The organism is Halomonas sp. SL1 (genome assembly GCF_003030865.2).
Taxonomy (GTDB): domain Bacteria; phylum Pseudomonadota; class Gammaproteobacteria; order Pseudomonadales; family Halomonadaceae; genus Halomonas; species Halomonas halophila.
Genome location: NZ_PYUQ02000014.1, coordinates 56,264 through 112,943 on the forward strand (window position 1 = coordinate 56,264; position 56,680 = coordinate 112,943).

A 56,680-nucleotide genomic window follows, 5' to 3' on the forward strand; every position below is an offset into this window, starting at 1 on the left:
GGCGGCGGTGGGCTGGCCAGTGTGCTGATCATGGGATGACACCGGATAACGTAAAAGGCCGCGCCCGAGGGGCGCGGCCTTTTCCTTTCAGCCGATGAGGCGAGGCCTCACTCGAAGCTGAAGCTCGGCGCCGGGGCGTCGGGCAGCAGGGCCGCACAGGCGCGGACCTTCTCCAGCAGCGCATCAAAGGTCGGCGCCACCAGATTGACGTGGGCCAACTTGCGGCCGGGGCGCTCGCCCTTGTCATAACGGTGCAGGTGGGCGTCGTCGATCTCGAGCAGCTTCGCCGCCTCGCCCTCGCGGCCGATGACGTTGACCATGCAGGTCGGCGCGCGGGCGGCGGTGCTGCCCAGCGGCAGGCCCTGGATGGCGCGCAGGTGGTTCTCGAACTGGCTGGTCACCGCGCCGTCCTGGGTCCAGTGGCCGGAGTTGTGCACCCGGGGTGCCATCTCGTTGGCCAGCAGGCCGCCGTCGCGGGTCTGGAACAGCTCCAGGGTCAGCACGCCGACGTAGTCGAGCTCGTCGAGCAGCGCACGGATGTAGCCGTCGGCGGTCTGCTGGACGGCGTCGTCCAGGTCCGGCATCGGCGCCACGGAGTAGCGCAGGATGCCGTCGACGTGGACGTTCTCGGCCATCGGGTAGAAGGCCACCTCGCCGTCGCGACCGCGCACGGCGATGATCGACACCTCGCGCACGAAGTCGACGAAGGCCTCGACGATCAGCCGCGGGTGGTTGATCGAACGCCAGGCCTCGGCCGCATCGGCCGGGTCCTTGATCACCGCCTGGCCCTTGCCGTCGTAGCCCTCGGTGACGGACTTGGCGACCACCGGCGTGCCCAGCTCGCGCGCCGCGGCCTCCAGCGCCTCGGCGCTGTCCACCAGGCGATAGGCCGGGGTCGGGATGGCCAGGCGATCAAACAGCGCCTTCTCCTCGGCGCGGTGCTGGCAGACGCGGATCGCCTCGCTGCCGGGGTAGACCGGCTTGCGCTCCTCGATCGCCTGGACCAGCGCCACCGGCAGGTGCTCGAACTCGTAGGTGACCAGATCGACCTTCTCGAGGAAGCTCTCGAGGTGCTTCTGGTCAGTGTCGATCATGACGTCACCGATGCCCGCGCTGGGGTGGCCGGTGGTGTCGAGGAAGGTGAAGCGGTTGGCCAGCGGATAGCCCGCCAGGGCCAGCATCCGGCCGAGCTGGCCGGCTCCGAGTACGCCGATGTTCATCGTGGTTGCCTCGCTCGTCGCTCGCGGTCAGGGAAGGGGGCGCGGGTCGGGATTGTCCAGCACCGTCTGGGTCTGCTCGGCGCGGAAGGCCTCCACGGCCTCGCGCACCTCGGCATCCTGCAGGCCGACGATCTGGGACGCCATCAGGCCGGCGTTGGTGGCGCCGGCCTTGCCGATGGCCAGGGTACCCACGGCGATGCCGCCGGGCATCTGCACGATCGACAGCAGCGAATCCAGCCCCTTGAGGGCCTTGGACTCCACCGGCACGCCGAGCACCGGCAACGCGGTCTGGGAGGCCACCATGCCGGGCAGATGGGCCGCGCCGCCAGCGCCGGCGATGATCACCTGCAGGCCGCGTTCGGCAGCGGACTTGGCGTAGTCGAACAGCAGGTCCGGGGTGCGGTGGGCCGAGACGACGCGTGTCTCGTAGGGCACGCCGAGGCGCTCGAGCATGGTCACCGCATGTTCCATGACCGGCCAGTCGGACTTCGACCCCATGATCACGCCGACCCGCGGCGTCTCGTTCGATGCTGTCATCCTGGGCTCCTGAAAACGGGAATGACGCCACCTCGCAGCGCACGCCGCGGGCGGATGATGAAAATCGGGAACCCGCTATTCTAACAGAGCCGCGACGCGCCTACCTCTCCCACAGCGCCGGGAAAGGGGGCGATCGCGGCAGGTCGTCCCGATTCGATCCCTCCCTGCGGCCCCAATGTCGCCACCAGGCGACAGCGGGTTTCAAGCTTCCTGCAGATTAGCTTGATAGGGTGATGATCGAAGCGGTCGACAGGGACGCGACCACACACCCCCACACGGCACACGTGTTGAAGGAGACCGACCATGAAGCGTCAACTTTTCATTGCGGCAGCCCTGACCGGCACCCTGGCGCTGGCCGGCTGCGACCAGGCCGACGACAGCGAACAGAACGCGGCCGATACCGCCACCCAGACCGAACAGACGACCGGCAGCGAACAGGCGTCCCAGAACGACGAGCAGCAGGCCAGCAGGACCCTCGAGGGCGTGCTGGAGTTCGTCGCCACCGATACGCCGCTGCCGGACGATGCCCAGGTCACCGTCAGCCTGCTCGACGTGGCCCGCGCCGACGCGCCGGCCACCACCATCAGCGAGACCACCGTCGACGTGACCGGCAACGACCCGGTCGAGTTCGGTCTCGACTACACGACCGATCAGGTCGATCCGGGCCACGCCCACGCCGTGCGCGCCGAGATCCGCGACGACGAGGGCAATCTGCTGTGGACCACCACCCAACGCCATCAGGTCGAGGTCGGCCCGGACGCCGAGCAGGCACCGATCACCGTGAGCCTGGAGCCGGTGGCCAGCCAGGGTTCCATCGCCGGCCAGGCGCTGGAAGACACCGAGAACGCCGTGGACCAGGCCGGCGATGCCGTGGCCGACACCACCGGTGATGCCATGGATGCCGCCGGCGATGCCGCCGATGCGACTCAGGACGCCGCCGGCGATGCGGTCGACGCGACCCAGGACGCCGCCGGTGATGCCGCCGAGGCGACCGAGGAAACCGCCGAGGACGCCGCCGCCGCGACCGAAGAGGCCGCCGAGGAGGCGCACGAAGAGGTGGAGGAAATGATGGAGGACGACACCCAGTCGACTCAATAAGCCATCGCGCTCCATGACACGGCCCCGCCCGGATCGCCCGGGCGGGGCCGTCTGTCGTCGGCCAAGTGTCCGGCCGCCGGGAAAGCCCTCAACCGGCCACGGCGGTCTCCCGTCGGCTGGCGATCCAGTTCCCGGCCAGCGCCAGCACCATCACCGCCGCGCCGGCGGCCTCGGCGATCAGGCTCGGGTAGAAGACCCCGACGATGGCCGGCAGCAGCACCAGCCGCACCGGTGTCGACATGCGCGTGAACAGGTAGCCCTCCAGGGCGGCGGCGAAGGCGCCCAGCGCCAGGAAGGCGGTCAGCGTCGTCCAGGCCAGCAGCGGCAGCGGGCCGCCCATGATGATCTCCGGATTGAAGACCATGAACAGCGGGATCAGGTAGAGCCCCTTGGCGAACTTCCAGGCCTGGAAGCCGGTGTCCATCGGCCTGGCCCCGGCGATCGCCGCCCCGGCGAAGCCCGCCAGCGCGATCGGCGGGGTGACGTTGGAATCCTGCGAATACCAGAACACCACCAGGTGGGCGATCAGCAGCGGCACGCCGAACTCCGAGGTCAGCGCCGGGCCCACCAGCACGATCAGCACGATGTAGCTGGCGGTCACCGGCAGCCCCATGCCCAGCACCAGGCTGGCCAGCAGCACCATCACCAGCGCCAGCAGCAGGTTGCCGTCGGAGAACGCCATCATCATGGCCGAGAACTTGAGCCCCAGCCCGGTGAGGCCCACCACCCCGACGATGATGCCCGCCACGGCGCAGGCCATGGACACCGCCACGGCATTGCGCGCACCGAGCTCCAGCCCCTCGATCACCTTGAGCGCACCGAGCTTCAGCGCCTGGACCAGCGCCGCCCCGGTGACCGGCTCGCCGCGCCTGGGCGCGACGAACAAGAACCACACCGCGAAGCGCAGCGCCGCCACCGCCAGCATGGTGAGGATGGCGTAGTAGCCCACCCGCATCGGCGACATGTTCATCACCAGCAGCCACACCAGCACCGCGAGCGGCAGCAGGAAGTGCCAGCCGGCGCCCATCACGTCGCGCAGCTGCGGCAACTCGCTTTTGGCCATGCCCTGCATGCCCTGCTTCAGGGCGATGATGTGCACGAACAGATAGACGGTGCCGAAGTACATGATGGCCGGGAGGATGCTGACCTTGACCACCTCCAGGTAGGGCATCCGCGTGTACTCGGCGATCAAAAAGGCGCCGGCGCCCATCAGCGGCGGCATGATCTGGCCGCCGGTGGAAGCCGCCGCCTCGATGCCGCCGGCCTGGTGGGGCTTGTAGCCCAGGCGCTTCATCAGCGGGATGGTGAAGGCACCGGTGGTCACCACGTTGGCGATGGCGCTGCCGGAGATCGAGCCCATGCCGGCCGAGGCGATGACCGCCGCCTTGGCCGGCCCGCCGCGCTGGCGACCGGTGGCGGCGTAGGCCAGGTCGATGAAGAACTTGCCGGCGCCGGTGATCTCGAGGAAGGCGCCGAACAGCACGAAGATGAAGATATAGGTCGCCGCCACGCCCATGGGCAGCCCGAAGATGCCCTCCTGCCCCAGGTAGAGCTGGCCGACCAGGCGATCCAGCCCGTAGCCGCGGTGCTCGAGGATGCCGGGCAGCCATTCGCCGAGCCAGGGCAGCTCGCCGCGGGGGCCGGAGAAGGCGTAGAGGATCGCCAGCACGCCGATCACCGTCATGCCGAACCCCACCGCCCGGCGGCTGGCTTCCAGCACGGTGACGGTGGCGATGATGCCGACCGTGATGTCGGTCTGGCTCCAGAAACCGGCGCGATTGATGATCTCGTCGAGATACAGCGCCATGTAGCCGCCGGTGATCACCGCCCCAGCGAAAAACGCCAGGTCGATCGCCCCGCCCAGGGGCCCCCTTCCGTGCCGGGCGCCGAACACCGGAAACATCAGGAACGCCAGCATCATGATCAGCGCCAGGTGGATGCTGCGCTGGTAGAAGAGCCCCAGCGGCTCGATGCCGGCGGAGTAGAGCTGGAACAGCGACAGCGCCACGGCCACCAGGCTGATCAGCCACAGCACCGGGCGCGAGTGCGGCGCCTGGCTGCCGGGGACGATGGGGGAAGCACCCGCTTCGCTCATGGGCGTGTCTCTCTTCTTGAAGTTGGATGAAAGCCAGAAGTTGCTCGACGGTGCAGGTCGTTCATTATCAGGCGCCCTCGTCGTCGGGCATCGCGGCCTCCAGGGCCAGCGTCACCCGCTCGTTGGCGGCGAGCTCGCTCAGGCTCACGACCACCGGCGACTCGGCCGCATCGGGATACCCTCCGCCGGCGTCGCAGTCCCGGGCGGCGTCCAGCAGGGTCGCCAGCGGCGCGCCTCCGGGGCGACCGACCAGGCGATGATCGACGCGCGGCGACCCGACCCGAAGCCGGTAGGCATCGCCGGGCACCGGCTCGTCGATGGCCTCGATCCAGTAGCCGCCGCGACCGTCGGAGACCTGGCGGCCGCGGCCGGGAATGTGGTCGAGGCCGGCGGCGAAGTCCGGCAGGTGGCTGCGCTGGAGCACCATGTGTCCGGCGACGTTGCGATAGCAGTCGTGGACGGTGAAACCCTCCACCGAATGGTTCCAGGCCAGGCACCAGCCCTCGCCTTCCGGCATCGGCAGGCGTACCAGCGGCCGGTGCTCGGCGTCGCGGACCGTCAGCTCATGGCTGGGGCAGTCGGCCAGCGCCGGCGGCGCCAGCCCGCCGAGCAGCAGCGCCGCCAGCAGGGCGTTGACCCACACTCGCCACGACGACGGGGCGAGCCTGACGGCTCGCCCCGGGGTCATCGAACACCTCATCGCGGCGCCCCTCAGGGACGCTGACGGTCGGCGATCTCGGCGCCCACTTCCTCGTAGTAACGCAGCGCGCCGGGATGGAAGGCGATCGGCGTGGACTCGACGCTGAAGTCGACGGTGGTGTCGTTGGCCGCCGGATGGATGGCGATCAGCTGATCGGTGTGCTCGAACAGCGTCTGGGTGATCCGATAGGCCAGCTCCTCGTCCATCTCGCTGCTCACCGCCAGCACGTTGGGGATGCCGATGGTCTGCACCGCCTCTTCCATGCCCTCGTAGAGGCCGGACTTGAGCTCATAGGCGGCGAACACCGGTTCCTCGGCCTGGGCGTTGGCGATCTCCTCGTCGGAGAGGCCGATCAGGCGGATGTCGCGGGTGGTGGCCAGATTCATGATCGAGCTGGTGGGCGGGCCCACGCTCCAGAAGCCGGCGTCGATGTCGCCGTCGCGGATGGCGTCGGCGGTCTCGTTGAAGTTGAGGCGGCGAGCGTCGATGTCGTCGTAGGTGATGCCGTTGGCCTCCAGCAGGGTGCTGGCGTTGATCTCGGTGCCGCTGCCCGGCGCGCCCACCGAGACGACCTTGCCTTCCAGGTCGGAGAGCGACTCGATGCCGGAATCGGCCATGGTCACGATCTGCACGGCATTGGGGTAGATCGACGCCAGGGCGCGGATGTTCTCGAGCTGACGGCCCTCGAAGTCGCCGGTGCCGTTGTAGGCCTGATAGACGGTGTCGGCCAGCGCCAGCGCCAGGTCGGAGTCGCCGCGCCAGACCAGCCCCATGTTCTCCACCGAGGCGCCGGTGACCTCGGCCACGGCGTCGAAGCCCTCGACGTGCTCGTTGATCAGCTCGGCGAGGCCGCCGCCGTAGGGATAGTAGGTGCCGCCGGTGCCGCCGGTGGCGATGGACAGCTGCTGCTGGGCCAGGGCCGCGGGGGCCGCCACCAGCAGAGTGGCGGCGAGGGCCGTCTTGAGTGCGCTCATGAAGCCTCCTACAGACGATTCGAGGGAATTGTTGTGCTTGTTCGAGCGATGCCGGCTCGGTCGATAACTGGCCGGCGCGCCTGGAAAAACGCTAGCAGTCCCCGCGCGGCGGGGCCACACCACCAACGTCGATACGGCGACTACTTTAGCGCTTCCTGCGCGCAGGCCAGGGTCCACCTTTCAACGCCGCCTTCACTCGCCGACCAGCTCCTTCACCTTGCCGACGATATGCGCACCGATCGGCAGCGCCGAGGTGGCCGCCGGCGACGGGGCGTTGCCCACGTTCACCGTGCGTGGCGTGTTGACGAACAGGAAGTCGTCGACCAGCTTGCCGTCCCGCGACACCGCCTGGGCACGTACCCCGGCCGGATAGGGCTCCAGGTCATCGAGGGTCAGGCTCGGGCAGTACTTGCGCACCAGCTCCAGGTAGCCACGCTTGTGCAACGAGTTCTTCATCTCCTTGAGCCCCGGGCGCAGGTTGCGCCCCAGCACCCGCAGGATGCCGGGATCGGTGAACATCCGCGCCAGATCGACCGGCGAGACGTCGCGCTTGCGATACCCCTCGCGCTTGAAGGCCAGCACGGCGTTGGGCCCCACGGTGACCGAACCGTCGATCATGCGCGTCAGGTGCACGCCGAGAAACGGCATCGACGGGTTCGGAATCGGATAGATCAGGTGATTGACGATGGCATTGTGACGCTCGGGCAGCCGGTAGTATTCGCCGCGGAAGGGGCAGATGGTGAACCCCGGGTCCTGGCCCAGCATGCGCACCACTCGATCGGCCATCAGCCCCGAGCAGGTCACGAGATAGCGCCCGCTGAACTCGCCGGCAGCGGTCGTCACCACCACTTCCTGGCGTCGTTCCTGGAGCCCGGTGACCTCGGCGCCAACGCGGATGTCACCGCCCATCCGCTCGAATTCGGCCGCCATCGCACGGGTCACGGCCCGATAATCGACGATGCCGCTGGACGGCACGAAGATGCCGCCGACGCCGGTGATGTTGGGCTCACGCTCCTTAAGCTCGCCCCCCGACAGCCACTCCCGCTCCAGGCCGTTGGCCTCGGTGCGCTCCCACAGCGCCTGCATGCGCTGCATCTCCAGGTCATTGGTGGCCACCAGCAGCTTGCCGCAGCTGGCGTAAGGAATGCCGTGTTCGTCGCAGAAGGCCTTGGTGGCGCGGTTGCCCTCCAGGCAGAAGCGCGCCTTGAGGCTGCCCGGGGTGTAGTAGACCCCGGCGTGGATCACGCCGCTGTTGTGCCCGGTCTGGTGGCAGGCCGGCTCATGCTCCTTCTCCAGCACCAGCATCCGGCGATCCGGATAGGCCTGCTTGAGCTGCATGGCGGTGGACATGCCGAGAATGCCTCCGCCGATGATGATGAAATCGTACATGCCGTCCTCGTTGCGATGAGCGAGGGCCACGCCGCGGAGACGGCGTGGCCCGGTCATGCCCCTTTATACTCTCAGGGCGCGATTCGACGTCGCCGCCCGCTTCAACGCTGGGGACGCGTCGCGGCATGGGTGAAATAGCCACGCTGGCGCATCAGCTCGCGGCGCAGCTCCGGGTGCGGCGTGAAGCGGTCCCGGCCGTGCAGCCAGAAGTGGTTGTTGATCAGCAGGAAGCTACCCACCGGGTTGGGCACCGACAGGGTCGCCGCGCTGCCCTCCAGCGATTCGGAGAGATCGCACAGCCAGTTGCCCTCCTCGAAGTCCTTCGGCTGCACGAACTGGTCGATGTAGGACATGATCGGCCGCCCCTCGCGGTCCACGTCGAACACCGGATGGAAGACGTCCTTGGCGACGTTCTTGCTGGGCGGCGCCGCCCAGCGCATCCCGCGGTGCGCCAGCGGATGGCGATAGAAGCGCTCCAGGTCCTCCCAGTCGTCCAGGTGCAGCAGCAGCGAGTCGCCGCCCTGCATGTGCCGCTCGTCGATCTTCATCATCAGCACGTAGTCGGTGTCCTGCTCGACGAAGGTGCCGTCGTTGTGCAGCTCCATCACCCGATGCGGCTGGCGCAGGTAGCTGTCGGACTCGTCGACGTTCCTGACCACGAAGCGGGCATAGAACTGGCCGCTCATGGCATCGAAGTTGGAGCGCCCCATCAGGTGCGCCACGGCGGTGGCGAACTTGACCATCTCCTCGGCCTGGGCCACGTCGTCCAGGCCCTCGGGCACCACCTGCAGTCCGCCGGTCGCGCGGTCCACCAGGGTATTGATCAGCACCGGCTGCAGGGTGTTGCCACACAGGTCGTCGAGGAGCTTCGCCACCCGGAAGCGCAGCATCGACTTGTACTCCAGTGCCTGCACCGGCCACTCGGCCACGGCCTCGACGAAGGCCGTGACCACCTCGCGGGAGAAGGTCATCTGCAGCAGGCGCGGCGACTGGGCCGACGGCGTCAGGGTGAAGCCCTGCAGGTCGGCGGGCAGCGGCATGGCGAGTTCGGGGATCCGGGTCAGCGCGGTCATCGGGAGGCTCCAGGGCGTCGAGGGTCGATGAATCAAAAATATCTACATTTTTATAAAACATCAACAAATTCCCGTCGTCCCTGCATCTTCCCCGCGCCCGGACATTCCGACCACAGACCAAAAACACCGGGGATTCAACCGCATCGGAGACCGCGCTTTGCCCTGTCCGCCCCTGGCCTTGCCATCCCCGCCATCGGCCGATTCAGCGGGCAATGAATCTTGCGCCATCCGCCTTTCGACCACTGGCGAAACGCGTCAAAAGGCTTCATGCTGTAGCGGTCGATTCTGTCCTGTGGAGCATCATGAGCACGGCAAGCCCATCCAACGCGGAAATCCTCGACCCTCCGCGACGATGCCCTGACCTCGACGTCAGGGACCTGGAACAACGTACGCGCCTCATGCGCATCATCACTCGGCTGATCGCCGTATCGGATCTCGGCAACCGCGAGATCGCCCGTCGCGCGGGCCTGCCGATGCAGAAGATCAGCGACCTTCTCGCCGGACGCCTGGAGCAGCTCACCCTCGACGAGCTACAGGCACTGCGCAGCACCATCGACCACGAACTCACGCCGCCCTAGCCGTCAGGCGACCCGCTCGCCCGCGCACTGGGCCCGGGCCGGTCTCGCCGGCCCTTCCACCTCATGGATTCGAGAGATCAGGGAGAATCCCGATGCGCCACCTCGTGACCGGCCTGCTGCTGGCCGCCTCGCTGCCCGCCCTGGCCGATGGCCAGGCCACCCTCGAGAGCCGCTCCGACCAGGGCACCGCCACCATGGAAGTCCGCTGGGCGGGCGATGACCTGCGCATGGACTTCCCCCGGCAGGCCCAGGCGGGCTTCATGCTGCTCAAGGACGGCAACGGCTACATGGTCACCCGGATGCAGGGCCAGACCCTGGTCATGGACATGGCCCGCCTCAAGCAGATGGCCGAGAGCATGGGCGGCGATCAGGCCATGGCCGGCGTGACCAGCCAGCAGGCCGACTCGGTCGAACGGCTCGAGGCCACCGGCGAACGCGAGATCATCGCCGGCCTGGAGGGCGAGGTCTATGCGCTGACGTGGACCGACAAGGCCGGCAACGCCCATGACGACACCCTGGTGCTGAGCGACGACGATCAGGTACGTGAGCTGATGCGTGCCTTCCACGCCTATCAACGCACCATGACCGGCGAATCCGACCCGATCGCCTCGGCGCTGGAGGAAGAGGGGCTCGGCATGCTGCGCTTCGGCGACCGCTTCCGCATCGCCTCGCTGTCCGACGAGGCCCCAGCGGCAAGCGCCTTCGAGCTGCCCGAGGACGCCATGAGCATGGAAGACATGATGAACCAGGCGCTCTCCCAGTAAGCCGACGGCCGCAGGGCACGCCCTGCCCGAAAGCACGAACGGCGCCGCCCCGAGGGGCGGCGCCGTCGCGTCTCGGGGCCCTGCCGGGGCGAGCTAGTCGGGGCGGTCGGTCACCGCCCCGGTCGAGGCGGAGCTGACCATCCGCGCGTACTTGGCCAGTACCCCGCGGGTGTAGCGCGGCGCCGGCCGCTGCCAGGCGGCATGGCGTCGTTCGAGTTCCTCGACGGTGAGCGCGACATCGAGGGTGTCGGCCTCGGCATCGATGGTGATGGTGTCGCCATCCTCGAGCAGCGCCAGGGGGCCGCCGTCGAAGGCCTCCGGCGTCACGTGGCCGACCACGAAGCCGTGACTGCCGCCGGAGAAGCGGCCGTCGGTGATCAGCGCCACCTCGCTGCCGAGTCCGCGCCCCATGATCGCCGAGGTCGGGGTCAGCATCTCGCGCATGCCGGGCCCGCCGCGGGGCCCCTCGTAGCGGATCACCACCACGTCGCCGGCCACCACGCTGCCGTCGTTGATGCGCGCCTGGGCCTCCTCCTCGGAGCCGAACACCCGGGCCCGGCCGGAGAAGCGCGTGCCCTCCTTGCCGGTGATCTTGGCCACCGCGCCCTCCGGGGCCAGGTTGCCGTGCAGCACGCGCAGGTGGCTCTGGGCCTTCAGCGGCGCCTCGAGGGGCGCGATGATCGCCTGCCCCTCGGGGTAAGGCACGACCTCGGCCAGGTTCTCGGCCAGGGTGGCGCCGGTCACGGTCAGGCAGTCGCCATGCAGCAGCCCGGCGTCGAGCAGGGTCTTCATCAGCGGCTGGATGCCGCCGATCTCGACCAGCTCGCTCATCATGTACTGGCCGCTGGGCCGCAGGTCGGCGAGCACCGGCACCCGCTTGCCGATCGCCGTGAAGTCGTCGAGGGAAAGCGACACGCCGATGGCGTCGGCCATGGCGATCAGGTGCAGCACCGCATTGGTGGAGCCGCCCAGGGCGATCACCACGGTGATGGCGTTCTCGAAGGCCTCGCGGGTCATGATGTCCGAGGGCGTGATGTCGCGCTCGAGCAGGGTCAGCACCGCCTCCCCCGCCGCCCGGCTGTCGTCGCGCTTGGTCTGGGACACGGCGTTCTGCGCCGAGCTGCCGGGCAGGCTCATGCCCAGCGCCTCGATGGCCGAGGCCATGGTGTTGGCGGTGTACATGCCGCCGCAGGCACCGGGCCCGGGAATCGCCGTCTCCTCGATCCGCTTGACGTCGATGAGGTCGAGATCGCCGCGGCTGTGGGCGCCCATGGCCTCGAACACCGAGACGATGTCGGTGTGCCCCTCGCCGGGCAGGATGGTGCCGCCGTAGACGAAGACGCTGGGCCGGTCGAGCCGCGCCAGGCCGATCAGGCAGCCGGGCATGTTCTTGTCGCAGCCGCCGATGGCCACCAGGCCATCGAAGCCCTCGCAGCCGGCCACCGTCTCGATGGAATCGGCGATCACCTCCCGCGACACCAGTGAATACTTCATGCCCTCGGTGCCGTTGGCGATGCCGTCGGAGATGGTGATGGTGTTGAAGATCACGCCCTTGCCGCCGGCCGCATCGGCACCAGCGCTGGCCTGCTCGGCGAGCTCGCCGATGTGGCTGTTGCAGGGCGTGACGCGGCTCCAGGTGGACGCAATGCCCACCTGGGGCCTGGTGAAGTCGGCGTCGTTGAAGCCCACCGCGCGCAGCATGGCGCGGCTGGCCGACTTGCCGACGCCGTCCACCACCGGGGCGGAATGGCGGCGGCGGGGATCCTGTGGCGTGTCACTCATGGCGCGGCTCCTCCGTCAGGTCGGGATGACCTTCAGAGGGTGGCCGTCATCCGCCGGCCTGGCAACCGTTCAGGCCGTACGCCGCACCGCGGCCGGGCGCCACCAGGCCACCAGCAGCGCCACCGCGCTGGAGGCCAGAAGCGCACCGAGGAAGGGCGGCAGGGTCGGCACCCCGCCGGGAAAGCTCGCCGCCAGCAGGCCATCGAGGGCACTGCCCGAGGCGACCCACCCCGGCAGCACCGCGCCCGCCAGCCCGGCGAGACCGCCGGCCAGCGCCGCCATGGCGCTCATCCGCGCCCACAGCCCCAGCAGCACCGGCACCACGATGGCCGCGCACAGCAGATCGGCGATCAGGAACAGTCGCAGCACCGAGAGCCCCTGCAGGGCGATCGCCACCACCGGCACCATCAGCGCCACGGTGACCCACCGCGCCGCCCTGAGCGACAGGCCGCGACGGCCGCTGCCGGCCACCACCAGCGAGGCGATGCCGTTCTGCAGGGTATCGACGCTGGAGGCCACCAGGGTCACCGCCAGCACCAGCGCCGGCAGCGCCAGCCAGCCCGGCGCCTCGGCGAGCAGCGCGAAGAACGGGATCGGCGGCTCGCCCAGCGACACGCCCGCCATGGCGGCCAGCATGCCGAGGCCGCCGACCACCGCCACCACCAGCACGGTGATGCCGCCGCCCAGCCAGGCGCCGCGCCCCAGCGCCCGGTCGTCCCGGGCCGCCCACACCCGCTGCCAGTAGCCCTGATGGAAGAGGTTGGCCGCGGTCACCGCGATCACCAGCGTCAGCGCCACGGACAGGGCATCCGCGGCGGGGATCGACGGCAGCGCGGCCTCGGCCGGCAGCTCGGGCAACCGGGCCAGCGCCACGCCGCCCACCACCCCCAGCAGGGCCAGCAGCAGCCAGGCCTGCCAGCGGTCGGTGGCCAGGCTCGCACGCAGCCCGCCCAGCGCGGTGTAGAGCAGGGTCGCCACCGCCACGCCGACCACCACCAGCGCCACCGGGACGTCCGACAGCAGCCCGGTGATGGCGCCGATGGCGGTCAGCTCGGCGGCCAGGAAGCAGCCCATGTACAGCACCGAGACCAGCGCCACCCAGCGGCGGATGCCGGCGCCGAAACAGGCCTCGGCGTACTCGCCGATGCTGCGCCCCTCCGGCAGGCGACGGCGGATGGCCGGGCCGAAGGCGCCGAGCACGATGAACGGCAGCGCCGAGCCGATGGCATAGCCGGCCAGACCCAGCGGGCCGACGAAGGCGCCGATCTCGGGCGGCGCGAAGAGGATCCAGGCCCCCATGCCGGAGGCCAGGAAGGAGAGCCCCAGGGTCGGGGCCGACTGGGAGTTGCGGGCGGTAACGTAGTCGTCGAGCGGGCCGTCGGCCCGGCGGGCACGCAGGCCCAGAACGGTGAAACACAAAAGCGCCGCGCCAAGCACGGCTGACGTCAGATAAGGCATGTCGCACTTCCTCCGCCGGTGTGAACCGGATCAGGTTCCAGGGTCAGCGACGCACGCTCTCTCAGCCCCGCCGATGCCGGCGAGACTCCCCTGGCGACAGTGAATGGATTGTAGTGGCGATCCTCAAGACAGGGCCAAAATGGCCGATATCCGGATTGCCACGCCAGCATGACACATCCTTCCCGCCATTCGAACAACCAGCCCGGACCCCGCCATGCCGTTTACCGAAGCCAAGGAACACGCCCCCGGTTGCCTGCACCGGATCTTCGCCGAGCCCTACGCCGCCTTCGACAACGGCGTCCCCGAGCGCCAGCTGCACCTGCGCATCGCCCTCCAGGCGCTGCTGGAGGCGCCGATGCGCGAAGGGCGACTGACGCTCAGGGTGATCCACGGCTGGGAGAACGGCGGCTGCGCCCCCGAAGACCTGCGACATGGCGACCATGCGCTGGGCAAGACGGCCGACCTGCGTGCGATCGCCGAGCGCTACCAGCAGGCGCTGGACCGTCTCGCCCCGCTGCCGGGCGAGGCCGACAGCCTGCTCGCCGAGCCGCTGGCCAGTGCCATCGCCGGCGCCGAGGCCGACGGCCTCGAGGTCGACTCAGAGACTCGAGACAACCCGGCCCGCTGGCCGGCGTTTCCCCGCGGCCTGTCGCTGTATACCTTCTTCAAGGTCTATCACCGCCTGACCTACGGCGAGGACGAGGCCTACCGCTCGATCCGCTGCAATACGCCCGAGGGCAGCCGCGAGATCCACGAATTCCATCTGGAGGAAGGCGAATTCGCCATCGTTCGCCCCGCCGCCGACGAACCCGGCGAGTGCGTGCTGGTGCTGCACGTGGGCCAACTGGAACCGCTGAGCGAGCTGCTGGAGATGGCCCATATCCGCCCCTAGGCGATACCGGAGCGGGGCCTCAGGAGGAGGCAGAAGCTTCCATGGAAGGGGCCAGGATCGCCTGAGACGTCATTGATCTTTAGCGCTTCGGAGGCGACCAGCGGCCCCCTACTCACCGCTGCCGTTCAAGGCAACAGCAGCTTCGCGGTGAGGTTGAGGGTGTCCGAGGCGCTCACCCCCTCGTCGTAGAAGTTGTGCTCATAGCTGGCCGTGAACTGCACCGGATACTCCTGAATCCTCACCAGCTTGTTGAGCGCAACGCCCAGGGGCAGGCTCACCCAATCATGCTGCTCCCAGTCATAGGTGATCGACATGTCGGAGGCCCCCGCCGACCAACCATTCCCGAGGCTGTAGTTCACGATCGGCTGCACGATCGAGATATTCACGTCGCGGTAGTCGTCGTCTCCCGCCACCGTGAACACGTTCTGGTTGAACAGCCCCCATATCCCCCAGGGTTGGCTGGCCACGAAGCCCACGGCGGGACCGAGGCCCCATTTCTCGGCGCTCAGGCCGTCTTCCCCGGTCGGCAACAGCGCTACCGCACCCACGCCGAATCGCCCCCATGACCGGTCGAAGGTCACCAGGTCGAAGAGTGTCATGTCGGACCAGCCGCTCGAGTCATTCGGCGAGTCGGTCACGTAAGGCGCGGTGAGCCGGAAGATGTTGCTGGAGTCGCCCAGCGAGAACGGAATGGCGGCGCGGAACTGCATGCGGTTTCCGTCCTCGTCGTCGAGGTTGTGGTACCGGTACGTGTAGAAGTCCTGCAGCTGGAAGGCCATGACGGAGGCCGTCGGATCATTGGCTTCCGAGCCCAGGCCATCTTGCTGAGCGCTGGCTATCCCCGGGGAAAACATGGCAAAGAAGGTGGCGATCATCAGTGCATTTCGTGCAAGCATCCGTGGCTCCCTGGTCTCCGGTTTTCTTTCCCCATGCCCGGATAGGCATGCCCACAGCAGGCAGGCACGTTTCATGTCCGCAGACGTGGCACCCGTGATGCCCCACGGATGGCTCGCTGGCGCACCTGCAGAGCCAAAGCCGAAGGAAACTCGCGAGGGGGGAAATCTCCCTCGGCCCCAGCAACGCTTACTGCCGCGAGACCCTGATGCGCACGGGGTCGGCCGCCTCGCCGGCGAAGGGATCAACGTGCTCCGTACTGGTGAACAGCAGCTCACCGTCGTGAACGATCCGTGCCCGCAGTCCGTAAGTCATGCGCTCGTCGATGGCCTGAGGATCATAGACCAGCCGGAACGGATAAGGGGGCTGGGCGCCCTCGACGGTGTAGGTGTAATCGGTGAGCACGGTGGCGGGCGCATCCGCGCGCGACTGATCCTCGAGCGTCACGATGACCTCGGCTCCCGGGGGCAGCGCCATGCGCTCGCGATACCACACCTCGCCGCTGATGACCCGCATCAGGGAGTTGTCCGGCTGCTGCATCGACGACTCCCCCGCCCTCTGTGGCTGACTGCATGCCGCCAGCAACAGGACGAGAGTGCCAATCATCCAGGGACCGGTCACTGCCGCGATTCCGTTTTTCGATCTCATTGATGACTCCTTCATGTACCAGGGCAGAGAGAAGACTCGTCACCGCTGGCCGCGTCACCCCGGATAGGCCCGTGGCGCCAAGGCGGGTTCATTCCCGTCGACACTCCATCAAGTTAGCAAGGTTTCCACGTACCGCCAGAGCAAGCGGGAGGCCTGACATGACCCGGGTCATGGAATCCCCCGGGCGCCGAACGCCGTACCGTCTACCGGGCAAGCCGCCCCAACCACGACGGCCCCGCCTCTCCCGAGGCGGGGCCGTCGATGATCGCCGAGCGGGATGGGATCAGCTCAGCGAGATGGTGCTGTTGATGCCGCCGGAGACGTTTTCCGGCTCGAACCAGCGGGCGGTGACGGTCTTGGTCTGGGTCCAGAAGCCGATCGCCTGCTTGCCGTTGGGTCCCAGGTCGCCGAGCTTGGAGGCCCGCGAGCCGGTGAAGCTGAAGTAGGCCACCGGCACCGGAATCGGCACGTTGATGCCCACCTGGCCGACGTCGATCTCGGTCTCGAAGCGGCGAGCCACCCAGCCGGAGTTGGTGAAGATCGAGGTGCCGTTGCCGTTGGGATTGGCGTTGATGAACTCGATCGCCTCGTCGAGCGTCTCGGCGCTCACCACGCACAGCACCGGGCCGAAGATCTCCTCGCGGTAGATGGTCATCTCGGCGGTCACGTCGGCGAACAGGGTCGGGCCGACGAAGTTGCCCTCCGGATAGCCCTCGACCTCACGGCCACGACCGTCGACCAGCAGCCGGGCGCCCTCCTGCTCGCCGGCGGCGATCAGGTCCTCCACCCGCGCCTTGGCGGCCGGCGACACCAGCGGGCCGAGGTCGGCGTCACGCTGGGTGCCGGGGCCGACCTTCATGTGGCGGGCGCCCTCGACCAGCTCGTCCAGCCAGTCGCGAGCCTCGCCCACCAGCACCACCACCGAGTTGGCCATGCAGCGCTGGCCGGCGGCGCCGAAGGCCGAGCCCAGCAGGTTGTTGATGGCCTGGCTGCGGTTGGCGTCGGGCATCACCACACAGTGGTTCTTGGCCCCCATCATCGCCTGGGCGCGCTTGCCGGCCTCGGCGGCGCGGCGATAGAGCTGGGTGCCGACGTGGGTCGAGCCGATGAACGACACCGCCTTGATGTCCGGATGATCGCAGAGGCGATTGGCCACGTCCGGGCCGCCGTGGACCACGTTGAGCACGCCGGCCGGCACGCCGGCCTCGTGGGCCAGCTCGACCAGCCGCATGGTCGAGCTCGGATCCTGCTCGGAGGGCTTGAGCACGAAGGTGTTTCCGGTGGCGATGGCCAGCGGGAACATGAAGCACGGCAGCATGATCGGGAAGTTGAAGGCGGTGATCCCGGCGCCCACGCCCAGCGGCTGATTGAGGGTGTAGACGTCGACCTCGGTGGCGGCGTTCTCGGCCAGCTCGCCGAGCTGCAGCGAGGTGATCGAGCAGGCGTGCTCCACCACCTCGAGGCCACGACCCACCTCGCCGGCGGCGTCCGGCAGGGTCTTGCCGTGCTCCTCGGTGATCAGCGCGGCCAGCTCCTCGGTGTGCTCGCGGATCAGCGCCTGCAGCTTCAGCATGATGCGCTGACGCTTGGCCAGCGGCGTGCGACGCCATTCCTGGAAGGCTGCCCTGGCGCTGGCCACGGCGCGATCGACCTCCTCCAGGGTGCAGAACGGCACCCGGGCGACCACCTCCTGGGTGGCCGGATTGAGTACGTCGCGCCATTCCTGGCTCTGCGAGGTGACGGCCTGGCCATCGATATACAGCGGGATCTCTCTGACGGACATCTAGCGGCTCCTTTGGCGGCCCCGGGGAGAGGCTCCCTGCCCTCCCCCGGGTTCGCGGTTTGTGATTGTTATCCGATGTTCGGCCCCGTTAATGCATCGACGGGGCCGGATCGAGAACAGCGAAACGCTCATGCGGGGCTCATGATTACCGAGCCATCGAGTGTAGGGAGGCCGCGAATCGCCAGGCAACCAGGGGGCGACCAATGGACGACGGCCGGCCACGCCGAACGGGACCGGCCTCGTATCGTCAAAGGACGATAAAGGTTTGCTATCAACTTGTTCAGGAAAGAAAAATGGCAGTCGCCCCAGTCATCACTAAGCTATGTGAAAGAGGCTAGAGGCCCGCTTGGATGTACCGGATTCCCGGCATTCGGCAACAAGGGCGGCGACGTGACCTCTATCGATACTGGAGCACACGACCACGCGATGAAGGAGTACGAGATGGGTGACGCAACACAGCAAGGCGGCGCGGGCAAGTGCCCGGTCATGCACGGCGGCATGACCGAAACCGGCACCTCGGTCATGGACTGGTGGCCCAATGCCCTCAACCTCGACATCCTCCACCAGCACGACCGCAAGACCGACCCGATGGGCGACGACTTCGACTATCGCCAGGAAGTCCGCAAGCTCGACTTCGAGGCGCTGAAGAAGGACATGCACGCCCTGATGACCGACAGTCAGGCGTGGTGGCCGGCCGACTGGGGCCACTACGGCGGCCTGATGATCCGCATGGCCTGGCACGCCGCCGGCTCCTACCGCATCGCCGACGGCCGAGGCGGCGGCGGCACCGGCAACCAGCGCTTCGCCCCGCTCAACAGCTGGCCGGACAATGGCAACCTCGACAAGGCACGGCGCCTGCTGTGGCCGCTTAAGAAGAAGTACGGCAACAAGGTCAGCTGGGCCGACCTGTTCATCCTCGCCGGCAACGTCGCCTACGAGTCCATGGGCTTCAAGACCTTCGGCTTCTCCTTCGGTCGCGAGGACATCTGGCATCCCGAGAAGGACGTCTACTGGGGCGCCGAGAAGGAATGGCTGGCCCCCTCCGATGAGCGCTACGGCGACGTCGACAAGCCCGACACCATGGAGAACCCGCTGGCCGCGGTGCAGATGGGCCTGATCTACGTGAACCCCGAGGGGGTCAATGGCCAGCCCGACCCGCTGAAGACCGCCGAACAGGTTCGCGAGACCTTCTCCCGCATGGCCATGAACGACGAGGAAACCGCGGCGCTGACCGCCGGCGGCCACACCGTCGGCAAGACCCACGGCAACGGCGATGCCGACGCCCTGGGGCCGGAGCCGGAAGCCGCGGACGTGGAGGCCCAGGGTTTCGGCTGGCTCAACCCGAACCAGCAGGGCAAGGCCACCAACGCCGTCACCTCCGGCCTCGAGGGCGCCTGGACCAAGAACCCCACCCAGTTCGACATGGGCTACTTCGACATGCTGTTCGGGCATGAGTGGGAGGTCACCAAGAGCCCCGCCGGCGCCAACCAGTGGGAGCCCGTCGACATCAAGGAGGAGGACAAGCCGGTCGATCCCACCGACCCGTCCGTCCGCCACAACCCGATGATGACCGACGCCGACATGGCGATGAAGATGGACCCGACCTACCGGGCCATCTGCGAGAAGTTCATGAAGGATCCGGAATACTTCAAGGACTGCTTCGCCCGCGCCTGGTTCAAGCTGACCCACCGCGACATGGGCCCGAAGACCCGCTACATCGGCCCGGAAGTGCCGGACGAGGACCTGATCTGGCAGGACCCGGTACCGGCCGGCAACATCAACTATTCGGTCGAGGCCGCCAAGCAGAAGATCGCCGAAAGCGACCTGTCCATCGGCGAGATGGTCGCCACCGCCTGGGACAGCGCCCGCACCTACCGCGGCTCCGACATGCGCGGCGGCGCCAACGGCGCGCACATCCGCCTGGCGCCACAGAAGGACTGGCCGGGGAACGAGCCCGAGCGCCTGAACAAGGTGTTGAAGGTCTACGAGGGCATCGCCGCCGAGACCGGCGCCAGCCTGGCCGACCTCATCGTGCTGGGCGGCAGCGTCGGCATCGAGCGAGCGGCCCGTGCGGCCGGCCACGACATCCTGGTGCCGTTCTCGCCGGGCCGCGGCGATGCCAGCGCCGAGATGACCGACGCCGACTCCTTCGAACCGCTGGAGCCGGTGGCCGACGGCTTCCGTAACTGGCTGAAGCAGGACTATGTGGTCAAGCCCGAGGAGCTGCTGCTCGACCGCGCTCAGCTGATGGGCCTCACCGCCCCCGAAATGACCGTGCTGATGGGCGGCATGCGCATGCTGGGCACCAACCACGGCGGCAGCAAGCACGGCGTGTTCACCGACCGCGAGGGTCAGCTGAGCAACGACTTCTTCGTCAACCTGACCGACATGGCCAACCACTGGAAGCCCGCCGGCAAGGGCCTCTACGAGATCCGCGACCGCAAGACCGATCGGGTGAAGTGGACCGCCACCCGCATCGACCTGGTGTTCGGCTCCAATTCCGTCCTGCGCTCCTACGCGGAGGTCTACGCTCAGGACGACAACGAGGCCAAGTTCGTGAAGGACTTCGTGGCCGCCTGGACCAAGGTCATGAACGCCGACCGCTTCGATCTCGAACTGGGCTGATCACCCACCCGACGGCCGCCGCACCCCGCGGCGGTCCCCGACGACATCGCGCCGGCCCTCGTGGCCGGCGCGCTTCGTTGTGGGCGCCCGCTGTCTTGCTCGGCCGCTATCCGGGCGTATCGACCGTCTTCTCATCGATTAGACGGCATCGCCGTATCCGCCTAGGCTAGCCTCTCCATCGTGCCGCCGCCCAGGAGCCCCCATGTCGTCCGTTCTCGGTGTCGTTCTGCCCATCTTCGGCCTGATCCTGGCGGGCTACCTGTGCCGCCGCACCGGCCGGCTGGGCGAGACCGCCGCCGCCGAGCTCAACCGCTTCGTGGTCTGGCTGTGCCTGCCGGCGCTGCTGTTCCGCACCACCGCCACCGCCCGCTGGGAGGAGATCTGGCATCCGGGCTTCATCGCCGCCGTGACCCTGCCGACGCTGCTGCTGTTCGCGGTCACCGTGGGCTATCGCCTGCGCGGCCGGCGCCGGCTGGTCGACGCCAGCATCGACGGCCTCGGCGCCGCCTACGCCAACACCGGCTACGTGGGCATTCCCCTGAGCCTGCTGGTGCTGGGCGAAGCCGGGCTGGCACCGGCGCTGATCGCCACCCTGATCGTGGTCTGCGTGCTGTTCGCCATCGCCGTGGTGTGCATCGAGGTCGGCCTGCAGGACGAGCCGTCCTTCGTCCAGGCACTCGGCAAGGTGTTCAAGGCCCTGGCCAGGAACCCGCTGGTGGTCTCGCCGCTGGTGGGCGCGCTGTGGGCGCTGGGCGGCGCGCCCCTGGACGGCCCCTTCGACGACTTCCTGCGCCTGCTGGGCGATGCCACCACGCCCTGCGCACTGGTCTCGCTGGGCCTGTTCCTGGCCCAGAAGCAGAGCGGTTCCGCCGAAGGCGCCTGGGGGCTGGTCGGCCTCAAGCTGCTGGTGCATCCGCTGATCACCTGGGTGCTGGCGTTCCACGTCTTCGCGCTGCCGCCGCTTTGGGCCAAGTCGGCGCTGCTGATGAGTGCGCTGCCCACCGGCACCGGGCCCTACATGCTGGCGGAGTTCTACGGCCGCGAGGCGGCGGTCGTCTCGCGCACCGTGCTGCTCTCGACGCTGGGCTCGGTGGTAACGCTATCGCTGTGCCTCTACTGGCTCTAGAGGCAGGCTCGAGGCGACGTGGTGCGTGTTTTCGATAGCTCCCGGGAACGGGAGGCTGCCCCTGTCCTGGCGTTGTCCGCCCCTGACAATAAGCGCGTTGTGCGATGGCTTCGCTTCCGGAGATAACGGCCAGCCGATGCCTTCCCCTTGAACGTCAAAGACCCCGGCGAATATTCATTTCATTGTTAGAAATATCACCTTGGATGAATTTCAATCATCTTCAAGCCGGAAAACCTTCATTGGTGACGAGGGCTGAACGACTGCCAGAATGCAGCTTGATTCAAGACACCTACCACCGCGGAGGCATGCATCCATGGCACAAGACCTGATCACCCAACGACTCGACCGGGGCCCCCTCATCTGTGCCGAGGGCTTCCTGTTCGAGCTTGAACGGCGCGGTTATCTCTCCGCCGGTGAGTTCGTTCCCGAAGTGGCGTTGCTGCGCCCGGACGCGCTGGAAGCGCTGCACCGGGATTTCCAGCATGCCGGATCAGACATCGTTCAGGCCTTCACCTATAACGGCCACCGCGAAAAGATGAAGGTCATCGGCAAGGAAGACTTGTTGGAGCCGCTGAATCGGGCCGCGTTGAAGATTGCCCGCAAGGTGGCCGATGAAAAGGCCGGTAACCTGATGGCCGGCAACATTTCCAACAGCAACGTCTGGGACCCGGAAGATCCGGTCTCCCAGCAGAGCGTACGCGACATGTTCGACGAGATGGTGCAATGGGCCGTCGAGGAAGGCGCCGACTTCATCATCGCGGAAACCTTCTACTATGCCGGAGAAGCCGAAGCGGCCCTGGAGGCGATCAAGGCCAAGGGGCTGCCGGCCGTGGTCACCCTGGCGCCGATGGCCGAGAATCGCATGATCGATGGCCCCGGCATCGTGGAAACCTGCGTCGCCCTGGAGCAGAAGGGCGCCAGCGTGGTCGGTCTGAACTGCTTCAGAGGGCCGGATACCATGCTGCCCTGGATCCAGCAGATTCGCGATGCCGTTGCCTGCCATGTGGCAGCGCTGCCGGTGACCTATCGCACCACCGAGCAGGAACCGACCTTCTTCAACCTCTCCGACCATCAGGGGTGCGGCTGCCCGGCGCCCCATGGACGCCCCTTCCCGACCGCCCTGGACCCGCTGTTCTGCAACCGCTACGAACTCGGCGCCTTTGCTCGCGACGTTCATGCCCAGGGGGTCAACTACCTCGGCGTCTGCTGTGGCGCATCGCCGATGCACGTGCGCGAGGTCGCCATGGCGGTGGGACGTGAGCCGGAAGCCGCCCAGTTTGCGGAGCGCATGGAGAACCACTTCATGTACGGCTCCCATGATCGCCTGCCGGACCATATCGCCGCCCTGGGGGAAAAGGCCTGAAGGGGCCGTTACCCTGAACCTGCGTACGGCAGCCAAGGAGCCCGCATGGAATTCTCGCAAGGCGCCCAGGGGCGAGATCAGGCGCTCGTCGAACTGTTCACGGCGACCTTCACCGCCGCCGAGGGAGCGTCGGAAGGCACGCTGATCGGCGATCTGGTGGGTAACCTGCTGTCTCGCACACCCGCGCCGGATCGGCATGTCTTCACCGCCGAGTCCGATGGTGCGGTCATCGGCGCGGCGATCTTCTCGAGGCTGACCTACGACCAGGATGACCGGAGCGTGCTGGTGCTCGGCCCGGTGGCGGTGGCGACCGAGTGGCAAGGCCAGGGGGTCGGACGGCAGCTGCTGACCCATGCCCTGCAAGCGCTGCGTGAGGCAGGCATCGACATCGCCGTGACCTATGGTGACCCGAACTACTACTCGCGTGTCGGCTTTGCGCCGGTCACCACGACCTTCATCCCGGCGCCGTTCGCGCTGCAATACCCCGAGGGCTGGCTCGCACAACCGCTCACCGAGGCCGAGATGACGCCGCTGAAGGGCAGAGCCCACTGTGTCGAGGCATTCAACGACGCGACCTTCTGGTGACAGACGCGCCGGGCGAGGCGTGACATGCCGACGGCCCCTGTCGCGGTGACGATGCGCTCGCGTCAGGTGCCACAGAAGGTCCGCAGCACCTTCTCGTCGTCCCGCGGCGGACGGGTATAGTCGACCTCGCCGTTCGGCGCCTCGAAGGGCCGGGTGATCGCCGCCAGCAGCGCCTCGAAGGGGGCGAAGTCGTCGTTCTCGGCCGCCGCGATGGCCTCGGCCACGCGATGGTTGCGCGGAATCACCGCCGGATTCACGCCGCGCAGGCGCCGCGCCAGCTCGGCGGTATCGGCCTCCTCGCGGGACAGCCGCTCGCGCCAGCGTGACAGCCAGGCGTCGAGCGCCTCGCGGTCGCCGAACAGCTCGGCCAGGCGCGCCTCGCCCTCGGGGCCTTCCAGAGCGTCGGCCAGGCGGCGGAAGCTCAGGGTGAAGTCGGCGCGCGCGGCCTGCATCGACGCCAGCAAGTCCGCAATCAGGGCGGCGTCGCCCTCCTCCACCGTCTCGAGGCCCAGCTTGGCGCGCATCACCCGCAGCCGGCTGGCCTCGAAGCGCTCCTCGAAGGTCTTCAGCACCTCGGTGGCGCGCTCGATGGCCCGCTCGCGGTCCTCGTCGATCAGCGCCAGCAGGGTCTCGGCGAAGCGCGCCAGGTTCCACTGGGCGATCGGCGGCTGGTTGACGAAGGCATAGCGGCCGCGCTCGTCGATGGAGCTGAATACGGTGCGCGGGTCATAGGCGTCCATGAAGGCGCAGGGGCCATAGTCGATGGTCTCGCCGGAGATCGCCGCGTTGTCGGTGTTCATCACCCCGTGGATGAAGCCAAGCCCCATCCACCGCGCCACCAGCTCGGCCTGGCGCTCCACCGTCGCCTCGAGCAGGCCCAGATAGCGCTCGCCCTCATCGCGCTCGGCGAGATGCGGGTAGTGGCGCTCGATCGCCTCGTCGGCCAGCAGCCGCACGGCCTCCTGGTCGTCACGGGCGGCGACGTACTGGAAGGTGCCCACGCGCAGGTGGCTGGCGGCGACGCGGGTCAGCACCGCGCCGGGCTCCGGCACGCGTCGATAGACCGTCTCGCCGGTGGTCACCGCGGCCAGCGCCCGGGTGGTCGGCACGCCCAGGGCATGCATGGCCTCGCTGACCAGGTACTCGCGCAGCACCGGGCCTAGCGGCGCGCGGCCGTCGCCGCCGCGGGAGAACGGCGTGCGGCCGCTGCCCTTGAGCTGGAGATCGCGCACCCGGCCGGCGCGGTCGGTCACCTCGCCCAGCAGCACCGCCCGGCCATCGCCGAGCTGGGGCACGAAGTTGCCGAACTGGTGGCCGGCGTAGGCCAGGGCCACGGGCTCGGCGCCCTCGGGCAGGACGTTGCCGGAAAACAGCTCGGCAGCCCGCTCGGGGTCGAAGGCGTCCAGATCGAAGCCCAGCGACTCGGCCAGCGGCCGGTTGAAGGCCACCAACTCGGGGCGCTCGACGGGCGCCGGCCGGGCGGGCGCCCGCAGCCGGTCGGGGAAGCGCGCATAGCGCAGCGTGAAGGGGGGAAACATGGCGCCTCCTGAATGCGAATTGCCCCCAGCCTACAGCGACCGGGGGCCTGCACCCAAGGCGTATCGGCGCGATTCAGAACGGCGCTGAACGTGGAACACGCCGGGGACGGGTCGAAGAGGGGGTCCTACGCCAGGGAAGGCGTCGGTAGCGCCCAGGGAGGGGTTCATAGCGCCCCTCGCAGACCCGTCGACGGCGAACACATCGGTTCCCGTTTACAGAGAATCGACGAAAGTGGCGTGATCCCGGGCCACGCAGTCGGCGTAGCTGAAGGCCAGCGTCGAGATCATGTCCACGAAATGCTCCTGGCCGCCCTCGACCCGGCCGGTCACCGCCCGGGCGAAGGCGCCGGGATCGTCGGGGTTCAGCGCCTGGCCGCCGCGCAGGTGCTCACGGGCCAGGATCCGGCCCCACTGCTTGGCCAGCTTGCGATAGGGCTTGTCGCCGTCGAGCTTGTGGGTCGGGAAGTCCTCCTTGAACGGCGAGCGCTCGCGCACCGAGAACACCGTGTCGCCCAGATGCAGCCAGCCCAGGTAGATGTCCGGGTGCTCGGCGATGGCGGTGAAGGCGGCGGCATGGCGGGCACCCTCGTGGGCGAAGGCGCGGCGCCAGTCGCGCTTCTCGGCGGCGTTCATCAGCCGCCAGCCCTCGGGCGCGGTCTGCTGCTTCACGTCGAGGATGACGTCGTCGTGGACATGGTCGCGCCCGCCCTCGATCAGCACGTAGTAGCGGTCGAGCCCCAGCGAACCGGTGCCGGCATCGAGGCGCCGCGCCATGTCCTTGACCCGGAAGTGATCCTCCTCGGCTTCGGCGCGGGCGCCGCGCAGCGTCCCGCGATACTCCTCCTCCACGGCCTTGCGCAGCTGGCTGCCCAGGTGGGCCGGCAGGCGGGCCAGCTTCTCCGGGCGCTCGTCGACGGCGAGACGACGGCCGTCGTCGCCAAACACCGTCCACTTGTCGAGCATCTTGGCCCGGCTCTCCTTGCGCGCCACCTTCTCCAGGAAGGGTTCCAGCGGCCCCTTGGCGGTCTCCAGGGTCACCGCCCCCGGCACCTCGCCCTCGGCGTGATCGTCGAGCTCGTCCAGGTAGGCCTCGATGAGCGTCTCGAGCGACTTGTCGATGCCCTTGCGCGAGAGCCCGGCGTTCTCACGGGCGTCCAGCACCAGGCTGATCGCCAGCCGCCACAGATCGTACTGGTAGTCGCCGACCATGGCATCGTCGAAGTCGTCCATGCCATAGCGCACGGCATCGTCATGATGGCCGTAGGCGCCGAAGTTGTAGACGTGCGCGTCGCCCTGCAGCCAGGTCTGGGTCTCCGGCAGGCCGCCGTAGAGGGCGAAGCGCCAGTCGTGCCAGACGTCGCTCCAGTACAGGTGGTTGGTGCCGCGGAAGAAGCGATACGGCGACTCGGCCAGCTTGGCGTACTTGGCCTCGCGGTCGTCGTCGTCAAGCGAAGCGTTGGCGGCGGCGATGGCGTCGAGCACCTGGCGGGGGCGATTGTGACGGGTCAGCGGTGGCGTCATGGGAAAACTCCGTGTGATCGAGGGCAACCGAAACGGCATCCTTTACAGTCAAGCAGGCTCCGAACCACCGGGTAAGCCTGACGCATCGGCCCGATGAACACCATCGGGCATGAAGCAACCGCGATCATCGTCCCATCATCCTGGCCCCGCCGGCTACAGCGAGGTTCTGACCGACCAGAGCTCGGGAAAGAACTTCAGGTCCAATGCCTTCTGCAGATACGACACTCCCGAGGTGCCGCCGGTCCCGCTCTTGTGGCCGATGATGCGTTCGACGGTCTTCATGTGGCTGAAGCGCCACTTGTGGAAGTTGTACTCGGTATCCACCAGCTTTTCCGCCAGCTCATACAGGTCCCAGTGCCGGTCGGTATCGGCGTAGATATCGGCCCAGACGGCCTCGACCTCCGCACAGGCTTCATACGGCTCCGACCAGTCGCGATCCAGCACCGATGCCGGCACGCTGAAACCTCGCCGAGCCAGCAGCTGCAGGCTGATGTCGTACAGGCTGGGGGCCTGCAACACGCTCACTAGCCGCTGATAGTGCTCGGGGTGCGAGCGATGGACCTTGACCATGCCCGGGTGCTTGTTGCCCAGCAGGAACTCCAGCTCGCGGTATTGGTACGATTGAAATCCGGAGCTCTGCCCCAAGCTGTCGCGGAAGCTGACGTAGTCGGTCGGCGTCATGGTGACCAGGACTTCCCAGGCCTGGATCATCTGCTCCTGGATGCGCGAGACCCGGGTGAGCATCTTGAAGGCCGGCCGGAGTCGATCCGCCGCGATATGCCGAGCCGCCGCATGCGCCTCATGGAGGCACTGCTTCAGCCATAGCTCGGATACCTGATGGATGGTCACGAAGAGCATTTCATCGTGCTCGTCAGAGACAGGATTCTGGCAGGACAGCAGGGTCTCGAGCCCCAGGTACTGTCCGTAGCTCATGTCCTGATCCCAGTGAACGCTCTTTTCGCTCGTCAGGTTCACGGCATTCCGGCCGGTCTTGTTGTCATTTGAGTGCTTCATGGCGGCCCCCTTGCCTACCTTCATGTTGATTCGTTGGCTGATGCATCCTTGCCCGAACGATCTGGCGTGCTGCCGAGCCGCTCGAGAATATCGAAGTGGTCACAGTCCTTGAGCTCGGTCAGCCGACAGCGCCCTCCTGCCGCCCGCACCCGTTCATCGAGCCGTTCGCTCTGGCGATGGAACGCCGGCGGGTCGAATTCCCCGAGCACCAGCTGAAGCGGTGGCAGTCCCGCCAATGACTGGCACAAGGGACTAAGCTCCTCGGCACGCCCAGGGTCCAGCCCCAGCGGGGCATTGATGTAGGTCTCCACCAGGGGGCGCAGGTCATAGATACCGCTGATCAACCACAGCGAGTCGATGCCCGCCAGCCCCTGCTCGCCCAGGCAACTCGCCAATGCCAGGTGCGCCCCGGCGCTGTGCCCCCCCAGGTGAAGGGGCGCTTCGGCGTTCAGCTCCCCCAGCTCTCGTTGAAGGACCGCGACCGCCCGCCGGCAGGCTTCGACGATGGCCTCGAGGGATGTCCGCGGCGCCAGCGGATAGTCCACGGACGCGAAGGCCCAGCCGGCCTCGAACCAGTCGCCGGCCATGAAATCCGTCGCCGAGGCGTCCAGCTCCTGCCAGTAGCCGCCATGCAGGAACACCATCAACCCGCGCGGCTTGCCCGTCGTCGGCAGGAAGAGATTGATACCCTCCTGAGCGCCCGGCCCATAGCTCAGGCGTCGCGGCGGATGACGCTCCCTGAGCCGCTCGCCACGCCGGGCCTGGCGAGCCAGGCTGGCCTCGAAGCTTCGCGCCCAGAGGCTCGGCGAATAGGCACGATCCAGCGCCCATTGCCCGTCGTGACCCGCCATCAGGTCACCGCCCCGCGCACGTGGAAGCGCGGCTCGCGGTATTCGCCGCCCTCGACCACCTCGCGGAAGTGGCGCGCCGCCCGCCAGACGTCCTCGAAGCTCAGGTAGAGCGGCGTGAAGCCGAAGCGCATCAGGCCCGGCTCGCGGTAGTCGCCGATCACCCCGCGACTGATCAGCGCCTGGACGATGGCGTAGCCGTTGTCGGCATCCACCAGCGACACCTGGCTGCCGCGCTCGGCCGCCGGCGGGGTGATGTCCTCGATGCCATGCGCCTCGAACAGATCGGCCAGGCAGTCGCGGAACAGCGCGCTCAGCGCCAGGCTCTTCTCCCGCAGCGCCGCCATGTCGACATCGCCCCACATCGCCAGCGAGGCCTCCAGGGCGCTGTAGGCCAGCGCGGAGTGGGTGCCGGTACGAAAGCGGGTGATGTCGCCGGCCGGGGCATAGTCGGCGTCGAAGGCGAAGGGCGCGGCATGGCCGTGCCAGCCCGAGAGCGGCTGCCAGCCGCCGTCCTGGTGGTCCCGATGCACATAGAGGAAGCCCGGCGCGCCGGGGCCGCCGTTGAGGTACTTGTAGGTGCAACCCACCGCGTAACGGGCGCCGCTGCCGGCGAGGTCCACCGGCAACGCGCCGGCCGAGTGGGCCAGGTCCCAGATCACCTCGGCCCCGGCCTCATGCACCCGGCGCGTGGTCGCGGCCATGTCGCGCAGCCGGCCAGTGCGGTAGTTGACCTGGCTGAGCACCACCACGGCCACGCCGTCCAGGTGGTCGGCGAGCTCGGCGCCCTCGGGCAGTACACGATGCTCGACGCCGCCGAGCCGGCAAAAGCCCTGGGCGATGTAGCCGTCGGTGGGAAAGTTGCCGCCCTCGCTGAGCACCGCGCCACCGTCTCCATCGCCACGCCGCTCGAGGATATAGCCCAGCAGCTTGAACAGGTTGAGGGTGATGTTGTCGGTGACCACCACTTCGCCATCGCGGGCACCGATCACCGGCGCCAGCCGGTTGCCGAGGCGCTCCGGGGCATCGAACCAGCCCTGGTTCCAGCCGCCGATCAGCTCGTCGCGCCACTGATCCAGGGTCGCGGCGACGGCTTCCCTGGCGGCCGTCGGCTGGGCACCGAGAGAGTTGCCGTCGAGGTAGAGGGTGCCCTCGGGGAGGGCGAAGCGGCGCTTGAAGCCCGCCAGGGGATCGTGGCGGTCCAGCTCGCGAACGCGGTCCAGGCTGACGCTCATGTCGGGTCTCCGCAGGTCAGGGGAAAGGCCTGCGATCATTCTAGGCGAGGACGGACGACGCCCGTTTGCATTCTCATGGGCTCCTGGCCATCTTTAACGCAAGAATCTTGCATAAAAAGGCCACATAAAGATAAATGACAACACTCGATCGCTTCGACCTGGCCCTGCTCCATGCCCTCCAGCGCGACGCCCGCCTGACCCTCGGCGCCCTCTCGGAGGCCGTCAGCCTCTCGCCCAGTCAGTGCTCGCGGCGCCTGGCGCGGCTCGAACGCGACGGCATCATCCAGGGCTATGCACTACGGCTCGATCCCCGGGCGCTGGGCCTGGCGGTAACGGCCTTCATCTCCATCTCCATGGACAAGTCGCGCATGGACCGCCCGCTGGATGCCGTGGCGGCGCTGCTGGCCCGCGACGAGGTCATCGAATGCCACACCATCACCGGCGACCATGATTTCGTCCTCAAGGTGGTGGTGGAAAGCCTGGGGGCACTGTCGGCCTTCCTCGCCGAGGCAATAAGCCCGCTCGAGGGCATCCAGAACGTCGCCACCCAGGTGGCCATGGACACCCTCAAGAGCAACGGGCCGCTGAAGACGAGATAGCACCGGCGCCACCGGCACCGAGGTCACCGCTTGCAAAAAACAGAAGAAGCACTTGAGAAATACGTAATTGTTAACGATGCGAGTGCCTTGCTAGCGTGAAAAAACCGCAAAAAGACCTCGAAAACACAAGAATCAATAATGGAGATAAAGATGGCGGGAAAGACAACGATAGAATCAGCCACCAAGGCATCGAAGGGCAGGAAGCTGCCGATGCCCGATGTCTTCGTTATCCTGTTCGGCTTCATGATCCTCGTGATGATAATGTCGTACATCGTCCCGGCCGGCAGCTACGAGAGAATCAAGAATAACGGGCTAACCCAGGTCTCCACAGACAGTTTCCAATATATCGACGCGATGCCACTAGGCTTTCTCGACCTGTTCACGGCCATTCACCAGGGCCTGACGGGTGCCTCCGGCATCATCTTTCTCATTCTGGTAGTCGGCGGATCGCTGAAAGTCATCGAGTCAACGGGGGCCATCAACAACGGCATCTATCGGCTCATACATCTGGCCAAGGGCAACCATAATGTGCTGATCGTGATGTTCTGCACGACCTTCGCCATCTTCTCTTCTGTCGGTATCGCCCCCAACCTTGCGATCGCCTTCATCCCCATCGGACTGCTCTTATCAAGGTCGCTGCAACTTGATCCGATCGTCGGCGTGTCGATGATCTTTCTCGGTGCCTATGCGGGTTTCGCCGGCGGCGTCTTCGACCCAGTGGTCACCGTCACGGGCCAGAAAATCGCCGAGCTTCCGCTGTTCTCGGGCTTTCTCTTTCGCGGCGTCATCTTCCTCGTCTTCCTGAGCATCACCATTGTCTATATCTGCCGCTATGCTCAGCGTGTTCGCAGCAACCCCGACAACAGCTTCATGGGTCATGTCGGCACGGCCCCCGATCCGAAAGACGGTGAACTCGAGGCCGCCCCGGTACTCAGCCTGTCACACAGGATCGTGCTGCTGCTCATCCCCGTGGCTATCGGTACCTTCCTGTATGGTGGCTTCAACTTCGGCTGGGGGATCAAGGAGCTCTCCGCGGTCTTCATCATCCTCGGTATCGTCACCGCCGCGATCTGTCGAGTCACGCCCAACGATTTCGTCAAGCGGATGATGGCTGGGGCGAATGAGGTCATGTACGGCGCCCTGGTCGTCGGCGTCGCTGCCGCCGTCATCGTACTGCTGAAACAGGCCAGCCTGATCGATACCATCGTGCATGGCATCGTGAGCTCCCTGGACGGTCACGGGAAGATCATGGCCATGCAGCTACTGTATGCCTTCAACCTGACCTTCAACGGACTCATCACCTCGGGCACGGGACAGGCCGCCATCGTCATGCCCATCATGGTGCCTATCGGCGACATGCTGGAAGTCACCCGTCAGTCCACCTTCATCACCTTCAAGCTAGGCGATGCCGTCACCAACATCATCACACCCCTATCGGGCACCCTGATGGCCTGCCTGGCGATCGCCCGCGTCTCCTATGTGGAGTGGTTCAGGTTCGCTCTGCCGCTGGTACTGATCTGGGTCGTGGTGGGTGGCCTCTTCGTCGCCATTGCCGTCAGCATCAACTACGGGCCCTTCTGAGGAAACCATTGCCAGCGGCCTGGCCGGCACATCCTGCCAGGCAGCCGGCTCTCCTAACGGCAGGCGGATGTGAGCTGGTCGTCTAGATACGCCAGAAAATCGTCGACGTTTCCCGGCAGCTCACGATCCGCCATCACCTGCACCTGAAGGTGTCGCAGCGACAACTGCGGCTCCTTCATTGGCTTTAGGACCAGACCGTCTCGTTCCACCTTGCCGCTGACAGTAACGGCGCTACAAAGGGCAATCATGCTCGAGCTCTCGCCGATCACGGTGTAGATGGCACCCAGGGAGTCGCAGGAAAATGCCGGCAACACCTTCACTCCGGCGAGGCTGCATGCCATGTCGAAGAGATGCCGCATGGTCGATCCGCCCAGCGACATGGCCAACGGATAGTCGACGACATCCTCGACGCCGACGCTTTCCCGACTCGCCAGCGGATGCTCCCTCGGCATGAGGGCGCAGATCGAAGCCTCATGACTGGAGACCACCTTCACGCCGACATCGGGTGACAGGCTGAAGGTCAAAGCGATATCGACGGTTCCCTCCCTCACCAGCTCCGAGGCACGGACCGAGTCCACGACAAGAAGATCAAACCGAATTTCAGGAAACCTCTCGGCGAAACGCGAGATGACACTGGGCAGAAAGTTCCATGCCATGCCTTCCGGACAGGCCACCTTGATGGTCATCTTCTGGCGCTTCACCACCCCCTGCATCTCCGAGAGGACCTGGCTGATTTCCAGCTGGTTTCTCAAGGAATAGGCCAACAGTAACTCTCCAGCCTCGGTCAACTTCATCCCCCTTGGCTGTCTGTCGAACAGCTTGATCTCCAGCCTGTTCTCGAGGTTGGTAATCTGCCGACTGACAGCGGATACTGCCACGTGAAGCTCCTCGGCTGCCGACGACAGTGAGCCAGTCAAGGCAACGCTCTGGAAATAGCGCAAGTTGAGCTCTTTCATTCCCTACCTCACCGGGGCAATGCCGGAAACTCGGCAGGACAATTCATGATAAACCAAGATATTCATTGTTATCATCAAGACTCTAACCCCAACATCAACCCATGAAATACAACACAGAATGCAATACTAAAAAACAGGATTACCGCAATCAGAAAGAGCAATTCAAATATTCGAAATTGTGATATCAACAGGCAGAAATTAACCTCAAGACATCCGGCTTAATATTGTTAAACATGCATACAGGATGGCATATGAACGACACCCACTCATCCGAAAGAGACCTCGCCATCCGGCTGGCCTCTGACAAGGTCACCTCCGGGCAGCTCTACGAACGCCTCGAGCAACGCATCGCCCGGCAGACCGTCAGCCAGGATCCCGACTGTGCCGACGCCCTGCGCCACTACCTGACCGATGACATCGCGCCCACCCTCGAGGGCATGGGCTTTTCCTGCCGGATCATAGAGAACCCCAAGTCTGGCCACCCTCCTCTACTGATCGGCCACCGGCTCGAGGATCCTGAACTGCCCACGCTGCTTACCTATGGCCATGGGGATGTCACCAACGGACAGGATGAGCTGTGGTCGGGCGAACTTATGCCCTGGTCCACCACCTTCGAGCACGGCCGCATCTACGGCCGCGGCACTGCCGACAACAAGGGGCAGCACAGCATCAACCTGGCCGCTCTGGAGTCCGTCATCGAGGCTCGCAAGGGCACCCTGGGATACAACCTCAAGATGCTGTTCGAGATGAGCGAGGAAATTGGCTCTCCCGGCCTTGAGGAGGTCTGCGCAGCCTATCGGGAAGAGCTGGCCTCCGACCTGTTCCTGGCCTCGGACGGGCCTCGGATCCGTCACGACATGCCGACCCTGTTTCTGGGCTCGCGCGGAGTCGTGCAGTTCCGGCTGACCGCCGATCCGGGCAACGGTGGCCGCCATTCCGGCAACTGGGGCGGCATCATCACCAACCCCGCAGCCGAACTCTGCAATGCCGTTTCGACGCTGATCTCACCCACCGGAAGGATTCTGGTCGACTTCCTCAGGGCACCGGCCATCCCGGAAGACGTCGACCGCCTCATCCGCGACCTCCCCGTGGGCGGCAGCGACGGCGACCCGTGGGTGAACCCGTCCTGGGGAGAAGCGGGCCTGACGGATGGCGAACGCCTTTACGGCACCAACACCCTCGAAATCGTCGGCTTCAACGCCGGCAGGACCGACAAGCCGGTAGGGGCGATTCCGGAAAAGGCCGAGGCGATACTGCAGCTGAGATTCGTCAAGGGCACCGACTGGCAGGCGGTGGAAAGGAACCTCAGGGATCATCTCGACGCCCGGGGACTGGGCCATATCGAGGTGCAGCCCGCAGGCGGCTACGCGGCCACCCGGCTGGATCCTTCACACCCATGGGTCGAGTTCGTCACCCGCTCCGCCACCGACAGCCTGGGCGAGCCGCCCTCGGTGCTGCCCAACCTGGGCGGCACCATCCCCAACCACTGTTTCTCCGATGTCCTGGGGCTGCCCACCGTGTGGCTCCCTCACTCGTACCCCTCATGCAACCAGCATGCGCCCGACGAGCACCTGCTCGAGCACATCGTCGAGGAAGGCGTACGGCTGGCGGCCGGCATCTTCTGGGATCTGGGCACCCCCGACGGCCGACGCTTCGCCGAGCGAGCACCCGGCTCACGAGAAACGCCGCTCGACGCCTAGCGGCACACCGTCGGGCCCCGGAGCGACCCGCCCGGGCAGGACCCTCGACACCGATGGCCCAGCCTCCCCGAACCATGGCCACACAGGGCGGTTCACGACGAACCGCCCACTCCTTGCGCGTCCTCGTGGACGCCACCCCACTGACCCACCACAACGACAACATCATACGAGGTCGCCATGTCGCCCCATAGGCTGAAAAGCAGCATCCTGATCCTGAGCCTTGCGCCCACCCTTGCCCTTGCCGACGATTTTCTCTCGGAAGGCCAGGCGCAGCTCGAATACCGCCAATACTACTTTAACGCCGACCCCGACTCGGGCATGGGCCCCACCCGCGACGAATGGGTCCAGGGGATGCTGGTCGATTACCAATCCGGCTTCTATCGCGACATCATCGGCTTCGATCTCGGCTACGGCGTCGCCGACGCGCTGCACATCAGCAACGGTGCCGACAGCATCACCAACCTCTCCGCCGGCGATGACGTCCAGCATCCGCACTCGATCTCCACGCCGACCTCCGCCTATCTGAAGCTGCGACTTGGCGACGAAGACAACCGCCTGCGCCTGGGATGGGGCAAGAAGAGTCGTGACTATCAGCTGTACACCGACAACACCACCCGCATCCTGCCCGCCTCGTCGATTGGCTACGACATCACCTACGATTACCAAGACCTCAGCCTCTACGCGGCTCGCATTGATCGCTTCAGCCCCCGAGACGAGTCCGGCTGGGGCGACGATCTGGAGACCTTCGACGGCCGCTCCATCAACCGCGTTGACCTGGCCGGCCTGAGCGTCGAGCTGCCGGGCGAGGTGACGTTCGAGACCGAATACCTGACGGCCCGGGACTACCTCGACGAGTCCTTCTTCCGGCTCAGCCATGACGTCGCGCTGCCGCTGGATTCGACGCTGTCGACGAGCCTGGCCCATGGCGCCCAACACGATGGCGGCGACCTGTTCGAGACCCAGGGCGTGCCGCGCCGCTACCAGGCGGACGACTCCCACGACGCCCGCTATGACGAGGCATCGCTCACCTGGCGACTCCCCGGCAAGTACCTCGGACTCGCCTACACCCAGGTCGACGGAGACAACTACGATCGAACCCTGTTCGCCGAGGATCACGGCAGCTGGAACAGCGAGGCCAAGAACTTCTACTGGTTCGGCCTGGAAGGCGAACAGATGTGGAAAGTCAGCGCCGGGATGGACCTGTCCCCCCTAGGTCTCGAAGGACTGCGCTGGGATGGCCACTACGCCTTCTCCGATGCCGCCGACGGCTACCAGGACTTCTCTCGCCGCGAATTCCTGAGCCTGCTGCGGTATCGCTTCTCCGGCCCCCTGGATGGCCTGTCACTGGCCTGGCTGCATATCGATTTCGAGACCCTTGGCGAGCCGGCTCCGGGCAGCGGCAAGGCACTGACCTACGCGGCTTCCGGCTTCATCACCCACGACACCGACCGCCTCTACCTGACCTACCGCTACACGTTCTGAGCGATACGATTCGGCGCCCCCCGGGGCGCCACTAGCTGGATGCAGGACAGATTGGCGATGCTCAGCACTACGCCTCGCGTAGACCACGTCCGTTTCCGGCGAGTCTCGCCGCGCTGGCGCGTTACACTGCGATCAGGAACCGAGACCGAGGAACGCCGCCATGCTGGATGCCGCTCAGTGCCGCCAGGCGCGCCTGGCCCGGGATGCGCGCTTCGACGGCCGCTTCGTGGTTGGTGTGACCAGCACCGGCATCTACTGCCGACCGATCTGCCCGGCCATCCCGTCGAAAGACACCCGGGTGCGCTACTTCGACACGCCCCTGGCCGCCGCCGAGGCCGGCTTCCGGCCCTGCCTGCGCTGCCGGCCCGACAGCGCCCCCGACTCCCCCGCCTGGCGCGGCACCCGCACCACGCTCGAGCGAGCGCTGCGGCTGATCGACGACGGCGCCCTGGGCGACGGCTCGCTGGGCGATCTGTGCCAGCGGCTCGGCGTCGGCGAGCGCCACCTGAGGCGGCTGTTCCACGACGGGCTCGGCGTCTCGCCCAAGGCCTACGCCCAGCATCGCCAGTGCCTGTTCGCCAAGCAGCTGCTGCACCAGACCACGCTGCCGATCACCGACATCGCCTACGCCAGCGGCTTTCGCAGCCTGCGCCGCTTCAACGATGCCTTCGTGACCCGCATCGGCCTGGCGCCGCGGGAACTGCGCCGAAGCGCCGCCGATAGCGCCAACGGCGGCCAGAACGGCGAGCCGCTGACGCTATGGCTGGCCTATCGCCCGCCCTACGCCTGGCCGGCGCTGCGCGACTTCCACGCCGGCCGTGCCATTGCCGGCCTGGAGTGGGTCGGCGAGGCATATTACGGCCGGCATATCCGCTGGGGCGGCGCGCGCGGCTCGTTCACCGCCGAACACGTGTCGCAGCGCCATGCCTTCCGGGTCCGCCTCCTGCTCGACGACCTGCGCGCCCTGTCGCCGGTGGTGCGGCGCATCCGCCGGGTGCTGGATCTGGACGCCGACACCACCACCATCGAGACCCATCTGGCCGGCGCCTTCCCCGGCCTTGCACTGGTCGAGGGGCTGCGGCTGCCCGGCATCTGGTCGCCCTTCGAGGCCGGCGTCCGCGCCATCCTCGGCCAGCAGGTCTCCACCGACGCCGCCCGCGGCCTGGTCACGCGACTGGTGGAAGCGCGGGGCGAGCCGACCGAGCACGGCCATCACTTCCCCGTGCCCGAGGCCATCGCCGACAGCGAACTCGACGAACTGCGCATGCCCGGCGCCCGCAAGGCGACGCTCAGGCGCTTCGCGAGCTGGTACGCTGCAGGCGAAGCCGACGACGATCCGCTGACCTGGACGGCGCTGAAAGGCATCGGGCCCTGGACGGCGAACTACGCGGCGCTGCGCGGTATCGGCGCCCCCGACATCTGGCTGGACGGCGACGCCGGCGTGCGCCGCGCCCTGCCCCGCCTGGAAGGCGAAGACCCGGCCCGAGGGGCGCCCTGGCGCAGCTACCTGACCCTGCAGCTCTGGTCTTCCACCCCCTGAGGTTCATGCCCCTGAGCAACAAGGAGACAAGCCGATGAGCGACGACGCCCTGGACTACTTCCACCCGCCGGAGACCGAGGCCCTCGGCCTGATTCGCCTGAGCGCCTCCGACGCCGGACTGACCGAGATCGCCTTCGTCATGGAAGAGGACGCACCGGCCCGGCCCAACGCCCACACCGAGCAGGCCCGCGCCCAGCTGGCAGAATACTTCGACGGCCTCCGCCGGGCCTTCGACCTGCCGCTGGCGCCGGAGGGCACCGACTTCCAGCGCCGCGTATGGCAGGCGCTGGCCACCATTCCCTTCGGCGAGACCCGCTGCTACGCCGAGATCGCCGAGCAGCTCGGCTGCAAGGGCGGTCAGCGCGCGGTGGGCGCGGCCAACGGCAGGAACCCGTTGGCCATCGTGGTGCCCTGCCACCGGGTGATCGGCAGCGACGGACGGCTCACCGGCTACGCCGGCGGCATCGGCCGCAAGCAGTGGCTGCTGGCGCACGAGGCCGGCGAGATTCCTTTCTCTCTAAACTGAGTGCCTCTGAATCGAGTGCCTCGGAACCGAGCCGGGCACCCGGATCGTTCTACCGTCGCGATGCCCCGCCTTGCGCGAGTGTCGCGACGATTTTCCCCGATTTTCTTTCATCATGCCCGACCGCCCGCCACGAGCGCCTTTCGGCGCTTTTGCTGCATCGCAGCTGATGCCTTTGTCTAAGCCGCCCGGTTTGACAGTAGTATTTCACTTCGCCTATTGAAATATATATCAGCACCGCTGATAGACACTTCAAACAATAAAGCTTCGTACAACAGCCGCTCTCTCGCTGCTGCTCCAAAGAGAAGTTGTGCCAAGAAACGTTGCTCTCAACAAACGGCCCATAACAACAACACCCATCTGGAGACGCCATGAAACGCTCAATGCTCCCCATCGTCGCGGGCACCGCCCTCGCCGCCTCTCTCGCCGGCACCGCCGCCTCGGCCGACACCGTGCTGCGCGCCTCGCACCAGTTCCCCGGTGGCCAGGGTGACGTGCGCGACGAGATGGTCCAGCTGATGGCCGACAAGGTCGCCGAGGCCAACGTGGGCCTGGAGATCGAGGTCTATCCCGGCCAGTCGCTGTTCAAGGCCCGCGAGCAGTGGGCCGCGCTGTCCCGCGGACGCCTGGACATCACCGCCCTGCCGCTCGACTACGCCAGCGGCCGCCACCCGGAATTCTCCGCCACCCTGATGCCCGGCGTGGTACGCAACCACGAGCACGCCCGCCGCCTCAACGACTCCGAGTTCATGGGCATGATCAAGGACGTCATCCAGGAAGGCGGCGCCCGGGTGCTGGCCGATGCCTGGCTGGCCGGCGGCTTCGCCTCCAGCCAGCAGTGCATCACCTCGCCGGACACCGTCGAGGGCCAGACCTTCCGCGCCGCCGGCCCGGCCTTCGAGCAGATGCTGGCCGGCGCCGGCGCCTCGATCTCCTCCATGCCGTCGTCCGAGATCTACACCGCCCTGCAGACCGGGGTGCTGGACGCCGCCAACACCTCCTCGATGTCCTTCGTCTCCTACCGCATCTACGAGCAGGTGAGCTGCATGACCGCCCCGGGCGAGCACGCCCTGTGGTTCATGTACGAGCCGATCCTGATTTCCGAGCGCAGCTGGCAGGGGCTCAGCGAGGAGCAGCAGCAGGCGCTGATGGCCGCCGGCCAGGCCGCCGAGGACTTCTTCGCCGAGGAGGCCGCCGGCCTCGACCAGGCGATGGTCGACGTCTACGAGGAGAACGGCGTCGAAGTGGTGACCATGAGCCAGGAGGACTACGACGCCTGGCTGGAGATCGCCAAGCAGACCTCCTACAAGAACTTCGCCGAGAACGTCCCCAACGGACAGGCCCTGATCGACGCCGCCCTGGCCGTCGAGTAACCGGGTTTCCGCCCCACGACACCGGCCTTCGGGCCGGTGTCTCTGACTCCGGGAGGACGACATGACCATGGCCAACACCTCACCCCTCGCCCGACGCCTGCCGCTGGTCGGCGGCTACATCCGCCTGATGGATGGCGTCTCCCGCGGCGCCGCCTACGTCGCCTGCGCGCTGTTCATCGCCGGCGTCGGCGCCATCTGCCACATGGTCTTCGTGCGCTACGCGCTGGGCATGAGCACCAGCTGGCAGACCGAATTCACCATCTTCTCGGTCACCGGCGCCATGCTGATGGGCAGCGCCTACGTGCTGATGACCGGCGGCCACGTCGCCATCACCCTGCTGCCCGACCTGGTCGGCGGCCTCGGCCGCAAGCTCATGCTGCTGCTCGGCTCGCTGGTCGGCTTGGCCTTCTGCGCCGCGCTGGCCTACGGCAGCTGGGTCTACGTCGCCGAGGCCTGGCACGGCCAGTGGACCACCGGCACGGTATGGAACCCGCCGCTGTGGCCGGCCCTGCTGCCGGTGGCCCTCGGCGCCACCCTGCTGACGCTGCAGTACGTCGCGGAACTGCTGCGCGGCGAGGAGAACTGACATGGATCCGATCACGCTGGGCATCATCGTCGCCGTCGGCCTCATCGTACTGATGGCCATCGGCACCCCCATCGCCTTCGCCCTGGGCGGCGTCTCGCTGATGGCGCTGCTCTACGACCGCGGCATGCCGGAGCTCACCTACTTCGGCGAGACCTTCTTCGAGCGCATCGCCGAATTCGGCTTCGTGGCCATCCCGATGTTCATCCTGATGGGCGCCGCCGTGGCCTCCTCGCCCACCGGCCGCGACCTCTATCGCTCGCTGGACCTGTGGATGGGCCGCCTGCCGGCCGGGCTCGCGGTCTCCAACATCGGCGCCTGCTCGATCTTCGCCGCCCTCTCCGGCTCGTCGCCGGCCACCTGCGCGGCGATCGGCAAGATGGGCATCCCCGAGATGCGCACCCGCGGCTATCCGGACGGCGTGGCCGCCGGCTGCATCGCCGCCGGCGGCACCCTGGGCATCCTGATTCCGCCCTCGGTGACCATGATCATCTACGGCATCGCCAGCGAGACCTCCATCGGCCGCCTGTTCATCGCCGGCGTGGTGCCGGGCTTCATGCTCGCCGGGCTGTTCATGGTGTGGACGATCATCGCCTGCCGGCTGGCCGGCGGTTACCAGAATCCCGCGGCCGAGGCCGCCGGCCGGCTCAAGGAGACCGTCAAGGCCAACGTCGATTCCAACCTCAAGGCGGTGGTGCGGGTGCTGCCCTTCCTCGCCGTGGTGGCGGGCATCCTGTTCGCCCTCTATGGCGGCGTGGCCACGCCCTCCGAGGCGGCCGGCGTCGGCGCCTTCCTGTGCCTGGCGCTGGCGATCCTGATCTACCGCATGTGGCAGGCCGGGCCGATCAAGCTGATCATGCGCGACTCGCTGCGCGAGAGCGTGATGATCATGCTGGTCATCGCCTGCGCCGAGGTCTTCGCCTACGCCCTGTCGTCGCTGTTCATCACCCAGACCGTGGCCGGCGCCATCGCCGATCTGGAGGTCAACCGCTGGGTGCTGATGGGCGTCATCAACGTCTTCCTGCTGGTGGCCGGCTTCTTCCTGCCGCCGGTGGCGGTGATCGTGATGACCGCGCCGATCCTGCTGCCGATCATCCTGGCCGCCGACTTCGACCCCTACTGGTTCGCGGTGGTACTGACCATCAACCTGGAGATCGGCCTGATCACCCCGCCGGTGGGCCTCAACCTGTTCATCATCAAGGGCATCGCGCCGGACATCTCGCTGCGCAGCATCCTGACCGGCAGCCTGCCCTACGCCCTGTGCATGGTGCTGGCGATCGTGCTGCTGTGCTTCTTCCCCGGCATCGCCCTGTGGCTGCCCGACCTGATCATGGGCTGAAGGAGACGACGCCATGAACATGACCTTCCTTCAGGAACTGCTCAACAACATCACCCAGCGCGACGCCCTGCGCTGGAAGCGCTCGGAGGGCGACGCCGCCCCCACCCCCGACGCGCTGATCGACGCCTGCCGCGGCCTGCTCGAGAGCGACGGCGAGGCCTCGAGCATCGCCCTGGCCAACCGCGCCCTGGCCATGTACGCCCGGCTCGACGCCGACCCGCGAAGGCACTTCTTCATGCGCCTGGCCGAGGAGTTCGCCGCCGACCCCGAGCGCATCGACGCCACCTACGCCGCCTATCGCGAGAGCCGCGACAACGCCTCGCTGGAGGCGCTGTTCGAGGCCTGCGAGCCCAGGCGCCAGGAGCTGTTCCGGCGCCTCAACCTGGCCCCGGACGGCACCTACCAGCTGGTGCGCATGCGCGAGCAGCTGCTGGCCCTGCGCCGCGAGCATCCCGAGCTCGCGGCCATCGACGCCGACTTCGCCCACCTGTTCGGCTCCTGGTTCAACCGCGGTTTCCTGATGCTCAAGCGCATCGACTGGAACACCCCGGCCTCGATCCTGGAGAAGATCATCCGCTACGAGGCGGTGCACGAGATCCAGGACTGGAACGACCTGCGCCGCCGGCTCGACGCCCGCGACCGCCGCTGCTTCGCCTTCTTCCACCCGGCCACCGGCGACGAGCCGCTGATCTTCGTCGAGGTGGCGCTGTGCAAGGGGCTGCCGGACCGCATCCAGCCGATCCTGGCCGGCGACACCAGCGCGCCGGGCCACGTGGAGGAGCCCGAGGACGCCGACAGCGCCGCCTTCTTCGGCATCAGCAACTGCCAGACGGGGCTGCGCGGCATCTCGTTCGGCAACTTCCTGATCAAGCAGGTGGTGCAAGAGCTCAAGCAGGAACTGCCGCAGCTCAAGCACTTCGTCACGCTCTCGCCGGTGCCGGGCTTCGCCCGGTGGCTGGCCGAGCGCCGGGACGACACCACCCTGCCGGAATCCACCCGCGAGGCGCTGGCCGAGCTCCAGGCGCCCGGCTGGCACCAGGACGCCGAGCGCGCCGAGGCGCTCAAGGCCATCGTGCGACCGCTGGCCGCCCGCTACCTGGCCGAGGAGAAGAACCCCAGGGGCCTGCCGCTCAACCCGGTGGCCCGCTTCCACCTGGGCAACGGCGCCGAGCTTCACCGCATCAACTGGCTCGGCGATACCTCGGCCAAGGGCCTCGAGCAGGCCGCCGGGCTGATGGTCAACTACCTCTACGTGCTCAACGACATCGAGCGCAATCACGAGAACTACACCGCCAACGCCACCGTGGCCCGTTCCGGCGAGGTCAAGGACCTCGTGCGCAAGGCCCGCAAGGCGCAGGGCAAGGGAGACACCGCCAGATGACCGATAACAACAACCTGTTCAAGACCTTCGCCGCCCGCATGCAGGCCCGTGGCGACGCCGACTTCATCACCACCCGCGACGGCCGCCGCTACTCCCACGCCGACGCCCTGGCCGAGAGCGCCCGGCTGGCCGGCGCCCTGGTCGAGCTCGGCGTCTCGCCCGGCGACCGGGTCGCGGTGCAGGTCGACAAGAGCCCCGAGGCGATCCTGCTCTATCTGGCCACGCTGCGCGCCGGTGCGGTCTACCTGCCGCTCAACACCGGCTACACCGGCGACGAGATCCGCTACTTCCTGAGCGACGCCGAACCGGCGCTGTTCGTGTGCCGCCCGGCGGTGCTCGAGGAAGCCCGCGCGCTGGCCGCCGAGACCGGCTGCCCAGCGGTCGAGACCCTCGGCAGCGACGCAGACGGCTCGCTGATGGAGCGCGCCGCAGCCGCCACGCCCTTCGATGACGCCGTGCCCCGCGCCGACGACGACCTGGCGGCGATCCTCTACACCTCCGGCACCACCGGGCGCTCCAAGGGCGCCATGCTCACCCACCGCAACCTCGGCTCCAACGCCGCGGCGCTGGTCGAGGCCTGGCGCTTCACCCCCGAGGACCGGCTGATCCACGCCCTGCCGATCTTCCACACCCACGGCCTGTTCGTGGCCTGCAACGTCACCCTGATGGCCGGCTCCAGCCTGCTGTTCCTGCCCAAGTTCGACGCCGACGTGATCTTCGAGGAGCTGCCCCGCGGCACCGTGATGATGGGCGTGCCGACCTTCTACACCCGGCTGGTGGCCGACGAGCGCCTCACCTCCGAGGTCACCGCCAACATGCGCCTGTTCGTCTCCGGCTCGGCGCCGCTGACCGCCGAGACCCACGAGCTGTTCGCCGAGAAGACCGGCCACGCCATCCTCGAGCGCTACGGCATGACCGAAACCAACATGAACCTCTCCAACCCCTACGACGGCGACCGCCGCGCCGGCACCGTGGGCATGCCGCTGCCCGGGGTGGAGATCCGCATCGTCGACCGTGACGGCGGCAAGGAAGTCCCCGACGGCGAGATCGGCCTGCTCCAGGTGCGCGGCCCCAACGTCTTCGTCGGCTACTGGCGCAAGCCCGAGAAGACCAAGGAGGAACTGCTCGAGGACGGTTTCTTCATCACCGGCGACCTGGTCACCCGCGACGAGCGCGGCTACGTGCAGATCGTCGGCCGCGACAAGGACCTGGTGATCTCCGGCGGCTACAACGTCTATCCCAAGGAGGTGGAGCAGGTCATCGACGAGATGGACGAGGTGCTGGAATCCGCCGTGATCGGCCTGCCCCACCCGGACTTCGGCGAGGGCGTCACCGCGACGGTGGTGTGCCAGCCCGGCGCCAAGCTCGACGAGGCCCAGGTGATCGCCCACCTGCAGGGCCGGCTGGCCAAGTACAAGCAGCCCAAGCGGGTGTTCTTCATCGACGCCCTGCCGCGCAACACCATGGGCAAGGTGCAGAAGAACGAGCTTCGCCAGCGCTTCGACGCCACCTATCGCTAGGCTTTAGACGCCGGCGACACCCGGCCACCACGAACACGACGGCACCGCCATGGCGGTGCCGTCGTCGTTGGGACGGACGAGATCCCGTCGCGATCGCCGGTCCGTGCTACCCTACCGACGACTCGGCCGCCACGCTCAGGGAGCCCGACCATGACCCAGTTCTGGCACGACCCGGCGCTGCCCTTCGTCGAGAGCCGGCGGGCCAGCGACAGCCGCGCCTGCTACCGGCCCCACAGCCACCCCACCCTGTCGATCGGCGTGGTCGACCGCGGCCAGAGCCGGTTCCGCTGCCAGCATCGCCGCGAGCGCCTGACGCCGGGCTGCCTGGTCAGCGTGCCGGCGGGCGTCGTGCATGACTGCAATCCACTGCCGGAAGGGCGCTGGAGCTATCAGATGCTGCATCTGGACCCGGCCTGGGCGAGCGACGTGCTGGATGAGGCCGCGGCCGGACGCGACATCGAGCGGACCCTGCCATCAACGGTCTTCATCGCCCGCGACCCCGCGCCCTATCGGGCCTTCTGTGAGCTCAATGCGCTGCTGTTCTCCCCGGCCCCGGCGGCCGACAAGGAAGCCGGGCTGATAGAATTCCTCGGCCGGCGCCTGTGGTGTCGCGGCGAGCCCCTGGCCGTTCACCTTACGGACTCGTCCGCCCTGGCCGACCTCCAGCGGCACCTGCTCGAACGGCTCGAACGGCCGCCGTCGCTCGAGGCGCTGGCCCGGGATCACGGCCTGAGCCGCTATCAGGTGATCCGGCTGTTCCGCCGCGACACCGGCCTGACGCCCCACGCCTGGCTGCTCGACCGGCGCATCCAGCAGGCCCGCCGCCGCCTGCGTCAGGGCGCCGGGCTGGCCGATCTCGCCCAGGAGCTGGGTTTCGCCGACCAGGGCCACTTCCAGCGCGCCTTCAAGGCCCGGGTGGCGATCACGCCGGGGCGCTACCGCGGCGCCTGAACCCGCCGCGCGCTACTTGATCAGCGCCCTCTCCCTCGTCCCCGCACTTTTCTTCAATACCGCCGCGCCGGCACGACGCAGACTGTCCTCCCCGCCATCCGGAGAGGCCCCACGTCATGCTGCAACAGTTCCTGCTGGTCGCCGGCGCCCACTTTCTCGCCCTGCTCAGCCCCGGCCCGGACTTCTTCCTGATCCTGCGCTACGCCGTGGCCCGGGGCCGCGGCCCGGCGGCGCTGGCCAGCCTCGGCATCGGCCTGGCCAACGCGCTGTTCATCCTGCTGGCCATGGGCGGGCTGATGGCCCTCGATGCCGAAGCCGACGCCTTCATCGCCGTTCAGTGGGCCGGCGCCGCCTTCCTGCTGTTCATGGGCCTTCAGTTCCTTCGCCAGGCGGGCGAGACACGGCTCGACGCCGCCACTCTCGGCGAGACCGCGGCGCCCTCCAGCGCCGCGGCCGGCGCCCTGCTCGCCGGGCTGGCCTCGGGGCTGCTGAATCCCAAGAACGCGCTGTTCTACGCCAGCCTGTTCGCGGTGCTGCATGCCCGGGACACGCCCGCCGGCCTGCAGGGCCTCTACGCGGCCTGGATGATCGCCGCGGTGCTCGGCTGGGACCTGCTGGTCGGCCATCTGGCGGGGCACCCGAGGCTGATCCGGCGCTTCGGTCACGGCCTGCGACACATCGAGCGACTGGCCGGCGCCCTGCTCATCCTGCTGGGGCTCGGCATCGTCGCGACCCGGCTCGATCCCGGGCTGCTGGCGTTCGCGTGACCGGCCCGGCGACTCGGCCCTAGGGCGCCTACAGCGCCTCGCGGTTCGCGACGATCAGCTCGCTCAGGAAGTCGGCCAGCGCGCGCACCCTCGGCGCCCGCGACAGGTCGGTCTGGATCACCAGGTAGATGTCCTGCTCGACGCCGATGTCGGCCTCGAGGCAGGTAAGGTCGCGGCCCCGCGCCAGCAGGTGCGGCAGCACCGCCAGCCCGAGGCCCGCCTCGGCCGCCACCACCTGGGCGTCCAGCGAGGTGGTGGTCAGCGCCGGCTCGCGGCCGTCGAGCCGCTCGGTTACCCAGCGCGCGGCCGGCAGATGAGCGTGGCGCTCGCCCCAGGTGATATAGGCATCATCATGACCGCCCTTGGCACCGGCCGGGCGCCTGGCCAGATAGTCGAGGCCGGCATAGAGCCCGTAGCCCAGGGTGGCGAGCCGGCGCAGCGAGACGTTGCCCCGCTCGGGCTTGACCATGCGGATCGCCAGGTCGGCGTCCCTGCGCGACAGGCTGGCGGTGGCGATGTCGGTGACCAGATCGATGGCGATGCCCGGATGGCGCTCGCGGAACGCCGGCAGCGCCGGCAGGATCAGCCGGGTCGCCAGGTTCTCGGCGGTGGCCAGCCGCACCCGGCCGCTCAGCGCCTCGTCCTCCTCGATGCCGGTGGAGAAGGCGTGGGCGGCGGCCTCCAGCGCCTCGGCCCGGGGCACCAGCGCCTGGCCCTCCGCGGTCAGCGAATAGCCCGACGGCTGGCGCACGAACAGCGGAATCCGCATCGCGCCCTCCAGCCGCTCGATGCGCCGCCCCAGGGTGGCGATGCCCACGCCCAGCGCACCGGCCGCCCCGCTCAGGGTGCCGTGGCGCGCCACGGCCAGGAAGGCCTGGGCGTCGTTCCAGTTGACCCGGCGCGAGGCCGGCTTTTCATTACTGGCAATCCGCTTTGCGGAGTCGTTCATGTTGCGCGTTCCCGGTGTGTGTGACGCTGCCTTCCGACACGTTCCGCATCGCCACAGGAGGCCCCAGCATGCAACGACGCACTCTCGGACAGGACCTGACGGTATCGGCCATCGGGCTGGGCTGCATGGGCATGAGCGAATTCTACGGTCCGCGCCATGATGACGAATCCCGGCGCGTATTGGCCAGGGCGGTCGAGCTCGGCGTGGACTTCTTCGACACCGCCGACATGTACGGCTCTGACCACAACGAGACGCTGCTCGGCGACTTCCTCGCTCGCCAGCGGCCCGAGGTGAAGGTCGCCACCAAGTTCGGCATCGTGCGCCGCCCCGGCGAATACCGCCGCAGCCTGGACAATAGCGCGGCCTACGCCCGCGAGGCCTGCGAGGGCTCGCTGCGCCGGCTCGGCGTCGAGCGCATCGATCTCTACTACGTGCACCGCATCGACCCGGCGCGGCCGATCGAGGACACCATGGAGGGGCTTTCGCGCCTGGTCGAGGAAGGCAAGATCGCCCGCATCGGCCTGTGCGAGGTCGGCGCCGAGACCCTGCGCCGGGCCCACGCCGTGCACCCGATCAGCGCCGTGCAGACCGAATACTCGCTGTGGACCCGCGACGTCGAAGCCGCGGTGCTGCCGACCTGCCGCGAGCTCGGCATCGGCTTCGTGCCCTACTCGCCGCTGGGCCGCGGCTTCCTCACCGGGCGCTACCGGGACGCCTCCGACTTCGAGGAGGGCGATTTCCGCCCCGGCCTGCCCCGCTTCGCGCCCGAGGCGATGGACGCCAACCGGCGGATCGCCGAGGCCATCGCCGAGCTCGCCGCCGACAAGGGCTGCACGCCGGCCCAGCTGTCACTGGCCTGGCTGCTCGCCCAAGGTGACGACATCGTGCCGATCCCGGGCACCAAACGGCAGCGCTATCTCGAGGAGAACGTCGCGGCAGCGGATCTCAGCCTGACGCCGGAAGAATGCCGACGCCTCGAGGCCGCCACCGCCTGCCTGCCGGTCAGCGGCGAGCGCTACACCGCCGAAGGCATGAAGGGCGTGGACGCATGAGCGCCACGCCCAAGCCCCGTCGCGAGGAGGCCCTGGCCCTGCTGGCCCGCCTCGAGCCCGAGGCGCCGGCCAAGGTTGCACGCAATCTGGACGACTTCCACGCCGACGCCGTCGAGATCCTGCTCGGCTTCGGCTTCGCCGACGTGGTCTCCCGCGACGGCATCGACCTCAGAACCCGCGAGATGCTGACGGTGGCGATGCTCGGCGCCATGGGCACCGCGCCGGGCCAGCTGGAGTTCCACATGCGTGCGGCGCTCAACACCGGCGTGACGCGCGAGGAAATCGTCGAGATCGTCCTGCAGGTGGCAGTGTATGCCGGCATCCCCGCGGCGATGAACGCCATGAGCGCCGCCAAGGCGGCCTTTCGGGATCACGAACCTGGTCGATGACAGTAGTGCCGACCGTAGAGTGCATGAAGTAGTGAGCGTGGCGGGCGGCAACATGCCCGTCAACGCCGCTCACGGACAGCGACATGCCAGGGTTCCTGACCGAAGCAGCGCTTGCATCTCACCAATATATCTGTAACTCTCGACATATGGACACAAAGCAAATGCTCGAGGCCTTTACGGCCCTCTCCCAGGCGACCCGCCTTGAGACCTTCCGGGTACTGGTGCGCCACGAGCCGGAAGGCCTGCCGGCCGGCGAGATCGCCCGGCTGATGGGCGTGCCGCACAACACCATGTCGACCCATCTGGGCGTGCTATCCCGGGCGGGGCTGGTGGTCTCGCGCCGCCAGAGCCGCTCGATCATCTACCGCGCCAGCCTCGATCACATGCGCGAGACGCTCAGTTTCCTGGTGCGCGATTGCTGTGCCGGCCGCCCCGAACTCTGCGAGCCGCTCCTCGAGGAGCTGCGCCCCTGCTGCCCACCGTCGAAGGAACCACCGACATGATCAGCGTGATCTATCACAACCCGGCGTGCGGGACCTCCCGCAATACCCTGGCCATGCTCCGCGCTTCCGGCGAGGAGCCTCACGTCATCGAATACCTGAAGACGCCGCCCACCCTGGAAAAGCTGCGGGAACTGCTGACGGCGATGGCGATACCGCCGCGGGAGCTGCTGCGCCGCAAGGACACCCCGTACGACGACCTGGGGCTGGGCGACCCCGCACTGACTGACGAGCAGTTGATCGATGCCATGCTGGCCCATCCCATCCTGATCAATCGCCCCATCGTGGTGACGGAGCGCGGCACCCGGTTGTGCCGCCCCTCGGAAACGGTGCTGGGCCTGCTGCCGAATCCCGTCACCGCGTTCACCAAGGAAGACGGTGAGTTCATCCGTTTCGAGGAAGCCGCATCATGACGCGCGACGCGCTCCCCAACATCGACCCCGAGCTCTTGCGCTCCATCGACGTCGACGCCCTGGCGGGCCCGCATGAGCCACGCCATGCCCCGCGCCTGCTGGTGCTTTACGGCTCGCTGCGCGACCGCTCCTATTCGCGCCTGCTCGCCGAGGAAGCCGGGCGCCTGCTGCGCTGGTACGGCTGCGAGGTGCGCACCTTTGATCCTTCCGGACTGCCGCTGCCGGACGACGCCGAGGCTGATCACCCCAAGGTGCGGGAACTGCGCGATCTAGCCGAGTGGAGCGAAGGCATGCTGTGGGTCAGCCCCGAGCGCCACGGCGCCATGACCGGCATCATGAAGGCCCAGATCGATTGGATCCCCCTGGCGCTGGGCGGTGTGAGGCCAACCCAGGGCAAGACCCTGGCGGTGATGGAAGTCTCCGGCGGCAGCCAGAGCTTCAATGCCGTCAACCAGCTCCGCATCCTCGGTCGCTGGATGCGCATGCTGACCATTCCCAACCAGTCCTCAGTGCCCAAGGCCTTCAACGAGTTCGACGAGGCCGGGCGCATGCGCCTGTCGCCGCTCTACCTGCGGGTGGTCGACGTCTGCGAGGAGCTGGTGAAGTTCACCTGGCTAACCAGAGGGCGATCCGCCTACCTGACCGACCGCTATTCAGAGCGAGTCGAGAGCGCCGAGGCCGTGTCCCGGCGCGTCAACCAAGCAACGCACTAAGCCGAACCACCGGGAAAGGAGTCCTTCATGCTGGCGTTCGCCATCTTCGTGGTCACCCTGGTGCTGGTCATCTGGCAGCCCAGGGGGCTGGGCATCGGCTGGAGCGCCCTGGGCGGCGCCACGGTGGCCCTGGCCACCGGCGTCGTCGACTGGGGCGATGTGGGCACGGTCTGGCACATCGTCTGGGATGCCACCTTCACCTTCGTGGCCCTGATCATCATCTCGCTGATCCTCGACGAGGCGGGCTTCTTCGCCTGGGCCGCCCTGCACATCGCCCGCTGGGGCAACGGCCGGGGGCGGCTGCTGTTCCCGCTGATCGTGATGCTCGGCGCGATGATCGCGGCGGTGTTCGCCAACGACGGCGCCGCCCTGCTGCTGACGCCCATCGTCGTGGCCATCCTGGCGCGTCTCGACTTCCGTCCCGGGGCCGCCCTGGCCTTCATCATCGCCACCGGCTTCGTCGCCGACTCGACCAGCCTGCCGCTGATCATCTCGAACCTGGTCAATATCGTCAGCGCCAACTACTTCGATATCGGCTTCACCCGCTATGCCCAGGTGATGGTACCGGTTGACTTGGTGTCGCTTCTGGCCACGCTTGCAGTGCTCGGCGGGTACTTCCGCCGCGACATTCCCGCCCGCTACGACGTCGCGCGGCTCGAGGCGCCGGCCACGGCGATTCGCGACCGCCAGGTCTTCCGCGCCGCCTTCCCGCTGCTCGCCGTGCTGCTGATCGCCCTGTTCCTGACCACCCGCTGGCCGATCCCGTTCGCCGCCATCATGGGGGTGGCGGCCCTGGTGCTGATAGCCATCGCCGGGCGCTGGTTCACCCCGGGGCACGTGCACGTCGTCTCGCTCAGGAAGGTCATCGGCAACGCCCCCTGGCAGATCGTGCTGTTCTCGCTGGGCATGTACCTGGTGGTCTACGGCCTGGGCAATGCCTGGCTCACCGCCGAGGCCGCCCGGGTGCTGGAATGGCTCGCCGGTCAGGGCGCCTTCGTGGCCACCGTGGGAACCGGGTTCGCCTCGGCGATCCTGGCCTCGCTGATGAACAACATGCCCTCGACGCTGGTGGGCGCGCTGGCCATCGACCAGGCCCAGGTCTCGTCGACGACCCAGCAGCTGATGGTCTATGCCAACGTCATCGGTAACGACCTGGGCCCCAAGTTCACGCCCATCGGCAGCCTCGCCACACTGCTCTGGCTGCATGTGCTGGCGGGCAAGGGCTACCGCATCGGCTGGGGGCAGTACATGAAGGTCGGGCTGATCATCACCCCGCCGGTGCTGCTGGCCGCGCTGGTCGCCCTGACATTCTGGCTGCCGCACCTGCCACCCCAATAGACGCGCGGCGCCTCGCCAGGCGTGATAAAGACTACAGCGGCAGATGCAGGATGGCGCCGCGCAGGGCCGAGGCGTCGGCCCACAGCTTGCCGAGGGTCAGCGGCAGGGTGAAGCGGCGCCGGCCCGCGCCACCGGGGTTGAACAGCAGCCGACCGTCGCGCCATTCGTTGCGCGCCTTGTGGGAGTGGGAGTGGCCGTGCAGCGCGGCATCACAGGCAGTGGCACCATCGAAGTCGGCGATATCGTGCACCAGATGCAACCGCCAGCCGTTGACCGTGAGGTCGCGATGCCAGGGAAGACGCTCGGCCCAGTCCGCGGTGTCGACGTTGCCGCGCACGGCGAGCACCGGCGCCAGCTCGCCCAGCCGCTCGAGAATCGCCGCATCGCGGTCGCGGCTGCCCACGTCGCCGAGATGCAGGATCAGCCCGCAGCCCTCGAGCATCGCCAGCGCCTCGTCGCGCAGCGTGCCGTGGGTGTCGGCGATCACGCCGATCGGGGCATCGAGCTCGAAGCGCTCGGTCCCTGCCTCATCCTTCATGGGAACGGCATCCTCCTCATGTCGTCTCCAGCTCCGCGTACCAATCGGCGTAGGGCGTGTTCTCGACCTTGCACTGGGTGTAGTCCGGCGCGCCGTCCCGCCACCACACCGGCCCGCGTTCGCCCAGCGCCCGCTTTGCCTTGTCGACCTGATCGCGGGCGGCACGCTCGGCCTGCGGGTCGCCGGCACGTTTCGCCTGGGCCACGCCTCGACGGGCCCGCATCAGTTGCTGCACCCACTCCTGACGCTGCGACTCGGGCAGCTCGGGATTCGTGCATCGCCACAGGCGGCCGCGAACCACGATATAGCGGCCGTCCGGCGTGGTCAGCGGCGTCGATGAGCTCATAAAAAGTTGCCTCCCGGCCAGGTGAGTATTCGGGGCTTGCCAGGCAAGGCTGGCAAGCCTTCTCGACTCGTGCCCGCCGCGGAGGTTCATCCGGCCCTCGGCCCGCTTCATGCCCCCGGCGTTTTGCGGCACCATTGAGGCCCGTTTCATCGCCGCGAAGGATTCGCCATGCCCCTTAGTCTCTCCCAGGGAACCGAGCTCAACCCCGGCTTCATGGTGATCCACGGCAACCGCCTGGAGGCGCTGCGCGATCTGGCGGTGGAGTGGCTGCGCCACCACCCGCTGGGGCCGCTCGAGGACGAGGTGATCCTGGTGCAGAGCAACGGCATCAGCCAGTGGCTGAAGCTGGCGCTGGCGGCCGATCCGCCCGCCGGCGCCGGCATCGCCGCGGCGATGGACGTCACCCTGCCGGCGCGCTATCTGTGGCAGGCCTACCGCGCGGTGCTGGGTGCGGAAGCGGTGCCGCCAGCCTCGCCGCTCGACAAGCCGCGCCTGATCTGGCGGCTGATGCGCCTGCTGCCGGAGCTCCTGGATGACGCCACCTTCGCGCCCCTGGCGCGCTTTTTGGCCGACGACGAGGACCGCCGCAAGCGCCACCAGCTGGCCGAGCGCCTGGCCGACCTGTTCGACCAGTACCAGGTCTATCGCGCCGACTGGCTTTCCGCTTGGGCCGAGGGCCGCGACGAGCTGATCGACGCCCGCGGCCAGGCCCGGCCATTGGCCGAAGACCAATGCTGGCAGCCGGCGCTGTGGCGGCGGCTGCGCGACGACATCGGAGACGAAGGCCTGGCCACCAGCCGCGCCTGGGTGCATACCCGCTTCCTCGAGGCCTGCCGCGAGCTCACCCCCGATAAGCGACCGAAAGACCTGCCGCGCCGGGTGGTGGTGTTCGGCATCTCCTCGCTGCCCCGCCAGACGCTGGAGGCCCTGGCCGCCGTCTCCAAGGTCACCCAGGTGCTGCTGTGCGTGCACAACCCCTGCCGCCACTACTGGGCGGACATCATCGAGCACAAGGACCTGCTGCGGGCCGCCCGCCGACGCCAGCGCCACCGCCCGGGCATGCCGCTGGCGCTCGACGACACCCAGTTGCACCTCCACGCCCAGCCGCTGCTGGCCGCCTGGGGCAAGCAGGGCCGCGACTACCTGCGCCTGCTCGACGAGTTCGACGACCAGGACACCTACCGCATGCTGTTCGACGCCGAGGCGATGCGCATCGACCTGTTCGATTCGCCTGCCGACGGCGAGGCGCCGGGGCTGCTCCAGCAGCTGCAGGACGACGTGCTGGAGCTGCGCCCGCCCCAGGAGACCCGGGATACCTGGCCGGCCGTCGACCCGGGGCACGACCGCAGCCTGCGCTTCCATGTCGCCCACAGCGCCCTGCGCGAGGTCGAGATCCTCCACGACCAGCTGCTGGCCGCCTTCGACGCCGACCCCACGCTGCGCCCGCGCGACGTGCTGGTGATGGTGCCGGACATCGATACCTACGCCGCCGCCGTGCAGGCGGTGTTCGGCCGCCTGCCGCCGGACGACCCGCGCCACATTCCGTTCACGCTCTCCGACCAGACCAGCCGCCATCGCCAGCCGCTGCTGGTGGCGCTGGAGGCGCTGCTGCACCTGCCGGAGGCGCGGCTGACGGTCAGCGACCTGCTGGATCTCTTGGAAGTGCCCGCCCTGCGCGCCCGCTTCGGGCTGGACGCCGAGGCGCTGCCGGTGCTGCGGCGCTGGATCGAGGGCGCCGGCATCCGCTGGGGGCTCGACGCCGAGCAGCGCGCCCGGCTCGACCTGCCCGGCGGGCTCACCGCCAACACCTGGGCCTTCGGCCTGCGCCGGCTGCTGCTCGGCTACGCCGTCGGCGACACCGCCGACGGCCCCTGGCACGACATCGAGCCCTATGGCGATATCGGCGGCCTGGAGGCGGCACTCGCCGGCCCGCTGATGGACCTGCTCGACGCCCTCGAGGCCCAGTGGCGCGCGCTCTCCGAGCCCGCCGACGTGCCCACCTGGTGCCGCCGCCTGCGCGAGCTGCTGGCCGCCTGCTTCGCCGCCGAGGACGAGGCCGACCTCGCCACCCTCAACCGCCTGGGCGAACTGCTGGAGGACTGGCAGGAGACCGCCGAGGATGCCGGCCTGACCGAGGCGCTGCCGCTCTCGGTGGTGCGCGAACACTGGCTCGGCCAGCTCGACGAGGCCAACCTCTCCCAGCGCTTCCTGGCCGGCGCGGTGAACGTCGCCACCCTGATGCCGATGCGCGCCATCCCCTTCCGCCACGTCTGCCTCCTGGGCATGAACGACGGCGACTACCCGCGGGTGCAGCGCCCGCTGGACATCGACCTGATGGGCCACGACTACCGCCCCGGCGACCGCTCACGCCGCGAGGACGACCGCTACCTGTTCCTCGAGGCGCTGCTATCGGCCCGCGACAGCCTGATGGTCAGCTGGGTCGGCCGCAGCATCCACGACAACGAGCCGCGACCGCCCTCGGTGCTGCTCGGCCAGCTGCGCGACCACCTCGCCGCCGGCTGGCGGCTGGCCGGCCACGAGCACGAGGACGACGCCGGCCAGGCCCTGGTCGACGCCCTGACCACCGAGCACCCGCTGCAGCCGTTCAGCCGGACCTACTTTTCAGATAATCCGGGCCTGTTTACCTACGCCCGCGAGTGGCGGGCGGTGCACGCCGGCCGGCCGACGCCGGAAGCCGCCGTCGACGCCGAGCTGCCGCCCATGGAGCTCGACACGGCGCTGACGCTGGCGCGCCTCAGTGGCTTCCTCAAGGACCCGGTGAAGGCCTTCTTCACCACCCGGCTTGGCGTCTACCTCGAGCGCGAGGCGCTGGAGAGCCCCGACCACGAGCCCTTCGCCCTGGACGGCCTGGACCACTGGCAGCTTCAGCAGGCGCTGATCGAGGCCGGACGCCGCGCCGTCGATGCCGCCGAGCCGCCGATGCCCGCCGTGCACGACACCCTGGAGCGCCTGGAGCGCGAGGGGCGCCTCGCCATGGGCGGCTTCGCCGAGCTGATGCGCGAGCACCTGGTCGAGCCGCTGGACGGCCTGCTCGGCGACTACGCCGACCAGCTCGAGGCCTGGCCCCACGCCTGGGAGACACCGGCCGCCGTGTCGCTGGAGCTCGCCACCGATACCGATCCGCTGTCGACTGATCCGCTACGAGTGGAGGACTGGCTGGACGGCCTGCGCGAGAACGCCGCCGGCGAGCGCTGCCGGCTGGTGCTGATGACCAGCAGCCTGGTCAACAAGGGAAAATATAACTGGAAGCACTGGCTGGCCCCCTGGGTCGCCCACCTGGCCGGCCAGCTCGCCCTCGGCCCCATGACCACGGTGCTGCTCTCCCGCGCCGGCGGCGGCACCCTGGCGCCGCTGGAGGCGGCGGACGCAAGGGCGCATCTGGAGGCCATCGCCCTTGCCTGGCGCGCCGGCATGACCGCGCCGCTCCCGCTGGCCCGCGACACCGCCTTCGCCTGGCACGAGAAGGGCGGCGACGCGAACGCCCTGGGCCGCGTCTTCGGCGACGAGGCGAAAGCGGAGGAGGCCGACCTCAAGGCCTGGAAGGCCGCCGTCACCGCCTTCCACGGCACCGGCTTCAACGGCGACCATGGCGAGCTTGGCCGCGATCCGTACCTCGCCCGCCAGTGGCGCGACCTCGAAGGCCTGGTGCGCCATGAGGCCGCCGGCCGGCACTTCACCGAGCTGACCGCGGCGCTCTACGCGCCCCTTCACGACGCGGTGAAGGCCAAGGGCGGCGATAAGAAGACCGACAGGAAAGGCGGCAAGGGCCAGGGAGGCAAGGCATGACTATGACGGAAGACAGGCAAGTCGCCGAGACGCCTCGGCTCGACCCGGTCGCCCTGCCGCTCACCGGCAGCCGGCTGATCGAGGCCAGCGCCGGCACCGGCAAGACCTTCACCATCGCCCTGCTCTACCTGCGCCTGGTGCTCGGCCCCCGCGACGAGGCGGACGCGGCCAGCTTCCCGCGGCCGCTGACGCCGCCGGAGATCCTGGTGGTCACCTTCACCAACGCCGCCACCCAGGAGCTGCGCGACCGCATCCGCGCCCGGCTGGTGGAAGCCGCCGACGCCTTCCAGACCGATGAAGGGGCAGCTCCCGACGACGCCCCGCTGACCGGCGACCTCTTCAGCGAACCTTGGGGTCAGACCCCAAAGTCCGCTGAGGGGTCTGACCCCAATGATCCCTTAATCATCCTGCGCGACAGCTATCCACGCGAGAGCTGGCCGACCTGCGCCCGCCGGCTGCGGCTGGCCGCCGAGTGGATGGACGAGGCCGCGGTTTCCACCATCCACGCCTGGTGCCATCGCATGCTGCGCGAGCACGCCTTCGACAGCGGCAGCCTGTTCGCGCTGGAGATGGCGCTGGACCAGTCGGAGATGGACCTTG

51 protein-coding genes and 1 riboswitch (2 of these 52 cut by a window edge) are annotated in these 56,680 nt (G+C 68.0%); of the genes, 30 read left to right on the forward strand and 21 right to left on the reverse strand.

Annotated elements, in window-relative coordinates:
* On the forward strand, positions 1-39 hold the end of the coding sequence (locus tag C9J49_RS08865; protein WP_258393857.1) for a YeiH family protein. 999 nt of this gene lie to the left of the window's left edge; only the last 39 of its 1,038 coding nucleotides appear in the window; its start codon lies off the left edge, out of view; the stop codon is at positions 37-39.
* A 68-nt stretch (positions 40-107) separates the two neighbouring features.
* Here the strand turns inward: C9J49_RS08865 and C9J49_RS08870 are convergent, their stop codons facing one another.
* Together C9J49_RS08870 and purE are read right to left on the reverse strand one after the other, a co-directional pair.
* Positions 108-1,220 (reverse strand): 5-(carboxyamino)imidazole ribonucleotide synthase, encoded by a 1,113-nt coding sequence (locus C9J49_RS08870; RefSeq protein ID WP_035593713.1) that lies wholly within the window; start codon positions 1,218-1,220, stop codon positions 108-110.
* Between the two features lie 27 nt (positions 1,221-1,247).
* A complete protein-coding gene (gene purE / locus C9J49_RS08875; RefSeq protein ID WP_035593715.1) occupies positions 1,248-1,757 on the reverse strand; it encodes a 5-(carboxyamino)imidazole ribonucleotide mutase in 510 nt (169 codons plus the stop codon).
* A 303-nt stretch (positions 1,758-2,060) separates the two neighbouring features.
* Between purE and C9J49_RS08880 the strand changes: the two genes are divergently transcribed.
* Positions 2,061-2,855 carry a YbaY family lipoprotein gene (locus tag C9J49_RS08880; protein ID WP_107181271.1) on the forward strand — a complete coding sequence of 265 codons (795 nt, stop codon included), beginning with the start codon at positions 2,061-2,063 and terminating at the stop codon, positions 2,853-2,855.
* Between the two features lie 88 nt (positions 2,856-2,943).
* On the opposite strand, the gene C9J49_RS08885 is transcribed toward C9J49_RS08880, so the two are convergent.
* From C9J49_RS08885 to glaH, 5 genes are all read right to left on the reverse strand, one after another.
* On the reverse strand, positions 2,944-4,950 hold the full coding sequence (locus C9J49_RS08885; protein WP_107181272.1) for a TRAP transporter fused permease subunit: 2,007 nt from the start codon (positions 4,948-4,950) through the stop codon (positions 2,944-2,946).
* A gap of 67 nt (positions 4,951-5,017) precedes the next feature.
* A complete protein-coding gene (locus C9J49_RS08890) occupies positions 5,018-5,638 on the reverse strand; it encodes a DUF1850 domain-containing protein (RefSeq protein ID WP_181454270.1) in 621 nt (206 codons plus the stop codon).
* Positions 5,639-5,661: 23 nt separating this feature from the next.
* The gene (locus C9J49_RS08895) at positions 5,662-6,624 is read right to left on the reverse strand and encodes a TAXI family TRAP transporter solute-binding subunit (RefSeq protein ID WP_046079431.1); all 963 of its coding nucleotides are present in this window, start codon (positions 6,622-6,624) and stop codon (positions 5,662-5,664) included.
* 192 nt (positions 6,625-6,816) lie between these two features.
* Positions 6,817-8,013 carry an L-2-hydroxyglutarate oxidase gene (lhgO, locus tag C9J49_RS08900; protein WP_046079432.1) on the reverse strand — a complete coding sequence of 399 codons (1,197 nt, stop codon included), beginning with the start codon at positions 8,011-8,013 and terminating at the stop codon, positions 6,817-6,819.
* Positions 8,014-8,114: 101 nt separating this feature from the next.
* The gene (gene glaH, locus C9J49_RS08905; RefSeq protein WP_107181273.1) at positions 8,115-9,086 is read right to left on the reverse strand and encodes a glutarate dioxygenase GlaH; all 972 of its coding nucleotides are present in this window, start codon (positions 9,084-9,086) and stop codon (positions 8,115-8,117) included.
* 302 nt (positions 9,087-9,388) lie between these two features.
* On the opposite strand from glaH, the gene C9J49_RS08910 reads away from it, so the two are divergent.
* Both C9J49_RS08910 and C9J49_RS08915 read left to right on the forward strand, forming a co-directional pair.
* Positions 9,389-9,664 carry an XRE family transcriptional regulator gene (locus tag C9J49_RS08910; RefSeq protein ID WP_035593727.1) on the forward strand — a complete coding sequence of 92 codons (276 nt, stop codon included), beginning with the start codon at positions 9,389-9,391 and terminating at the stop codon, positions 9,662-9,664.
* Between the two features lie 92 nt (positions 9,665-9,756).
* Positions 9,757-10,428 (forward strand): hypothetical protein, encoded by a 672-nt coding sequence (locus tag C9J49_RS08915; RefSeq protein ID WP_046079434.1) that lies wholly within the window; start codon positions 9,757-9,759, stop codon positions 10,426-10,428.
* Between the two features lie 93 nt (positions 10,429-10,521).
* On the opposite strand, the gene ilvD is transcribed toward C9J49_RS08915, so the two are convergent.
* Both ilvD and C9J49_RS08925 read right to left on the reverse strand, forming a co-directional pair.
* Positions 10,522-12,210, reverse strand: coding sequence for a dihydroxy-acid dehydratase (gene ilvD / locus C9J49_RS08920; RefSeq protein WP_046079435.1), 1,689 nt, complete (start codon positions 12,208-12,210; stop codon positions 10,522-10,524).
* A 69-nt stretch (positions 12,211-12,279) separates the two neighbouring features.
* Positions 12,280-13,668: a sodium:solute symporter gene (locus tag C9J49_RS08925; protein WP_107181274.1), complete on the reverse strand. Its 1,389-nt coding sequence runs from the start codon at positions 13,666-13,668 to the stop codon at positions 12,280-12,282.
* Positions 13,658-13,770: riboswitch (TPP riboswitch) on the reverse strand. (Overlaps the previous gene by 11 nt.)
* Positions 13,771-13,882: 112 nt before the next feature.
* Between C9J49_RS08925 and C9J49_RS08930 the strand changes: the two genes are divergently transcribed.
* Positions 13,883-14,560 (forward strand): hypothetical protein, encoded by a 678-nt coding sequence (locus tag C9J49_RS08930; protein ID WP_046079437.1) that lies wholly within the window; start codon positions 13,883-13,885, stop codon positions 14,558-14,560.
* 125 nt (positions 14,561-14,685) lie between these two features.
* Here C9J49_RS08930 and C9J49_RS08935 read toward each other — a convergent pair whose 3' ends face one another.
* From C9J49_RS08935 to C9J49_RS08945, 3 genes are all read right to left on the reverse strand, one after another.
* On the reverse strand, positions 14,686-15,435 hold the full coding sequence (locus C9J49_RS08935; protein WP_035593737.1) for a hypothetical protein: 750 nt from the start codon (positions 15,433-15,435) through the stop codon (positions 14,686-14,688).
* Positions 15,436-15,643: 208 nt separating this feature from the next.
* Positions 15,644-15,994, reverse strand: a complete 351-nt coding sequence (locus tag C9J49_RS08940; protein ID WP_181454271.1) for a YbaY family lipoprotein — start codon at positions 15,992-15,994, stop codon at positions 15,644-15,646.
* Between the two features lie 391 nt (positions 15,995-16,385).
* Positions 16,386-17,885 carry a CoA-acylating methylmalonate-semialdehyde dehydrogenase gene (locus C9J49_RS08945; protein WP_046079439.1) on the reverse strand — a complete coding sequence of 500 codons (1,500 nt, stop codon included), beginning with the start codon at positions 17,883-17,885 and terminating at the stop codon, positions 16,386-16,388.
* Positions 17,886-18,326: 441 nt separating this feature from the next.
* Between C9J49_RS08945 and katG the strand changes: the two genes are divergently transcribed.
* The 4 genes from katG to C9J49_RS08965 all read left to right on the forward strand — a co-directional run bounded on the left by katG (position 18,327) and on the right by C9J49_RS08965 (position 23,584).
* Positions 18,327-20,510 carry a catalase/peroxidase HPI gene (gene katG / locus C9J49_RS08950; RefSeq protein WP_107181276.1) on the forward strand — a complete coding sequence of 728 codons (2,184 nt, stop codon included), beginning with the start codon at positions 18,327-18,329 and terminating at the stop codon, positions 20,508-20,510.
* A gap of 202 nt (positions 20,511-20,712) precedes the next feature.
* On the forward strand, positions 20,713-21,636 hold the full coding sequence (locus tag C9J49_RS08955) for an AEC family transporter (RefSeq protein ID WP_107181277.1): 924 nt from the start codon (positions 20,713-20,715) through the stop codon (positions 21,634-21,636).
* A 313-nt stretch (positions 21,637-21,949) separates the two neighbouring features.
* Positions 21,950-22,999, forward strand: a complete 1,050-nt coding sequence (locus tag C9J49_RS08960; protein WP_046079441.1) for a homocysteine S-methyltransferase family protein — start codon at positions 21,950-21,952, stop codon at positions 22,997-22,999.
* A 45-nt stretch (positions 23,000-23,044) separates the two neighbouring features.
* Positions 23,045-23,584, forward strand: a complete 540-nt coding sequence (locus C9J49_RS08965) for a GNAT family N-acetyltransferase (RefSeq protein WP_107181278.1) — start codon at positions 23,045-23,047, stop codon at positions 23,582-23,584.
* Positions 23,585-23,646: 62 nt separating this feature from the next.
* Here the strand turns inward: C9J49_RS08965 and C9J49_RS08970 are convergent, their stop codons facing one another.
* The 5 genes from C9J49_RS08970 to kynU all read right to left on the reverse strand — a co-directional run bounded on the left by C9J49_RS08970 (position 23,647) and on the right by kynU (position 29,740).
* Entirely contained in the window at positions 23,647-25,122 is a 1,476-nt protein-coding gene (locus C9J49_RS08970; RefSeq protein WP_107181279.1) for a YdiU family protein, read from the reverse strand.
* A gap of 213 nt (positions 25,123-25,335) precedes the next feature.
* On the reverse strand, positions 25,336-26,643 hold the full coding sequence (locus C9J49_RS08975; RefSeq protein WP_107181280.1) for a DUF2252 domain-containing protein: 1,308 nt from the start codon (positions 26,641-26,643) through the stop codon (positions 25,336-25,338).
* A 153-nt stretch (positions 26,644-26,796) separates the two neighbouring features.
* Positions 26,797-27,657 (reverse strand): tryptophan 2,3-dioxygenase, encoded by an 861-nt coding sequence (gene kynA / locus C9J49_RS08980; RefSeq protein WP_107181423.1) that lies wholly within the window; start codon positions 27,655-27,657, stop codon positions 26,797-26,799.
* A gap of 20 nt (positions 27,658-27,677) precedes the next feature.
* Positions 27,678-28,508 (reverse strand): alpha/beta hydrolase, encoded by an 831-nt coding sequence (locus tag C9J49_RS08985; protein WP_107181281.1) that lies wholly within the window; start codon positions 28,506-28,508, stop codon positions 27,678-27,680.
* Entirely contained in the window at positions 28,508-29,740 is a 1,233-nt protein-coding gene (kynU, locus tag C9J49_RS08990; protein WP_107181282.1) for a kynureninase, read from the reverse strand. The genes C9J49_RS08985 and kynU overlap by 1 nt, the downstream gene beginning before the upstream one ends.
* A 134-nt stretch (positions 29,741-29,874) precedes the next feature.
* On the opposite strand from kynU, the gene C9J49_RS08995 reads away from it, so the two are divergent.
* Together C9J49_RS08995 and C9J49_RS09000 are read left to right on the forward strand one after the other, a co-directional pair.
* Complete coding sequence (locus tag C9J49_RS08995) at positions 29,875-30,339, forward strand: Lrp/AsnC family transcriptional regulator (RefSeq protein WP_035593746.1); 465 nt, start codon at positions 29,875-29,877, stop codon at positions 30,337-30,339.
* 150 nt (positions 30,340-30,489) lie between these two features.
* Positions 30,490-31,920, forward strand: coding sequence for a YfcC family protein (locus C9J49_RS09000; protein WP_107181424.1), 1,431 nt, complete (start codon positions 30,490-30,492; stop codon positions 31,918-31,920).
* Positions 31,921-31,973: 53 nt separating this feature from the next.
* Here the strand turns inward: C9J49_RS09000 and C9J49_RS09005 are convergent, their stop codons facing one another.
* Entirely contained in the window at positions 31,974-32,876 is a 903-nt protein-coding gene (locus tag C9J49_RS09005) for a LysR family transcriptional regulator (RefSeq protein WP_046079448.1), read from the reverse strand.
* Positions 32,877-33,127: 251 nt separating this feature from the next.
* On the opposite strand from C9J49_RS09005, the gene C9J49_RS09010 reads away from it, so the two are divergent.
* From C9J49_RS09010 to C9J49_RS09060, 11 genes are all read left to right on the forward strand, one after another.
* A complete protein-coding gene (locus C9J49_RS09010) occupies positions 33,128-34,576 on the forward strand; it encodes a M20 family metallopeptidase (protein ID WP_107181283.1) in 1,449 nt (482 codons plus the stop codon).
* Between the two features lie 177 nt (positions 34,577-34,753).
* Entirely contained in the window at positions 34,754-36,058 is a 1,305-nt protein-coding gene (locus C9J49_RS09015; protein ID WP_107181284.1) for an OprD family outer membrane porin, read from the forward strand.
* 160 nt (positions 36,059-36,218) lie between these two features.
* Positions 36,219-37,598, forward strand: coding sequence for an AlkA N-terminal domain-containing protein (locus C9J49_RS09020; RefSeq protein WP_046079451.1), 1,380 nt, complete (start codon positions 36,219-36,221; stop codon positions 37,596-37,598).
* A gap of 34 nt (positions 37,599-37,632) precedes the next feature.
* Positions 37,633-38,124 carry a methylated-DNA--[protein]-cysteine S-methyltransferase gene (locus tag C9J49_RS09025; RefSeq protein ID WP_046079452.1) on the forward strand — a complete coding sequence of 164 codons (492 nt, stop codon included), beginning with the start codon at positions 37,633-37,635 and terminating at the stop codon, positions 38,122-38,124.
* Between the two features lie 368 nt (positions 38,125-38,492).
* Positions 38,493-39,494, forward strand: a complete 1,002-nt coding sequence (dctP, locus tag C9J49_RS09030; RefSeq protein WP_107181285.1) for a TRAP transporter substrate-binding protein DctP — start codon at positions 38,493-38,495, stop codon at positions 39,492-39,494.
* Positions 39,495-39,555: 61 nt separating this feature from the next.
* Positions 39,556-40,080, forward strand: coding sequence for a TRAP transporter small permease subunit (locus C9J49_RS09035; RefSeq protein WP_107181286.1), 525 nt, complete (start codon positions 39,556-39,558; stop codon positions 40,078-40,080).
* A gap of 1 nt (position 40,081) precedes the next feature.
* Positions 40,082-41,416, forward strand: coding sequence for a TRAP transporter large permease (locus C9J49_RS09040; RefSeq protein ID WP_046079455.1), 1,335 nt, complete (start codon positions 40,082-40,084; stop codon positions 41,414-41,416).
* A gap of 13 nt (positions 41,417-41,429) precedes the next feature.
* On the forward strand, positions 41,430-42,797 hold the full coding sequence (locus C9J49_RS09045; protein ID WP_107181287.1) for a malonyl-CoA decarboxylase: 1,368 nt from the start codon (positions 41,430-41,432) through the stop codon (positions 42,795-42,797).
* Positions 42,794-44,317 (forward strand): malonyl-CoA synthase, encoded by a 1,524-nt coding sequence (locus C9J49_RS09050; RefSeq protein WP_107181288.1) that lies wholly within the window; start codon positions 42,794-42,796, stop codon positions 44,315-44,317. Before C9J49_RS09045 ends, C9J49_RS09050 begins: the two co-directional genes overlap by 4 nt.
* 150 nt (positions 44,318-44,467) lie before the next feature.
* Entirely contained in the window at positions 44,468-45,268 is an 801-nt protein-coding gene (locus C9J49_RS09055; protein ID WP_107181289.1) for an AraC family transcriptional regulator, read from the forward strand.
* 116 nt (positions 45,269-45,384) lie between these two features.
* Positions 45,385-46,035: a LysE family translocator gene (locus C9J49_RS09060; RefSeq protein WP_107181290.1), complete on the forward strand. Its 651-nt coding sequence runs from the start codon at positions 45,385-45,387 to the stop codon at positions 46,033-46,035.
* 28 nt (positions 46,036-46,063) lie between these two features.
* On the opposite strand, the gene C9J49_RS09065 is transcribed toward C9J49_RS09060, so the two are convergent.
* On the reverse strand, positions 46,064-46,984 hold the full coding sequence (locus tag C9J49_RS09065; RefSeq protein ID WP_107181291.1) for a LysR family transcriptional regulator: 921 nt from the start codon (positions 46,982-46,984) through the stop codon (positions 46,064-46,066).
* Positions 46,985-47,052: 68 nt separating this feature from the next.
* On the opposite strand from C9J49_RS09065, the gene C9J49_RS09070 reads away from it, so the two are divergent.
* The 6 genes from C9J49_RS09070 to C9J49_RS09095 all read left to right on the forward strand — a co-directional run bounded on the left by C9J49_RS09070 (position 47,053) and on the right by C9J49_RS09095 (position 51,389).
* Entirely contained in the window at positions 47,053-48,036 is a 984-nt protein-coding gene (locus C9J49_RS09070; RefSeq protein WP_107181292.1) for an aldo/keto reductase, read from the forward strand.
* A complete protein-coding gene (locus tag C9J49_RS09075) occupies positions 48,033-48,425 on the forward strand; it encodes a carboxymuconolactone decarboxylase family protein (RefSeq protein ID WP_107181293.1) in 393 nt (130 codons plus the stop codon). Before C9J49_RS09070 ends, C9J49_RS09075 begins: the two co-directional genes overlap by 4 nt.
* A 146-nt stretch (positions 48,426-48,571) precedes the next feature.
* Positions 48,572-48,928: a helix-turn-helix transcriptional regulator gene (locus C9J49_RS09080; protein WP_107181294.1), complete on the forward strand. Its 357-nt coding sequence runs from the start codon at positions 48,572-48,574 to the stop codon at positions 48,926-48,928.
* Positions 48,925-49,338 carry an arsenate reductase (glutaredoxin) gene (gene arsC / locus C9J49_RS09085; protein ID WP_107181295.1) on the forward strand — a complete coding sequence of 138 codons (414 nt, stop codon included), beginning with the start codon at positions 48,925-48,927 and terminating at the stop codon, positions 49,336-49,338. Before C9J49_RS09080 ends, arsC begins: the two co-directional genes overlap by 4 nt.
* A complete protein-coding gene (arsH, locus tag C9J49_RS09090; RefSeq protein WP_107181296.1) occupies positions 49,335-50,051 on the forward strand; it encodes an arsenical resistance protein ArsH in 717 nt (238 codons plus the stop codon). Before arsC ends, arsH begins: the two co-directional genes overlap by 4 nt.
* Positions 50,052-50,078: 27 nt before the next feature.
* The gene (locus tag C9J49_RS09095) at positions 50,079-51,389 is read left to right on the forward strand and encodes an arsenic transporter (protein ID WP_107181297.1); all 1,311 of its coding nucleotides are present in this window, start codon (positions 50,079-50,081) and stop codon (positions 51,387-51,389) included.
* A 31-nt stretch (positions 51,390-51,420) separates the two neighbouring features.
* Here C9J49_RS09095 and C9J49_RS09100 read toward each other — a convergent pair whose 3' ends face one another.
* On the reverse strand, positions 51,421-51,927 hold the full coding sequence (locus tag C9J49_RS09100) for a metallophosphoesterase (protein ID WP_107181298.1): 507 nt from the start codon (positions 51,925-51,927) through the stop codon (positions 51,421-51,423).
* Between the two features lie 16 nt (positions 51,928-51,943).
* A complete protein-coding gene (locus C9J49_RS09105; protein WP_107181299.1) occupies positions 51,944-52,273 on the reverse strand; it encodes a hypothetical protein in 330 nt (109 codons plus the stop codon).
* 168 nt (positions 52,274-52,441) lie between these two features.
* Here C9J49_RS09105 and recC point away from each other — a divergent pair, with 168 nt between their 5' ends.
* The gene (gene recC / locus C9J49_RS09110; RefSeq protein ID WP_107181300.1) at positions 52,442-56,080 is read left to right on the forward strand and encodes an exodeoxyribonuclease V subunit gamma; all 3,639 of its coding nucleotides are present in this window, start codon (positions 52,442-52,444) and stop codon (positions 56,078-56,080) included.
* Positions 56,077-56,680, forward strand: partial view of an exodeoxyribonuclease V subunit beta gene (gene recB, locus C9J49_RS09115; RefSeq protein ID WP_107181301.1) — the 5' end (the start) only. It continues 3,218 nt past the right edge of the window; only the first 604 of its 3,822 coding nucleotides appear in the window; its start codon is at positions 56,077-56,079; its stop codon lies beyond the right edge, outside the window. Before recC ends, recB begins: the two co-directional genes overlap by 4 nt.

Bases quoted from the DNA above. Each gene is read 5' to 3' on its own strand.
- C9J49_RS08975 (WP_107181280.1), bottom strand. From the start codon at position 26,643: ATGACGCCACCGCTGACCCGTCACAATCGCCCCCGCCAGGTGCTCGAC.
- C9J49_RS08985 (WP_107181281.1), bottom strand. From the start codon at position 28,508: ATGGCGGGTCACGACGGGCAATGGGCGCTGGATCGTGCCTATTCGCCG.
- C9J49_RS09010 (WP_107181283.1), top strand. From the start codon at position 33,128: ATGAACGACACCCACTCATCCGAAAGAGACCTCGCCATCCGGCTGGCC.
- ilvD (WP_046079435.1), bottom strand. From the start codon at position 12,210: ATGAGTGACACGCCACAGGATCCCCGCCGCCGCCATTCCGCCCCGGTG.
- C9J49_RS09070 (WP_107181292.1), top strand. From the start codon at position 47,053: ATGCAACGACGCACTCTCGGACAGGACCTGACGGTATCGGCCATCGGG.
- C9J49_RS09005 (WP_046079448.1), bottom strand. From the start codon at position 32,876: ATGAAAGAGCTCAACTTGCGCTATTTCCAGAGCGTTGCCTTGACTGGC.
- C9J49_RS09065 (WP_107181291.1), bottom strand. From the start codon at position 46,984: ATGAACGACTCCGCAAAGCGGATTGCCAGTAATGAAAAGCCGGCCTCG.
- lhgO (WP_046079432.1), bottom strand. From the start codon at position 8,013: ATGTACGATTTCATCATCATCGGCGGAGGCATTCTCGGCATGTCCACC.
- C9J49_RS09075 (WP_107181293.1), top strand. From the start codon at position 48,033: ATGAGCGCCACGCCCAAGCCCCGTCGCGAGGAGGCCCTGGCCCTGCTG.
- C9J49_RS08970 (WP_107181279.1), bottom strand. From the start codon at position 25,122: ATGTTTCCCCCCTTCACGCTGCGCTATGCGCGCTTCCCCGACCGGCTG.
- C9J49_RS09025 (WP_046079452.1), top strand. From the start codon at position 37,633: ATGAGCGACGACGCCCTGGACTACTTCCACCCGCCGGAGACCGAGGCC.
- C9J49_RS08955 (WP_107181277.1), top strand. From the start codon at position 20,713: ATGTCGTCCGTTCTCGGTGTCGTTCTGCCCATCTTCGGCCTGATCCTG.
- C9J49_RS08925 (WP_107181274.1), bottom strand. From the start codon at position 13,668: ATGCCTTATCTGACGTCAGCCGTGCTTGGCGCGGCGCTTTTGTGTTTC.
- C9J49_RS09095 (WP_107181297.1), top strand. From the start codon at position 50,079: ATGCTGGCGTTCGCCATCTTCGTGGTCACCCTGGTGCTGGTCATCTGG.
- C9J49_RS09045 (WP_107181287.1), top strand. From the start codon at position 41,430: ATGAACATGACCTTCCTTCAGGAACTGCTCAACAACATCACCCAGCGC.
- C9J49_RS08935 (WP_035593737.1), bottom strand. From the start codon at position 15,435: ATGATCGCCACCTTCTTTGCCATGTTTTCCCCGGGGATAGCCAGCGCT.
- C9J49_RS08960 (WP_046079441.1), top strand. From the start codon at position 21,950: ATGGCACAAGACCTGATCACCCAACGACTCGACCGGGGCCCCCTCATC.
- dctP (WP_107181285.1), top strand. From the start codon at position 38,493: ATGAAACGCTCAATGCTCCCCATCGTCGCGGGCACCGCCCTCGCCGCC.
- C9J49_RS09060 (WP_107181290.1), top strand. From the start codon at position 45,385: ATGCTGCAACAGTTCCTGCTGGTCGCCGGCGCCCACTTTCTCGCCCTG.
- C9J49_RS08885 (WP_107181272.1), bottom strand. From the start codon at position 4,950: ATGAGCGAAGCGGGTGCTTCCCCCATCGTCCCCGGCAGCCAGGCGCCG.
- purE (WP_035593715.1), bottom strand. From the start codon at position 1,757: ATGACAGCATCGAACGAGACGCCGCGGGTCGGCGTGATCATGGGGTCG.
- C9J49_RS08940 (WP_181454271.1), bottom strand. From the start codon at position 15,994: ATGCAGCAGCCGGACAACTCCCTGATGCGGGTCATCAGCGGCGAGGTG.
- C9J49_RS08895 (WP_046079431.1), bottom strand. From the start codon at position 6,624: ATGAGCGCACTCAAGACGGCCCTCGCCGCCACTCTGCTGGTGGCGGCC.
- C9J49_RS09035 (WP_107181286.1), top strand. From the start codon at position 39,556: ATGACCATGGCCAACACCTCACCCCTCGCCCGACGCCTGCCGCTGGTC.
- C9J49_RS09015 (WP_107181284.1), top strand. From the start codon at position 34,754: ATGTCGCCCCATAGGCTGAAAAGCAGCATCCTGATCCTGAGCCTTGCG.
- C9J49_RS08910 (WP_035593727.1), top strand. From the start codon at position 9,389: ATGAGCACGGCAAGCCCATCCAACGCGGAAATCCTCGACCCTCCGCGA.
- glaH (WP_107181273.1), bottom strand. From the start codon at position 9,086: ATGACCGCGCTGACCCGGATCCCCGAACTCGCCATGCCGCTGCCCGCC.
- katG (WP_107181276.1), top strand. From the start codon at position 18,327: ATGGGTGACGCAACACAGCAAGGCGGCGCGGGCAAGTGCCCGGTCATG.
- C9J49_RS08965 (WP_107181278.1), top strand. From the start codon at position 23,045: ATGGAATTCTCGCAAGGCGCCCAGGGGCGAGATCAGGCGCTCGTCGAA.
- C9J49_RS09055 (WP_107181289.1), top strand. From the start codon at position 44,468: ATGACCCAGTTCTGGCACGACCCGGCGCTGCCCTTCGTCGAGAGCCGG.
- C9J49_RS09040 (WP_046079455.1), top strand. From the start codon at position 40,082: ATGGATCCGATCACGCTGGGCATCATCGTCGCCGTCGGCCTCATCGTA.
- arsH (WP_107181296.1), top strand. From the start codon at position 49,335: ATGACGCGCGACGCGCTCCCCAACATCGACCCCGAGCTCTTGCGCTCC.
- C9J49_RS09100 (WP_107181298.1), bottom strand. From the start codon at position 51,927: ATGAAGGATGAGGCAGGGACCGAGCGCTTCGAGCTCGATGCCCCGATC.
- C9J49_RS08880 (WP_107181271.1), top strand. From the start codon at position 2,061: ATGAAGCGTCAACTTTTCATTGCGGCAGCCCTGACCGGCACCCTGGCG.
- kynU (WP_107181282.1), bottom strand. From the start codon at position 29,740: ATGAGCGTCAGCCTGGACCGCGTTCGCGAGCTGGACCGCCACGATCCC.
- C9J49_RS09000 (WP_107181424.1), top strand. From the start codon at position 30,490: ATGGCGGGAAAGACAACGATAGAATCAGCCACCAAGGCATCGAAGGGC.
- C9J49_RS08945 (WP_046079439.1), bottom strand. From the start codon at position 17,885: ATGTCCGTCAGAGAGATCCCGCTGTATATCGATGGCCAGGCCGTCACC.
- C9J49_RS09020 (WP_046079451.1), top strand. From the start codon at position 36,219: ATGCTGGATGCCGCTCAGTGCCGCCAGGCGCGCCTGGCCCGGGATGCG.
- C9J49_RS08915 (WP_046079434.1), top strand. From the start codon at position 9,757: ATGCGCCACCTCGTGACCGGCCTGCTGCTGGCCGCCTCGCTGCCCGCC.
- recC (WP_107181300.1), top strand. From the start codon at position 52,442: ATGCCCCTTAGTCTCTCCCAGGGAACCGAGCTCAACCCCGGCTTCATG.
- C9J49_RS09105 (WP_107181299.1), bottom strand. From the start codon at position 52,273: ATGAGCTCATCGACGCCGCTGACCACGCCGGACGGCCGCTATATCGTG.
- C9J49_RS08890 (WP_181454270.1), bottom strand. From the start codon at position 5,638: ATGACCCCGGGGCGAGCCGTCAGGCTCGCCCCGTCGTCGTGGCGAGTG.
- C9J49_RS09050 (WP_107181288.1), top strand. From the start codon at position 42,794: ATGACCGATAACAACAACCTGTTCAAGACCTTCGCCGCCCGCATGCAG.
- arsC (WP_107181295.1), top strand. From the start codon at position 48,925: ATGATCAGCGTGATCTATCACAACCCGGCGTGCGGGACCTCCCGCAAT.
- C9J49_RS08995 (WP_035593746.1), top strand. From the start codon at position 29,875: ATGACAACACTCGATCGCTTCGACCTGGCCCTGCTCCATGCCCTCCAG.
- C9J49_RS08930 (WP_046079437.1), top strand. From the start codon at position 13,883: ATGCCGTTTACCGAAGCCAAGGAACACGCCCCCGGTTGCCTGCACCGG.
- C9J49_RS09080 (WP_107181294.1), top strand. From the start codon at position 48,572: ATGGACACAAAGCAAATGCTCGAGGCCTTTACGGCCCTCTCCCAGGCG.
- C9J49_RS08870 (WP_035593713.1), bottom strand. From the start codon at position 1,220: ATGAACATCGGCGTACTCGGAGCCGGCCAGCTCGGCCGGATGCTGGCC.
- kynA (WP_107181423.1), bottom strand. From the start codon at position 27,657: ATGAAGCACTCAAATGACAACAAGACCGGCCGGAATGCCGTGAACCTG.